Annotated in this window: 42 protein-coding genes (1 of these 42 cut by a window edge); 27 read left to right on the top strand and 15 right to left on the bottom strand. The window is 50.8% G+C overall.

Annotated elements, in window-relative coordinates:
- The first annotated feature begins 168 nt into the window (after nt 1–168).
- Nucleotides 169–822, top strand: coding sequence for a pyridoxamine 5'-phosphate oxidase (gene pdxH / locus ACO08I_RS08305; protein WP_421949044.1), 654 nt, complete (start codon nt 169–171; stop codon nt 820–822).
- Between the two features lie 210 nt (nt 823–1,032).
- On the opposite strand, the gene ACO08I_RS08300 is transcribed toward pdxH, so the two are convergent.
- Nucleotides 1,033–1,446 carry a BrxA/BrxB family bacilliredoxin gene (locus ACO08I_RS08300; RefSeq protein WP_421949043.1) on the bottom strand — a complete coding sequence of 138 codons (414 nt, stop codon included), beginning with the start codon at nt 1,444–1,446 and terminating at the stop codon, nt 1,033–1,035.
- Nucleotides 1,447–1,733: 287 nt separating this feature from the next.
- Here ACO08I_RS08300 and ACO08I_RS08295 point away from each other — a divergent pair, with 287 nt between their 5' ends.
- The 4 genes from ACO08I_RS08295 (at nt 1,734) to ACO08I_RS08280 (ending at nt 5,147) form a co-directional block, all read left to right on the top strand.
- Entirely contained in the window at nt 1,734–2,039 is a 306-nt protein-coding gene (locus tag ACO08I_RS08295; RefSeq protein ID WP_421949042.1) for a hypothetical protein, read from the top strand.
- A gap of 30 nt (nt 2,040–2,069) precedes the next feature.
- Nucleotides 2,070–2,954, top strand: coding sequence for a DUF5777 family beta-barrel protein (locus ACO08I_RS08290; protein ID WP_044150455.1), 885 nt, complete (start codon nt 2,070–2,072; stop codon nt 2,952–2,954).
- Between the two features lie 11 nt (nt 2,955–2,965).
- Nucleotides 2,966–3,997, top strand: a complete 1,032-nt coding sequence (locus tag ACO08I_RS08285) for a cytochrome c (RefSeq protein WP_421949041.1) — start codon at nt 2,966–2,968, stop codon at nt 3,995–3,997.
- Nucleotides 3,998–4,067: 70 nt separating this feature from the next.
- Nucleotides 4,068–5,147 carry an amidohydrolase family protein gene (locus ACO08I_RS08280; RefSeq protein ID WP_282781697.1) on the top strand — a complete coding sequence of 360 codons (1,080 nt, stop codon included), beginning with the start codon at nt 4,068–4,070 and terminating at the stop codon, nt 5,145–5,147.
- An 85-nt stretch (nt 5,148–5,232) separates the two neighbouring features.
- On the opposite strand, the gene typA is transcribed toward ACO08I_RS08280, so the two are convergent.
- On the bottom strand, nt 5,233–7,038 hold the full coding sequence (gene typA, locus ACO08I_RS08275) for a translational GTPase TypA (RefSeq protein ID WP_421949040.1): 1,806 nt from the start codon (nt 7,036–7,038) through the stop codon (nt 5,233–5,235).
- A gap of 287 nt (nt 7,039–7,325) precedes the next feature.
- Here typA and ACO08I_RS08270 point away from each other — a divergent pair, with 287 nt between their 5' ends.
- From ACO08I_RS08270 to ACO08I_RS08260, 3 genes are all read left to right on the top strand, one after another.
- The gene (locus ACO08I_RS08270) at nt 7,326–7,667 is read left to right on the top strand and encodes a hypothetical protein (protein ID WP_421949039.1); all 342 of its coding nucleotides are present in this window, start codon (nt 7,326–7,328) and stop codon (nt 7,665–7,667) included.
- A gap of 78 nt (nt 7,668–7,745) precedes the next feature.
- A complete protein-coding gene (locus tag ACO08I_RS08265; protein WP_282781703.1) occupies nt 7,746–8,102 on the top strand; it encodes a hypothetical protein in 357 nt (118 codons plus the stop codon).
- 174 nt (nt 8,103–8,276) lie between these two features.
- Nucleotides 8,277–9,368: a vWA domain-containing protein gene (locus ACO08I_RS08260; RefSeq protein WP_282781705.1), complete on the top strand. Its 1,092-nt coding sequence runs from the start codon at nt 8,277–8,279 to the stop codon at nt 9,366–9,368.
- A 71-nt stretch (nt 9,369–9,439) separates the two neighbouring features.
- On the opposite strand, the gene rlmB is transcribed toward ACO08I_RS08260, so the two are convergent.
- Together rlmB and ACO08I_RS08250 are read right to left on the bottom strand one after the other, a co-directional pair.
- Nucleotides 9,440–10,186: a 23S rRNA (guanosine(2251)-2'-O)-methyltransferase RlmB gene (gene rlmB / locus ACO08I_RS08255; protein ID WP_282781707.1), complete on the bottom strand. Its 747-nt coding sequence runs from the start codon at nt 10,184–10,186 to the stop codon at nt 9,440–9,442.
- A gap of 52 nt (nt 10,187–10,238) precedes the next feature.
- Complete coding sequence (locus ACO08I_RS08250; RefSeq protein ID WP_282781709.1) at nt 10,239–11,246, bottom strand: sugar phosphate nucleotidyltransferase; 1,008 nt, start codon at nt 11,244–11,246, stop codon at nt 10,239–10,241.
- A 154-nt stretch (nt 11,247–11,400) separates the two neighbouring features.
- Here ACO08I_RS08250 and ACO08I_RS08245 point away from each other — a divergent pair, with 154 nt between their 5' ends.
- Nucleotides 11,401–11,844, top strand: a complete 444-nt coding sequence (locus ACO08I_RS08245) for an RrF2 family transcriptional regulator (protein WP_044230001.1) — start codon at nt 11,401–11,403, stop codon at nt 11,842–11,844.
- Nucleotides 11,845–11,882: 38 nt separating this feature from the next.
- On the top strand, nt 11,883–12,509 hold the full coding sequence (locus ACO08I_RS08240; RefSeq protein WP_282781712.1) for a hypothetical protein: 627 nt from the start codon (nt 11,883–11,885) through the stop codon (nt 12,507–12,509).
- A 96-nt stretch (nt 12,510–12,605) separates the two neighbouring features.
- Here the strand turns inward: ACO08I_RS08240 and ACO08I_RS08235 are convergent, their stop codons facing one another.
- Both ACO08I_RS08235 and ACO08I_RS08230 read right to left on the bottom strand, forming a co-directional pair.
- A complete protein-coding gene (locus ACO08I_RS08235) occupies nt 12,606–12,734 on the bottom strand; it encodes a hypothetical protein (RefSeq protein ID WP_421949038.1) in 129 nt (42 codons plus the stop codon).
- Between the two features lie 17 nt (nt 12,735–12,751).
- Nucleotides 12,752–13,204, bottom strand: a complete 453-nt coding sequence (locus ACO08I_RS08230) for a MarR family winged helix-turn-helix transcriptional regulator (protein WP_282781717.1) — start codon at nt 13,202–13,204, stop codon at nt 12,752–12,754.
- Between the two features lie 136 nt (nt 13,205–13,340).
- Between ACO08I_RS08230 and ACO08I_RS08225 the strand changes: the two genes are divergently transcribed.
- Nucleotides 13,341–14,909, top strand: a complete 1,569-nt coding sequence (locus tag ACO08I_RS08225) for a sodium:solute symporter (protein ID WP_282781719.1) — start codon at nt 13,341–13,343, stop codon at nt 14,907–14,909.
- Here ACO08I_RS08225 and ACO08I_RS08220 read toward each other — a convergent pair.
- From ACO08I_RS08220 to ACO08I_RS08205, 4 genes are all read right to left on the bottom strand, one after another.
- On the bottom strand, nt 14,906–15,220 hold the full coding sequence (locus ACO08I_RS08220; protein ID WP_421949037.1) for a GNAT family N-acetyltransferase: 315 nt from the start codon (nt 15,218–15,220) through the stop codon (nt 14,906–14,908). The two genes, ACO08I_RS08225 and ACO08I_RS08220, sit on opposite strands and share 4 nt — an antisense overlap.
- Before the next feature lie 218 nt (nt 15,221–15,438).
- On the bottom strand, nt 15,439–15,897 hold the full coding sequence (locus ACO08I_RS08215; protein WP_282781723.1) for a hypothetical protein: 459 nt from the start codon (nt 15,895–15,897) through the stop codon (nt 15,439–15,441).
- A gap of 500 nt (nt 15,898–16,397) precedes the next feature.
- Nucleotides 16,398–19,946, bottom strand: coding sequence for a T9SS-dependent M36 family metallopeptidase (locus tag ACO08I_RS08210; protein ID WP_421949036.1), 3,549 nt, complete (start codon nt 19,944–19,946; stop codon nt 16,398–16,400).
- 184 nt (nt 19,947–20,130) lie between these two features.
- The gene (locus tag ACO08I_RS08205) at nt 20,131–21,015 is read right to left on the bottom strand and encodes a flavin reductase family protein (protein WP_282781727.1); all 885 of its coding nucleotides are present in this window, start codon (nt 21,013–21,015) and stop codon (nt 20,131–20,133) included.
- 472 nt (nt 21,016–21,487) lie between these two features.
- On the opposite strand from ACO08I_RS08205, the gene ACO08I_RS08200 reads away from it, so the two are divergent.
- From ACO08I_RS08200 to ACO08I_RS08170, 7 genes are all read left to right on the top strand, one after another.
- Complete coding sequence (locus ACO08I_RS08200) at nt 21,488–22,036, top strand: TlpA family protein disulfide reductase (protein WP_282781729.1); 549 nt, start codon at nt 21,488–21,490, stop codon at nt 22,034–22,036.
- Nucleotides 22,037–22,122: 86 nt separating this feature from the next.
- Complete coding sequence (locus tag ACO08I_RS08195; protein ID WP_282781732.1) at nt 22,123–22,713, top strand: nucleotide exchange factor GrpE; 591 nt, start codon at nt 22,123–22,125, stop codon at nt 22,711–22,713.
- A 25-nt stretch (nt 22,714–22,738) separates the two neighbouring features.
- Nucleotides 22,739–23,905 carry a molecular chaperone DnaJ gene (gene dnaJ / locus ACO08I_RS08190; RefSeq protein ID WP_421949035.1) on the top strand — a complete coding sequence of 389 codons (1,167 nt, stop codon included), beginning with the start codon at nt 22,739–22,741 and terminating at the stop codon, nt 23,903–23,905.
- Between the two features lie 14 nt (nt 23,906–23,919).
- Nucleotides 23,920–24,420 (top strand): gliding motility lipoprotein GldH, encoded by a 501-nt coding sequence (locus ACO08I_RS08185; RefSeq protein WP_282781735.1) that lies wholly within the window; start codon nt 23,920–23,922, stop codon nt 24,418–24,420.
- 475 nt (nt 24,421–24,895) lie between these two features.
- Nucleotides 24,896–32,266 carry an HYR domain-containing protein gene (locus tag ACO08I_RS08180; protein ID WP_421949034.1) on the top strand — a complete coding sequence of 2,457 codons (7,371 nt, stop codon included), beginning with the start codon at nt 24,896–24,898 and terminating at the stop codon, nt 32,264–32,266.
- 242 nt (nt 32,267–32,508) lie between these two features.
- Nucleotides 32,509–34,437 (top strand): tetratricopeptide repeat protein, encoded by a 1,929-nt coding sequence (locus tag ACO08I_RS08175; RefSeq protein WP_421949033.1) that lies wholly within the window; start codon nt 32,509–32,511, stop codon nt 34,435–34,437.
- Between the two features lies 1 nt (nt 34,438).
- Nucleotides 34,439–35,494: a synaptic vesicle VAT-1 family membrane protein gene (locus tag ACO08I_RS08170; RefSeq protein ID WP_421949032.1), complete on the top strand. Its 1,056-nt coding sequence runs from the start codon at nt 34,439–34,441 to the stop codon at nt 35,492–35,494.
- Between the two features lie 2 nt (nt 35,495–35,496).
- Here ACO08I_RS08170 and ACO08I_RS08165 read toward each other — a convergent pair whose 3' ends face one another.
- From ACO08I_RS08165 to ACO08I_RS08155, 3 genes are all read right to left on the bottom strand, one after another.
- Entirely contained in the window at nt 35,497–36,360 is an 864-nt protein-coding gene (locus tag ACO08I_RS08165; protein WP_421949031.1) for a calcium-binding protein, read from the bottom strand.
- A 466-nt stretch (nt 36,361–36,826) separates the two neighbouring features.
- The gene (gene carB, locus ACO08I_RS08160) at nt 36,827–39,646 is read right to left on the bottom strand and encodes a carbamoyl-phosphate synthase large subunit (RefSeq protein ID WP_044229930.1); all 2,820 of its coding nucleotides are present in this window, start codon (nt 39,644–39,646) and stop codon (nt 36,827–36,829) included.
- A 135-nt stretch (nt 39,647–39,781) separates the two neighbouring features.
- The gene (locus ACO08I_RS08155; protein ID WP_044229928.1) at nt 39,782–40,489 is read right to left on the bottom strand and encodes a hypothetical protein; all 708 of its coding nucleotides are present in this window, start codon (nt 40,487–40,489) and stop codon (nt 39,782–39,784) included.
- 625 nt (nt 40,490–41,114) lie between these two features.
- On the opposite strand from ACO08I_RS08155, the gene ACO08I_RS08150 reads away from it, so the two are divergent.
- The 5 genes from ACO08I_RS08150 to ACO08I_RS08130 all read left to right on the top strand — a co-directional run bounded on the left by ACO08I_RS08150 (nt 41,115) and on the right by ACO08I_RS08130 (nt 51,356).
- Nucleotides 41,115–44,822: a carboxypeptidase regulatory-like domain-containing protein gene (locus tag ACO08I_RS08150; protein WP_421949030.1), complete on the top strand. Its 3,708-nt coding sequence runs from the start codon at nt 41,115–41,117 to the stop codon at nt 44,820–44,822.
- A gap of 90 nt (nt 44,823–44,912) precedes the next feature.
- The gene (locus ACO08I_RS08145) at nt 44,913–49,025 is read left to right on the top strand and encodes a hypothetical protein (RefSeq protein ID WP_421949029.1); all 4,113 of its coding nucleotides are present in this window, start codon (nt 44,913–44,915) and stop codon (nt 49,023–49,025) included.
- Between the two features lie 78 nt (nt 49,026–49,103).
- Entirely contained in the window at nt 49,104–50,174 is a 1,071-nt protein-coding gene (locus tag ACO08I_RS08140; RefSeq protein WP_421949028.1) for a PorV/PorQ family protein, read from the top strand.
- A 301-nt stretch (nt 50,175–50,475) separates the two neighbouring features.
- Nucleotides 50,476–50,952 (top strand): transcription elongation factor GreA, encoded by a 477-nt coding sequence (gene greA, locus ACO08I_RS08135; protein ID WP_044229918.1) that lies wholly within the window; start codon nt 50,476–50,478, stop codon nt 50,950–50,952.
- Nucleotides 50,953–50,957: 5 nt separating this feature from the next.
- Nucleotides 50,958–51,356 carry an HIT family protein gene (locus ACO08I_RS08130; RefSeq protein WP_282775842.1) on the top strand — a complete coding sequence of 133 codons (399 nt, stop codon included), beginning with the start codon at nt 50,958–50,960 and terminating at the stop codon, nt 51,354–51,356.
- Between the two features lie 40 nt (nt 51,357–51,396).
- On the opposite strand, the gene ruvC is transcribed toward ACO08I_RS08130, so the two are convergent.
- Entirely contained in the window at nt 51,397–51,960 is a 564-nt protein-coding gene (gene ruvC / locus ACO08I_RS08125; RefSeq protein WP_044229913.1) for a crossover junction endodeoxyribonuclease RuvC, read from the bottom strand.
- Between the two features lie 103 nt (nt 51,961–52,063).
- Here ruvC and ACO08I_RS08120 point away from each other — a divergent pair, with 103 nt between their 5' ends.
- The 3 genes from ACO08I_RS08120 to ACO08I_RS08110 are packed head-to-tail and all read left to right on the top strand — an operon-like array spanning nt 52,064 to nt 54,554.
- The gene (locus ACO08I_RS08120) at nt 52,064–53,122 is read left to right on the top strand and encodes a lysylphosphatidylglycerol synthase transmembrane domain-containing protein (RefSeq protein ID WP_282775845.1); all 1,059 of its coding nucleotides are present in this window, start codon (nt 52,064–52,066) and stop codon (nt 53,120–53,122) included.
- Complete coding sequence (locus ACO08I_RS08115) at nt 53,040–53,903, top strand: DUF3108 domain-containing protein (RefSeq protein WP_282775847.1); 864 nt, start codon at nt 53,040–53,042, stop codon at nt 53,901–53,903. The genes ACO08I_RS08120 and ACO08I_RS08115 overlap by 83 nt, the downstream gene beginning before the upstream one ends.
- Nucleotides 53,904–53,909: 6 nt before the next feature.
- The gene (locus ACO08I_RS08110; RefSeq protein WP_421949027.1) at nt 53,910–54,554 is read left to right on the top strand and encodes a DUF4230 domain-containing protein; all 645 of its coding nucleotides are present in this window, start codon (nt 53,910–53,912) and stop codon (nt 54,552–54,554) included.
- On the opposite strand, the gene ACO08I_RS08105 is transcribed toward ACO08I_RS08110, so the two are convergent.
- Nucleotides 54,547–56,574, bottom strand: coding sequence for a carboxypeptidase-like regulatory domain-containing protein (locus ACO08I_RS08105; RefSeq protein ID WP_282775851.1), 2,028 nt, complete (start codon nt 56,572–56,574; stop codon nt 54,547–54,549). The genes ACO08I_RS08110 and ACO08I_RS08105 overlap by 8 nt on opposite strands.
- Before the next feature lie 123 nt (nt 56,575–56,697).
- Here ACO08I_RS08105 and purD point away from each other — a divergent pair, with 123 nt between their 5' ends.
- Nucleotides 56,698–57,671 carry the 5' portion of a phosphoribosylamine--glycine ligase gene (gene purD / locus ACO08I_RS08100; protein ID WP_282775853.1) on the top strand. 295 nt of this gene lie beyond the right edge of the window, so 974 of the gene's 1,269 nt are visible here — the first part of the coding sequence; the start codon lies at nt 56,698–56,700; its stop codon lies off the right edge, out of view.

Here is a 57,671-nt window from a genome sequence, read left to right as displayed (position 1 = left end):
GGGGGCTTTTTTACCTCACTCACCTGACTCTAAAGATCTTAGTGTTGTTCATAGTGTTTGTTTATCGTTAGACCCCTGTCATCTCGTGTGACAGGGTTTTTTTGTATTAGCCCCTCAAATTAAAGCAAAACACTTATCCCGCTTCTTTGTTCCTCTTTCAAAAACGATATGCCAGCCAATTTCAAAATTGAGCAATTGCGTAAAGATTATTCTGCGCACACACTGGAAATGGACAAAGTCAGGTCTAATCCGGTAGAACAATTTCAGGTATGGTTTGATGAGGCGCTGAACGCTGAAGTGCCTGAACCGAACGCCATGACTCTTTCCACAGCTACGACTAATGGAGTGCCTTCCGCCCGAATCGTCTTGTTAAAAGGTGTCACAGATGACAGCTTTCTGTTTTATACCAATTACAATAGCCGTAAAGGCCAGGAGCTGCGCGCCAATCCGCGTGCTGCCCTTACTTTTTTGTGGCACGAGCTGCAGCGTCAGGTGCGTATAGAGGGTAGGGTAGAGGTGTTGTCAGCAGAAGAATCCACGCGCTATTTTCAGTCTCGCCCGAAAGGAAGTCAGATTGGTGCCTGGGCTTCTCCCCAAAGTACACAGATCGAATCGCGGGAAGAACTTGAAGAAAAGGTGAAGCAATTAGAGGAAGAGTACCGTGCAGCAGATGCCCTGCCCAAGCCGGGAAACTGGGGGGGCTACCGTGTCGTTCCACACCGGATTGAATTCTGGCAGGGCCGCAGCAGCCGACTGCACGATCGGATTGAGTTTACTTTGTCGGAAAAGGGGACATGGACAATAGCCCGCTTGGCACCCTGATAAATCCTGAACAATTGAAAAGCCCCGAAGCATTACGCTTCAGGGCTTTTTTCGCATCAATAATTCCGATGTATACTGACGATTAAGTGGTTTGCCACAGCAAACCTACTCAATGTCAGCATTTACGCTGAGAAGTGGCTTGCTCCGATGTCGCAAATCCAAGATCCCGACATTCATCGTCGGTGACCACTTCGTATTGCGTATATACTTTTAGCAGTAGCGGTCGAACGCCAGCTTTAAGTTTTCTCCAATGATTTCTGCAGAACGCCCTTCAATGTGGTGACGCTCCAGAAAATGCACCAGTTTGCCGTCCTTAAACAAGGCAATCGAAGGCGAGGAAGGTGGATAAGGAGCCATGTACTCCCGGGCTTTAGCCGTCGCTTCCTGATCGACACCAGCAAAAACGGTTACCATATTGTCCGGTGTTTTATCATGTTGAGCAGCCAGTTTCGCACCGGGGCGGGCGTTGGCAGCCGCACAACCGCATACGGAGTTGACTACGACGAGCGTAGTGCCTTCTTTTTTATCAAGGACTTCACTGACCGCTTCTGCGGTTTGCAAGCCATTAAAGCCATATTCGGTCAGATCTTTGGCCATCGGCGCTGTAAGTTCTGCAGGGTACATATTGCTGTTTTATTTTTCTGATTTAAGTTAATTAGACTTAATACACTTAAGGGTATTTGTTGGTTCAAAGGTCAAAATATTTCCTTACACAGGCAACTGCCGGGCAAAAATCTCCGTACTTCTTTAAGAACAGTGCCTGTACAGCATCCATTTTGGGTTTTTGATGTTAGGAGGGTGCTAAACTTACACTGAATAGCATGATGAAAACCTTTACTTTTTTTTCCGCCCTTACAGCGGCAGCTCTTCTTTTTTTCGGTAGTTGCACTTCCGATAAACTACCGGAGCCGATGATTGCCGCAACGTGTACCGATACCATCCCGGCCTACGATCCTCAGGTGCGCCAGATCATTGAAGAAGCTTGTTCCTACGCGGGTTGCCATTTAGATGGCTCTGCACCAGGGGTTTATACTTCCTATGAAGGGCTGCTCAATAATATTGAAAGTGGCGCTTTCCGTACCCGTGTCCTTGAGCTGCAAGCCGATCCCAATCAGGGTATGCCACCGGATTATGCACCGGAGGGCCGGCCCAAAGACCTGACACAAGAGCAACTGGACCTCCTGGAATGCTGGCTGGACAGTGGACACCCGGAATAATTTAAAGAAATACTGCAAATTGAATACCCGATGAAGAATCTTTCAATTTTGATAATGCTGCTGGTGTGGATGGCCCCTGCTGCGGCACAGGACGTGGTTACTCAAACCTTTAAGGATAGCCGTTTGGTAAATATACAATCTGTGGAGACGCTTAGTAAGCGGAGGCTCGATGTGCGTATCGGCCACCGCTTCGGCGATTTGCTGGGCGATAATGGCGGCTGGTCTACTTTTTATGGGCTGGAGCAGGCTTCTGATGTTATGATCGGCGCCGAGTATGGTGCGACGGATAAGCTCACGGTGGGCTTTTTCCGGACCAAAGGGGCGGGGTCTTTGCCCAACGGGCAGGCCGGGCTTCGGCAGGTGCTTAATGGTACAGTTAAGTATGCCCTGTTGCGGCAGGGGGCAGGTGGCGGGTCTCCTGTTAGCCTGACTTTTTGGGGCATGGCTGCCGCTTCTACGGCTGAGCGTATTCCCGATAATCCCGACATTATCCGCAACTTCTCCACCTTCGCCCACCGAATGGCTTACCACGGGCAGTTGATGATTGCCTCCCGGTTGTCTGACCGTATCGCCCTGCAGCTTACGCCAGGCTATACCCACCGGAATGTCGTCCCTTTTGAGGATGAGAATGGATTGTTCTCTCTGGGAGTGGGCACGCGCCTGCAGATCAGCCGGGTCTTTGGGGTGATTGCAGATGTGACCCTGCCGTTTTCGGACTACCGGACCACTGAGAATGGCTTCTATCCCGCATTGGGGCTGGGGTTGGAAATTGACTCCGGCGGGCATCTCTTTCAGCTCAATTTTACAAATGCAACCGGCATCATGGAGACGGATTTTATCCCCTATACTACTTCCAACTGGCTGGACGGGGAGTTCCGCTTTGGTTTTACCATATCCCGTTTATTCAACCTTTAATGAGCTGATCCATGTACAAGTTTTTATTCACTACATTTCTCGCAACTGCTTTTTTCTGGACAATACAGCAATCTTCCGGGCCTGGTCAGCTCTTGTCCGGGGAGGCGGTGGCTGATGTATTGTTGCAGCTCGGGGATGAGCCGGTCAGCCACTATCCGGATACGACGCTCAAAGGGGTATCTGTAGAAGCCGGGCGGGGTATTATGCTAACAGGCTTCGCTCCGGCACCTGATGGCGGCAAAACAAACAAGCAGAGCAAGCACTACGTATGCACGGCCTGCCACAATATAAAAAAGGAAGATCCGGACCTCAGCGTATCCGATCCACAGGCACGCCTGGAGTATGCCCGGGATAACGGCTTGCCTTTTTTGCAGGGTACCGCCCTTTATGGTGCAGTCAACCGGACAAGTTTTTACAACGGCGATTATGAGCAAAAGTATGGAAGCCTGGTGGAGCCCGCTCGTGATGACCTTCGGGAGGCGATTCAGCTTTGCGCTACCGAATGCTCGCAGGGACGTGCCCTGGAACCCTGGGAGATGGAATCCGTCCTGGCTTATTTGTGGACAATCGGACTGAAAATGGACGACCTTATCCTTTCCGATGAGGAAAAAGCTCAGATCAGTCAGGCGCTAAATGGTAAAGGAAATACGGTAGCGGCTATTCAGCTAATCAAGTCGAAGTACCTGTCTGGTTCACCAGCTACCTTTGTGGCACCCCCTGAAGACAGGAAGGCTGGTTATGAGGTAGACACCACCGATGTGGAGAATGGCCGCCTGGTATACGAGCTGAGCTGTTTGCACTGTCATGAAAACGAACGATACTCCTTTTTCAGACTGGATGATTCCAAGCTGACCTTTCAGCATCTGGCCAAGCATTTCCCCCGGTATACCGAATACTCCGTGTATCAGGTAGGGCGCTACGGGACCTCTCCGGTCCCCGGGAGCAAGCCTTACATGCCCAATTATACCCTGGAGAAGCTTTCGCATCAGCAGATGGAAGATCTGCGGGCATATATTGAACTTCGGGCAGGTTACGAGCGGTAGTGCCCGGGGTGGGGTGCCGGATTTTGGACAAAATTCGTACCTTTAGAGAACGCACTAAAGGACAAATGATATGAGGATCAATGGTCACGGGCACCTGTTGCCTTACCCCGATGAAATACCAGCATTCATGCGGGAGAAGGAAATTTTCTGGATCGATGAGGACCGTAAGTTTATGCGCCAGAAAAACTGGCAGCGCCCGGTTACTGACCCCAGCTTCTTCCTGAATGAAAAGCTGGAATGGATGGAGCAAAGCCACATTGACCATGCGGTCATTCTGAGTCTTTCCCAGCTTTACGGCAATGGGTTGAAGTGGGAGCATATGAAGCGGGCTTTGCGCTTTCAGAATGATTTCAATGCCCGGATTCAGCAGGATTATCCCAAGAAATTCACCTGCGGCTTCGTGGTACATGCCGGGTTTACCCAGGGCGCGCTATGGGAAATCGAACGCTGCGTGGAGGAGCTGGGGTTGCAGGTCTTGTGCCTGCCCACGCATTATATGGACTCTACAGGGCACTGGAATGTGATCTTCAACGAAGAGACAGAGCCCATTCTTGAGCTGGCCAATCACTACAAGCTGGCGCTGGAAATACACCCTTACGATGGCGAGAAGTTTATCCTGCTGGAAAATACGGCATGGCGTTTCCATCTGATCTGGATGCTTGCTCAATGTGCGGATGCTTATCACTTCTATACCCTCAATGGTTTGTACGATAAGTACCCCAATATCCGGGTGTGTTTTGCACATGGCGGACAGCTCAACCACGTGAACCTGGGGCGCCGCGTGCAGGGCTTCGACGGGCGCCCGGATCTGTTTGAGGGTAAAGTACGCCCACGCAAGGCGTTGGGGCACCCTAATATTTATTTTGATACACTGGTACATGATGTCCATTCGCTGGAGCTCATGATCAGAAGACAGGGCGGTACCGATCAGATTATCCTCGGGCTTGACGACCCCTATCCGCTCGGAGAAATGAAAAACGAACATCAGTCCTCCTATCCCGGAAAACTGCTGGACCTGGCGGTAGAAGAGGAGATTATCACCCGAAAGCAGAAAGATGATATTTGGTCGCAGAATGTGGTGCGGTGGCTTTACGGTGATGATGCCCCAAAATTCTATGAGCGCGTTCAGCGCCATCTTGTTGTTGAGTAAGCTCAGCGCCCAAAATGAAAAAGCGGAAACCAAAAGTAAGTGACTTCCGGTTTCCGCTTCTTCTAAATTTGGCTTAGTGTACAGCCTACGCCAGTGCCTTGTTCTTCGCGCGCTTCCGCTCATGCTCCTTGAGCATCGTTTTGCGCAAACGTATAGACTCCGGTGTGACTTCCACGTATTCATCTTCCTGAATGTACTCCAGGGCTTCTTCAAGGGTAAATACCTTGGGTGGGATGAGTTTCATCTTATCATCTGCACCTGATGACCGCATATTGGTCAGTTTTTTGGTCTTGATAAGGTTGACTACGAGGTCGCCCGGGCGGCTGTTTTCACCTACCACCTGGCCTTCGTAAATTTCATCACCGGCACTGATGAAGAATTTGCCACGGTCCTGCAGGTTATTGATGCTGTAGGGAATGGCGGTACCGGTTTCCATAGAAATCAGCGAGCCATTGATACGGCCCGGAATATCACCTTTATGCGGCTGGAATTCAAGGAAGCGATGGGTCATGATCGCCTCTCCGGCAGTCGCGGTCAGCATTTGGCTACGCAGGCCAATAATGCCCCGGGAAGGGATTTCAAATTGAAGCTGTACCCGGTCACCCTTGGGTTCCATAGACAGCATGATGCCTTTGCGCTGGGTAACCATATTAATGGCTGTACCAGAAAGCTCATCCGGAAGGTCAATGGTAAGTTCCTCAACAGGTTCGTGTGCCATGTCATCGATACGCTTGGTAATAACCTGTGGCTGCCCGATTTGCAGTTCGTAACCCTCGCGGCGCATGGTCTCAATCAGTACCGCCAGGTGAAGTACGCCACGGCCGTACACTCGGAACGTATCTGCCGAGCCCGTTTCTTCCACCCGCATGGCCAGGTTACGTTCCAGCTCGGAAGTGAGGCGGTCCTTGATGTGGCGGGAAGTTACATACTTGCCTTCCTTGCCGAAGAATGGAGAGTCATTGATGGTAAAGACCATGCTCATCGTTGGTTCGTCAATGGCAATGGTAGGCAGTGCTTCCGGGTTCTCGAAGTCGGCGATGGTATCGCCAATTTCAAAACCTTCGATGCCGTATACCGCACAAATTTCTCCGGCTTCCACCTGCTCCACTTCCACGCGTTCGAAACCATCAAATACGTATAGGTTTTTGATGCGGCTTTTTTGAACGCTGCCGTCTTTTTTTACTACAGAAACAGGCTGTCCTGATTTTATTGAGCCCCGCTGCAGACGGCCTACGGCGATACGGCCGATGTATTTGCTGTAATCCAGGGAAGTAATGAGCAATTGTGGGGTGCCCTCGGATACAGATGGTGGTGGAATGTGCTCCAGAATGGCATCGAGCAGGGGCGTGATATTGTCTGTCTTTTCCCGCCAGTCATTGCTCATCCAGCCAAATTTGGCAGAGCCGTAGATGGTAGGGAAATCCAGCTGATCTTCTGTAGCGTCCAGGTTGAACATGAGGTCGAAAACAGCCTCCTGAGCTTCATCAGGCGTACAGTTTTCCTTGTCTACTTTGTTGACCACCACGATTGGCTTCAGGCCAAGCTCGATTGCTTTTTGAGTTACAAAGCGGGTCTGTGGCATGGGGCCTTCAAAGGCATCCACCAGCAGCAGTACGCCATCTGCCATGTTCAGCACGCGCTCTACCTCACCACCGAAGTCGCTGTGGCCAGGGGTGTCGATGATGTTTATCTTGGTGCCTTTGTAGGTAATAGACACGTTTTTGGACAAAATGGTGATGCCGCGCTCCCGCTCCAGGTCGTTGCTGTCGAGGATGAGCTCGCCCGGCGTCTCGTGGTCGGCAAACAGCTGCCCCGCGAGGATCATTTTGTCAACCAGGGTCGTCTTGCCGTGGTCAACGTGTGCAATAATGGCGATATTTCTAATATCCATGTTATTCAAGTTAATGTACTGCCAAATTGTGGTGTTCTGGCAAAGAAGGCGCAAAGGTAGGCTTATTTTTCTGCAATCGCTATATCCGGGCGTTAATTTGGGATTAATTATTTGGGGTAACCGCCTCAGTTACAACGGCCCGGGTGTTAAGAAAGCGTTAAGGGGAGTCTTAATGTTTTTGGCAAAGGCAACTAGTGCAGACTTAAAGTAGTTTTTATAGTGGATTCACAAAACATCATCTTGGAAAGCCCGTAAAAGTGCGGGCAGCAAGATATAAAATTCACCTGTTGAAGACCTTACGCAACATCATTTCCTTATTGTCGCTGGCCGCCGTAGCCAGCAGCCCGGTTAGCGGAGTGCTCGCTCCTGCTCATGCCGGTGGGTGTTGTGTGCTTAAGTTTTTCAGCAGTTCCTGCGAGTTGGACGCTTCACCGGATGCCCTGCACTGGGAGCCGGTAGTGCCGGATGACGGCCCGTGCAGTGCCAATTTGCCAGATAAAGTGGAGGGCCCGTACCTGATGTCGGCTACTACTTCCACTTCCATGTTGAAAACGGTTGCCGACCCGGTCAGGCTACCTATCTACCTTATCAATCAGTCTTTGCTTTTTTACGACCCGGTGTCGATTTGATTTTTTGAATGCTTTTGGTGCCCCGCACCTATTCATCATCAAACCCGCAGCATTGAGCTGCATAAAAAAGTTCGGACTATGGCTACCTATTCCAAGAGTCAAAATGCATATGCTTTAAGGAGCTGGTTTAAGGAAATTCAGTTTTATGAGCAGGAAATCCGCAATTGTGAGTGGAGCCTCGAAGAGGTACTCATGAAGGCGGAGAGTACGGAAGACCGCGCGAAGGTGGAACACTTTCAAAATCAGTTCCTGCTGCAGCGCCTCAATCTGCAGCGCCTGCAAAAACAACTTCGTGAAGCGGTGGAAGCTTCCAGCCAGTACCTCGAACAGGCGTTCAGTGAGGTGCGCCACTTCCGGCAGTACTTCAAAAGCCTGCTGAAAGAATTTGATGCCTTCCTCCATAAATATTTTGCGATACCGCAGCTGAAGTTGTAGTGGCAACAAAAAAGGCGATCCTCCCGGGTCGCCTTTTTTGTTGATCCAACAGTTTTAAATAAACTTTAAGATAATATATCGAATAAATCGTGGCGAAAATTAGTTAGGGTAATTGTGCGCAACGCATTCGTGCGCTGCTATTCCTAAAACCGAATCTGTTAAACGAACTAGCTTATGAAAAACTTCAGAATCGCCGCCTTGTTGAGCCTCGCTGCTGTGCTGGCTTTTTCCAGCTGTAAGAAAGATGATGATACGACCGTGCCTTCGGCAAACGTGGATGAAATTCCGGAGCCGGGATGTATCGGTGTGACCCGCGATGATGCTATCGTGCTGCGCTTTGACTATACCTACTATCAGGGAGAAGAGCCCCGCGTGGAGATCGTGCGTACCCGTACTGATGAGCGCGTGAAGTATGATACCACGGTCTTTTTCCCTACTGTTGAAGACAATAAAGTAGTCATCCGTATTCCTAACATTCGCCTGAGCGATGATGATTTCAACTACACGGCAAATTGTGTGACCATCGAAGAACGTGATGACACCCGTCCGGCGAATGACCGCTGGTTTGAGCAAACGGAGTTTAAGAATCAGGAAGAATTTTCTCAGACCCGCATGGCCACACAGCTCGTGGTGGACGTGAGTAGCTCCCTGGGCGAAGACCGGGAGAAGGTCAGGCAGTATGCGCTTGATTTTGCAGAGCAAACCCTAGCTGGTGGGGCGGGCTTTATTGGCCTGACTTTATTTGCGGACACAGTCATTACTTACCCGTTTACGAATCAGATTGGCGACATTTCAGCAGCCCTCAACAGCTTCCCGTACCCCGATCTCAACGCCCAGACTTTTACCCGCCTGAGCGATGGTATACTGAGTGGTCTCAACGCCCTGGAAAGTGCCGATCTGGAAGTGGACGACAAGGTCCTGGTAGCGTTTACGGATGGCAACGACAATGGCTCCAACAATCCTACCGGTAATCAGCAGATGATTCAGGCGTCGGAGTTTCCGCGCTATATGATCGGGCTGAAAGGGAAAGGCCTGGAGTACAACACCAACTACCTGAAAAGCCTGGCGAGCAACGAAACCTTCTTCGTGGAGGCTGCGGATGCCGATGAGCTGCAGGCGCGCTTCAATGACATCAATGAGCTGATCGCCAATATCTATACCGTAATTTACAACCGGTCTACACAGACCTTTAATCCGGATATTGATGAGCCGATTAGCCTGAGAGCGATTTTTTACGCTACGCCTTATCGGATTGATCAGAACTAATTGTCAAATATAAGTTTTGACAGCCCTGCCCTGTTCCCAAACGAATGAGGCAGGGCATTTTTTTGCCCCCGCTATTTCCGCTGCCGCATCGCTTCGTACAGCATCATCCCGCCTGCTACCGAAACATTCAGAGAGTCCGTCAGCCCCTTTTGAGGTATGATAAAGGTTTGATCTGCTTTTCGGGCCACCGCCGGGCTGATCCCTTCCCCTTCTGCGCCAAGCACAAAAGCCACCGGGGCAGTCAGGTCTAAATCGTAAATAGCCTTATCCGCCTGCAAGTCGCTGGCCAGTACCTGAATGCCGGATTGCTGTAGGTACTCTATGACGGTGATCAGGCTCTTTTCCCGGCAAACCGGAATGGTGTTGAGCGCTCCGGCACTGGTTTTCATAGCTTCCGGATTGATTTGAGCGCTGTTTTTCTGTGTGATGACCAGCGCGTGGGCACCGCAGACCTCGGCCGTACGGGCGATGGCTCCAAAGTTGCGCACATCCGTGACCCCGTCAAGCAGGATAAAGAGGGGTGTTTGCGAGCGTTCAAAAACCATCGGCAGGATGTCTTCCATTTTCTGATAGCGGATCAGAGCCTGCAGCGCCACCACGCCCTGATGGTTACCATTGGTATAGCGTTTGAGTCGCTCCTTGGGGATGACCAGCATAGGGACATCCGCTGACTTGCACAAATGGCGCAGCTCTTTCTCCATGTCGCCCCGTATGCCTTTCTGCAGCATCACTTTTTCGATAGGGACCCCATTTTCGAGGGCCTCGACTACCGGATGGCGGCCGTAGATAATATTGAGGTCTTGCTGTGGTTTTGCCATAGAGGTATTGTGAGGCTTTTACAGAATGATGAATCAGGCCGGTGTAGCCGGTTTAGCTACGGGGCAGGCTGAAATCGATTTCGGTATTATCGCCGATGTTGAGGCTTTGGCGCAAGCCTGTGATAGCTGTGTCATTGCCCACCACTGAGCGTTGCAGGATCACCTCCTTGATGTGCGCATAGTTGCCGATAATGCTATCCTTAATAATAGTGTGGCTTATGCGGGCATTATTGCCGATGGTGACGTGAGGCCCGATGATGGAATTTGAAATCTTGCAGTTTTTGCCAATGCTCACCGGGTGAATGATGATGGAGTTGTCGAATGGCGGCAGGTTGGTGGAGGCATAACCCGAGCGGTCAAGGAAAGCGGAGTTGGTATCCAGCAAAACCTCTTTCTTGCCGCAGTCGAACCAGTTGTCTACGACTTCGGTCGAAAAATGCACCCCTTGCTCAATCATGCGCATAAACGCATCTGTGAGCGGGAATTCCCCGTTGGAACGAATGTTATGGCTGATGTTGAACTCCAGGGCATCAATCAGTTGCTCGGCTTCCTTTATTTTATAAAAGCCCACCATGGCCATGTCCGACTTCGGGATTTTTGGTTTTTCCACCACGCGCTTCACCCGGCCATCTTGTCCGTACTCCACCACTCCGAATTTGCGGGGGTCGTCTACTTTCTTCACACACAGGCAGGAGTCAGGGCATTTGATAACCTTTTCGAAGTCCACATCCAGGATTACATCCCCGAAAAATACGACCAGCTCTTTATCTGCCCGGATCATATCCCGGGCGGTCCAGATGGCATGCCCGGAGCCCAGGCGTACCTCTTGCGTAATATATTCCCGGTTAATGTCTGGATAGGCTTTATCTACGTAATTTTTTATCTTCTCTCCCAGATAGCCGATCACAAAAATAAAATCGCGTATCCCCTGCTCAATCAACTGATCGATGATGAAGGAGATAATCGGTTTCCCGGCAACGGGTATAAGCGGCTTGGGCTGAGTATACGTCAGCGGGCGCAGGCGGGTGCCAGCACCAGCGACGGGAATGACTGCTTTCATGCCGCAAAGATAGGGATAATCCTATTTCTTTTTTATGGGCACGAATTCCCGAATTTTTCTCCGACGAACAAAAACAGCGGTTGGATTGTGATACCTGTCACAGGGTATCCATACATAATCCTACTATCTTGGGCGACAAGAACGACTTTTACCTATGTTATCGAAAAAATCAAAGTACGCGATTAACGCTTTGCTGTATGTTTCGCGACATCGCAATGAAGAACGGCCCATTCTGGCTTCGGAAATAGCAGAAGGCGAGAATATTCCGCACAAATTTTTGGAAGCTATTCTCCTTGACCTGAAAAATGCCGGTTTTCTGCGCAGCAAGCGTGGCAGAAAGGGGGGGTACTTTCTCAAAGTGCCGCCGGAGGAGATCAGCCTGGCGCGGGTCATGCGCTTGTTTGACGGCCCAATTGCGATGCTGCCCTGCGTTTCTCTCAATTACTACGAGCGTTGTGAGGAGTGTAAGGATGAAAAAACCTGCGGTATACGCGCAGTCTTCCTAACCATCCGTGATCAGACCCTGAAGACCCTGGAGGACAATAGCATGGCTGCAATAATGGAAAGGGAGGAAGCACTGCGAAAAGAACAGTCTTAAAAACCATTTTTCCCTACCTTTGCCTCAAAATCAGAAACATGAAGAATATTCTCGCTACTGCACTATTGGGCGCACTTTTCCTGTTGGCTCAGCCTTTGCTTGCACAGGACGCGCTCCTGGATAAGCTGGCAGATACCGCCTGCGGGTGCATTTCCAAAAAAGACACAGACGCCATGTCCACTGATGATCTTCAGATGCAGCTTGGCTTTTGCATTATGGAGGCCGTAGGCGCCAATCAGGCTGCCTTTGAAAAGGAGTACGGTGAGCTCAATCCGAGTGATCAGTCTGCAATGACCAAACTGGGGGAGCAAATCGGTATGAAAATGGCCTTCAAATGCCCCAACGTTATCATGAAACTGGCGGGGCAGCAACCTCCACAAGGTATGAATGCCGCACCAGCTGCCAAGGCAAAGGGAACGGTTTCGGGCTCCTTTGAAGGGATTTCTGGTGACGATATTGCCACCATCACTATCAAAGAGGCTAATGGCCGCACCCAAAAGCTGCTTTGGATGGGTTACTTCAAGGGAAGTGATGCGTTAATTGAAAACCCAGGCAGCCTTAAAGGTAAATCCGTGACTGTGGAATATGAAACTATCGAAGTGTATTCGCCTCAGGCTAAAGAATACTTCGACCGCAAAAAGGTGACCGGGCTGAGCATACAGTAAGGGCTTCCCGAAAAATAAGTTTTCCACTTGAGTTTTGCTTTGAGGAGGTACAAAACCAACCATCGGGCGGGTTTTGGGACTTAATCTAGGCAAAAGCTACCAGAGCAATTGGTCCTGATAATTATCAGGATTGCCCCACTGCCAGTACTCTTTTGCACCGGTCTTTGGGACATTAGAAAAGCCGTTTGGAACGCCTTTCCAAACGGCTTTTCTATTATGTCGCATACCTGGAAAGTGCAGGTTTAATCTGAACGCAACTTATCCAGCAAGTCGCTAAGCTGGGCGGCTTCCTTTTCTGTGAGGGCACCGCAAATCCGGTCCACTTCCACGTCAAGTGCATCGAGTTTGTGCAGCATGGCATAGCCATCTTCGCTCAGCGATACATCCACCAGGCGCTTATCATGAGCGCATTCCCGGCGCACAACCAGCCCTTTCTGAGCCAGGCGGTGAACCATACGGGAGGTATCCGCCATTTTGTCCAGCAAGCGTTCTCTGATTACAGAAGTACTGATTGGCTCACCGGCACCACGTAATACCCGCAGCACATTATACTGCTGCATAGTAATGCCGTAGGGTTTGATCTTTGCCCGCAGCTGGTCTACTACCCAGTTGTGGGTGTAAATCAGGTTGACCATGGCTCGGTGACGGTCATTTCTAAACGGCTTAGTCTGGTTGATTGCTTCTTCTATTTTCATGCTCGCCCGGTCTTTGTACTGAAGTTTAAACAACGAAGTTAAGGCTTAGGTTGCATAATCTTATTATTTTGGGGGGACTAATCGGGATAGAGGCTACAGGTGCTCTTATCCCTGAGGCAAAACGAAGACCAATTTTATGAACACCTTAGACTACATCATCGTGGCAGTTTATGCCTTGGCCTTTCTGGGGCTGGGCTATTTTTTCAAAGATCAAAAAGACGGTAAGGATTATTTCCTGGGCGGCAAGAGCTTCGGTTGGCTGCCTTTGGGGCTGTCGATTATGGCCACGCAGCTTTCGGCCATCAGTTTTATCTCGGCGCCGGCTTTTGTGGGCTTACGCGAAGGGGGTGGGCTGGAGTGGCTCAGTTTTGAGTTTGGCGTGCCTGTGGCGATGCTGTTTTTGATGATGGTGCTTATTCCGCCCCTGTACAACGCGGGCATCGTTAGTATTTATGAGTACCTGGAGCGCCGGTTTAGCGCGTCTACGCGCCTGTTGCTGAGTGCCGTTTTTCTGATCAGCCGGGCCTTTGCGACTGGTGTGATGGTCTATGCGGTTTCTATTATTTTGGAAAGTGTGCTGGGCGTGTCTTTCTTTACCACGCTTGGCATCATCGGGGTGATCACCCTTATTTACTCCCTGCAGGGCGGCATGAAGGCAGTCGTCTACGGTGATATGATTCAGATGATCATCCTGTTTCTGGGCATTCTGCTGTGCATGGGCTTTGCCCTGGCAGAAATTGGTGGCTGGGAAGCCTTTACCGCGCAGCTCGACCGCGACCGGTTGGATGCGGTAGACTTTTCCGGATGGGGTTTTCAGAAAGGGGAGGAGTTTGGCTTTTGGCCGATGCTGTTGGGGGGCTTTTTCCTATATGTATCCTACTACGGGACGGATCAGTCGCAGGCACAGCGTACCCTCTCCGCCCGGGATATGGGCGTGGTGCGAAAGACACTGCTGTTTAATGGGCTTATCCGTTTTCCGGTTACCCTGACGTACTGCGTTATGGGGTTGATCATTGGTACGCTGGTAGCCACTACTCCTGCTTTTCAGGCCGCGGTGCCCGCCGATAAGCCGGATATGATGATCCCGGTGTTTATCCGGGACTACCTGCCGCATGGAGTGATTGGGCTGCTCATTGTTGCTATTTTGTCAGCTGCCATGTCTTCGCTGAGTTCTGCTATCAACTCCCTTTCAGCTGTGACGGTGGAGGACTTTATTGCCCGTGGCAAAACGCTGGAAGATGGTGATTATATGCGCTACTCCCGTTACACTGCTTTTGCCTGGGGGGTGGTATGCATTGTACTGGCTGCATACGCTGGTGAAATCGCGGACACCGTCATTGAGGCCATCAATAAAATCGGTTCGGTGTTTTACGGCCCCATTCTTGCGACTTTCCTGCTGGCTGTAATGACCCGGCGCACGCACGCGCTTGGCGCAAATATCGGCCTGGCCACCGGCGTTCTGGTCAACATCTATCTTTGGCTCTACGTACCGGAAATATTCTGGTTCTGGTGGAATGCCATTGGTACTGTACTTACCCTGATTGTTGGCTACGGGGCGAGCCGTCTGTTGCCCGGCCGGGCTAAGGAAGTGGTCATCGACTTTAAGATGGACTGGAATCGCCTGCTGGGTTGGGAGGCTGCGCTCCTGGTGGGCTTTCTGGTACTGATTATCGGCATCAGCATGAGCCTGAAGTATGTGTTCTAGCTGGCATCCTTATCTGCCCGGAGGTGCTGAAACTCAGGTTTGCGCCGTAGTAATGCCTGAGTAAACGGGCAGGAAGGGCGGATTTGATACCCTTGAGCTTCCGCTTCCCGAAAGGCGGTCATTACTATTTTAGTAGCCAACCCCTGATTGCGCTTTCCGGGCGGGACAAAGGTGGCTTTCAGGTCTAAAACGGTGCGCTCTCCCTCGATGTTTCTGGCATAATCCAGCTTTGCATTTTGCTGGCCCTCCAGATCGATGAAGAATTGTTCGGATTGCGGATCGTGCTGCACGGGTGGCAAAGAGTCAGGCATGATTTGGTCTTTGCCTTTGTAAAAAAGAGGTACGTGGAATTGTTCGAAAACATTAGGCGGGTGCTCCCTTCCAACTGCCTGATTTTCGTCAAGGCAATAGGCGGGTGTTTATTTCATCAGTCCCTACGCTCGTTTCTCCCAGCCGCCTGATTTCACTTGTTGGCAAAATATCTTCCAACGGCCAGCGCGCCTTTATCCAGGCTCCCCGGAATTCAATTTTACACCGTCCCCCGGTTCCGCGTCCGCCAAACGGATAAGATCAGCCGGAAGGGCAGGAGTACGGAACTGATAATACTCATGACGCCAAATAGCAGCAGCTCACTACGGATGTAGACCAACAGGTTTTGCTGTTCGGAATAGGCAAGCTTGCCGATGATGGCTTCCGGGCCTTCTTCGTCCAGAAAAGTCTGAAAGTAGTTGAGATTTTGTACCAGATAGAAGACCAGTGGGATGCATAGGAATACCACTACAACTTTCAGGTTTTGGCGTCTGGCCAGAAAGGTATGTTTTAGCAGGAATATATAGCGCGTCATGGTGATGGCAACGATAATGTAGACGATGTTCACGAAAGTGAAGGGATAGCCCGGGACAGACGTCAGTATGGGCAGCATCACGGCAGCTGTTGCCAACAGGGTGAAAAGCCAGAAATATAGTTCGAGTTGTACTTTTTGTGTCATGTGTATTGTAGTTCGGCAATGAAACGCAAAAGTACACTTTGAGTTGAGAGTAAGGGCTTCTCGAAAAATAAAATACACAACTGGTTTTGTTCCAACGTTGCACAAAACCAACTAGAGGGCGAGTTTTGTGCAATGTTGGGGCAAAAGCTTTTTGAAAGTTGTGTATTTTATTTTTGCCCCACTACTAAGATATGGATGGAGGAGAAAATGCGGTGGGGTTTCACGCAAAGACCGCGGAGGAGGGGACGCGAAGTATGAAAAGGTAAGTGTGGTATTGGTACTTAGCGAGCTCCGCGTGAACCTCTGCGTACGCTGCGTGAACGCCTAAGAGACCGCGGAGGAGGGCACGTAAAGGTAAGTGTGGTATTGGTACTTAGCGAGCTCCGCGTGAACCTCTGCGTACGCTGCGTGAACCCCTAAGACAGTGTTTATAAAACAAAATAGCCCCGGCGCAAAATTCATACGCCAGGGCTAAACTTCATTGATCCTTTAAGTGCATCCTATCGGATAACGACCTTTTGAGTCGTCATTTTACCGCCCGCCTGCACTTTGACAAAGTACATACCGGCAGGCAACTGGGCAACATTAACGGGAACGAGCTGGTAGAAACCGCCCATTTCCACTTGCTGCTCCTGCATGACGCGGCCGTCCATCGCAACGAGTGTGATCAGGGCCTCTTCCGCACCCGTCACATCGATGGCCACATTTAGCAGGTCGTTGGCAGGGTTAGGGAAGACTTTCACGGCGCCCTCTGGCAAGGCTTCTTCCACGCTGCTTGATAGCGCGGATTCTACGATGGTACCTTCTTCAGGTGCAATAGTACATGCCATATCGCCTTCGTTTGACATCACACAGGCTTCACCGTTGTAGTTGATCATGTCCATGATTTCTACATTATCCACAAACCAGCCCGGGTTCGTGCCGGTAGTCGGTACACCTCCTTCGTTTGAGCCGAAACGGAAGCGGAAGTTAATGTCCTGACCGGCATAATCGCTGAGGTCGATGTAAGTATCAATCCAGCCCTGAGAATCGCCCGAGAAGGCTTCAAGGAAAGGAATAACCAGCGTCTGATAATCCAGTGTGGAGTTGTAGCCGTTCCGTATCAGGCGCTCGGGGATACGCTGCCATGTAAAGCCGCCGTCGGTAGAGATTTCAACCACGCCACCGTCAAAACCAATAACGGTATTGAATTTGTGGAAGAAGCGCAGTACAGGGTTCTCGCCAGTTACCGTTACCGGTTCCTGCAGGAAGATCACCTGATCGTTTACAAACTCTGTGTTTTCGATGAACCAGCTTTTCTCACCTTCGTAGGCATCCAGTTCAGAAATTTCCCAAACGTTGAAGCCCTCGGGGTCAAGGTTGAGGAAGAACCAGTTTTCATCGTCATTCTCCATGCCATCAAAGTACTGCGTGGTAGAGAAGATTTCCTCGTCAGAAACCAGTTTGTAGGAGATGGTAACGACCTCACCGTTGGACATATCGCCTACTTCGAGCGTAACGGCACTGCCGGTAGCCGTAGCGTCTGCACCTACTGCAGAGCCAGGTATAAAGGAAAGGCCTGTGGGGATTTCATCTTCCACCATTACGCCAGTTACGGTTTCTCCCTTGTGGTTGGTGAGGGTCATCGTTACCTCGATTTCTTCGCCAGCTTCGATAAGTGGCGTCACAGACTTGGTGATCTTCAGCTCACGGATACACTCCGGGCGGGGCTCGAAGTCTTCCACATTATCATTCCGGTTGTTGGAGCTCTCCTGTGTCATGAAGTAGCCCATGCCCCGGCGGGCGAAGACTTCCCAGATCAGGCACTCGTGGATGCCATCATAGTTGAGCACATCGGCTGCGAAAATGGCGTCACGTCCATCCTCAAAGCCCGGGCTGCACGCCTGAAGCTTCATACCGTCCATGACGAGTTGGATGGCCATATTATTTCCACCGGTGCCGTTCATCGGATCAGGGTCCCAGCCGTATTCTTCCACGAAAGCCCAGTAGAGGTCCCAGGTGACCACCGCCCAGACTTCACCAAGGGGGTGAGGGGCTGTAGTACCTTTGACATCATCGTAAGTTTGGTTGTTCACGGAGAGGTCAGTGGAGTAGCGCTGCCGGCGGATGCCGGAGCCGGTGATTTCCTGCTTCAGGGCGAAAGTGCCGATACCTCGTGGCATATCGCCGGTCTCGCCAGGCTGTACAGAAGTGATAAGGGCGAAGTAATCGCTCCAGCCCTCGCCCATTTGCTCGTCGTTGCCCAGGCAACCTGCTGCAGAGGGGCCACCGGTGAGGCGGTTGGAGATACCATGGCCGTACTCGTGAGCCACAATACCATTGTCCAGGTCACCATCTACGAATTCAGGGCCACTGTCATCGGGTACCTGGAAAGTTACATTCAGTCCTTGTCCGGCAAATTCGCGGATAGTTTGGCAATCTGCATTACCAAGTGAAACGACTGGAATAGTGACCTGTCCACCTACGGCGCCGCCTGCCATACCTACAGAAGCATCCTCGAAATTACAGATAATGACACCGATCGCTCCGGCTTCCTGTGCATTCAATGATTTCAGGCCAAATTCGCAACCGCCCCGGTCGATAATGGCAATCTTACCTTCCATAGCCTCCACATTTTCCAATGGATTACAAGCCTGACTGCCATCAGCAGTGCCATCGTCGGCGATAACTACATCGCCGGTTACAGGGTTTTCCGTGATAGGAGCACCAAATGAAGCGGCAGATACTTCGTAAGAACCAGCGACGGGCTGTGGGCTGTTGACTCTGAAAATACTGCCACCGCCTTGCCAGAGATACATCTGCATAGTGCCGTTCCCGCCATCGGGTGGGGTAGCGAAGTTCGCGTTATTAACTCCACCGCCGTCCTGAGCGTGGGCATTGACGTAGTCGCCGCCCTGACCGCCCCGGCCGTAGTTGTTTTGCTGGAAATTGCCCGCCTGTTCATCAAAGCCATAGGCGTAGACAATATCGTGGATCATGTTGTTGGTGTAGAACAACTGTGTTACTGCTGCTTCCTGGTAAGTATCCGGCTCCGCATTCAGGTCGATTGGAAAATCGAACACCAGGTTTTCCCCTCCGTCCGGCTCATCGCCCTGTGGTTGATTGGAGTTGTCGAGGTCAAGGTAAGCGTGGACGTTGTTGCCTCGTGTGATGGTGTATTCTGGTCCTGCCTCACCGTTGGTATCGTGCCATCCAAAGGGAGATGCCAGGGTGTCGGCGGGGTTTTCCACCAGCACACGTGGGCCGTGGATGGGGCTCTCAGCGGGTAGCGCGAATACATTGTACACGGCGTTGTCACTTTGTACCATGCTCTGCTGCTCCAGCGCCTGACGAATAGGCAAGCCTGGCTTGTCTTCCGCTTGCGTGTGCTCACAGTTGTGGCTGTGTGCATGCGTGCCATTGGGCGCATCAAAGTTACAGCTTACGTTCCAGTTGATGCGGTCCAGTTCCTCACCAGTGATGGCATCCATGCGGAGGCTCCAGTAGTCGTGGGTAGTGGGCATATCGATAGCCAAATCCCAGGCGAGGCGGGCGCTGCCGTCCTCCATCATTTGGTAGACCAGCTCCACTTTGATATCCGAATCAGAAATGCTGCCGCCGGAAAAGGTGTAGAGATGGCCATCCTGCGCAATCTGATGCTCCCGTCCGTCCATGATAAGGCCAAGGTCGGTCGCTGCGGCCTCAATCGCCTGATAGGCGGTAAGGCTGGGAGCTGTTGTGTTAACTTTTTCTGCCAGATTGGGCGTGAAACGGTTGGTGGAGAATACCACTTTACCTTCCTGTACGTGCACGCCGTTGATGGCATTATACACTTCAATGCCCTCGTGGCGCTGATTGAAGTAAAAGTGGGTGGTGCCGTTGTGGCGGCTGTATACCTGATCGCGGAGTACGACATCTTTGGTGTCTCCATCGGCCAGGCCCCAGGCCTCGCGCTCTTGCTCCAGATGGCGGAGTGCGATGTCCAGGGGTGTTTGCTGTTGTGCCCAGCCGGTAGCAGCTATCAATAGCGCTGCCAGCACGGCACTAAACCGGGTAAAAGTCCTCTTCATACTTTGCAAATATTATGGTTGAATAGAAAATTAAGCGTTCTGTCGTCAGGAGGTTTTCGGGATTGAGCAGCTAATTTAGGCAAATTATGGTGGGGAAAAAGGGGCCATCCGGGAAGTTTATATGTACTGGGCGACAAAAGTGCAGCCTATCATTTGGTGAACGGCAGTTGCCGGGAGCAGGTAGTTAGACCTGCTCTCCCAGCCATGCCAGGGCGGCTGCTTTGGTTTTATCTTCTTTGGCCAGCTCTTTTTGAGCCAGCAGGTGCAGTGCCCGGCGTGGGTGCCCGGTGGAAAGGGCTTCCTGTACCGTAGGTTCCTTGCGTATGGCCTCAATCGCTTCGGGAGAGGGGGGCTCAGGCAGGGAAGCCAGCATGCCAAGGTTGTTGCCCGTAAGGACGGTGCTATTGCGGATGCCAACCGGCAGGGCGTCGAAACCCATACCTTGTACGTTGAAAGGCTGGAAGATTTTGTGGATAGCCTCTCCGCTCGCCCGTACATAGAAGGCACGGCCCATACGGCCCATGAGGTCGATTTTATGCGGATTGATCTTACCGTCTTCGTCCAGTACCTGCTCGTGAATATGCATTCTCACCACTTCGCATATAATAAGGTGTCCGGCACCGCCCGATTCACCAAGCGGGATGATTTCCTTGACTTTGCATTCCAGCTGTGCCGGGGATTCCTCAACACGCATCGGGCTGACAAGGTCGGCCGGTACCGGAGTCAGCCCTGCTTTTTCGAACTCGCTTACTTCGCTGGGATAGTCGATGCTCGTCAGCGCCATTTGCCGTACGATATTGTAGTTGACAACGTTGATGACAACTTCCCGGGTCTGCATGATGTTGTGCAAAGTATCTTTGGTGCTGTTGTCTGAAACCCGCCGGTTGGAGGAGAAGACCACAATAGGTGGATTGGAACTAAAGCAATTGAAAAAGCTGTACGGAGCCAGGTTGTGGTTGCCATGTTCATCCACAGTACTGGCGAATGCGATAGGGCGTGGTGCAACGGCACCCAACAGATATTGATGCAAGTCTTTGGTGGGGGTTGAGGCAGGGTCGATTACCTTCATAGGTTGTTCAGCTTGTGGTTTTGGTTAGAAACAGATAGTCAGCTTGCCGCTTTCAGCAAAGAAAAGCCAAAGTACGGAAAACGGCTGTTTTTTATCATATGTTATTCAGGGATATATGCAATACGAAGTGGTCACCTACTGGCGCTGACGGCCAGCACGGGGAACGATAAATGTCGGGTCTTTGATCCAGACATTCATCGTCTGGGGTCGTTGATCCAGACATTCATCGTCTGGGATCTTGGATTTGCGACATCGGTCCGTGACGAAGCATAGCTTGTCAGGACAGGGCCGTGACGAAGCATAGCTTGTCCGGACAGGCGCAAGTCACTTCCCAGCGTAAATGCTGACCCTCTTGCCTTTAAGGTGGTCAAAGCTCTAAGGCGGCGAGACACGGGCAAGCATTGAGTAGGTTTGCTGCGGCAAATCACTTAATCGTCAGTATATCTCTTGTCACAAAAATCTCATCCGGAAAATGCCAAAAATAACCTTCGGAAAAGTACTCAACATAATTATTATTGGAGTGGTACTGCTCATCATCGGTCGGTACTTTTACATGAAGCCCCGGTTTATCAACGGGGAGCAGGTGCCAGTCATTCAGGCACAACTGAAAAACGGACAGGCTTTTGATCTGTCTGATTTAAGGGGGCAGTACGTACTCCTGGATTTCTGGGGTAGTTGGTGCGCTCCCTGCCGTAAAGAAAACCCTGAGCTGGTGGAGCTGAATAAGGCTTTTGGTGCTAAGGCGTTTACAAATGCAAGGGGCTTTAGCATCGTGAGCATAGGGGTGGAAGAGAATGCAGCGCGCTGGGAGAGAGCAATTGAACAGGACGGGCTCGACTGGCCCTACCATATTATGGATACGGCTACGAGCCTGAGGTTTTTTGATGGGAGGATCGCCAACGATTTTGGTGTGAAGCAAGTGCCTACCAAGTATCTGCTCAATCCGCAGGGGCAGATCATCGCCGTTAATCCATCTGTTTCGGAAGTCCGGGAGCGCCTCAGTGCCCAGTCAAATAACTGACATATTGTCGCAGAAACAGAGCTGGCAAAATAATTGCGGGCATTAGCCCGGAGGTTATACCTTTGCAAACGCAAAAAAATAAAACCATGAGTGAACATAAAGAGCATCAGGAAGACGTAAAAGACCAGGATGCTGCGGCGGCACAGGAAGCGGCAGCAGCACAGGAAACCAACGAAACTGCTGAGGAAAATACTGCTCAGGGCACTAATGAGGAACTGAGCCCTGAAGATCAGCTCAGCGCAAAAGACAAGCAATTGGAAGAATTAAAGGACAAGCACCTGCGTTTGATGGCGGAGTTTGAGAATTTCAAGCGGCGCTCCATCCGTGAAAAGATGGATATGATGAAAAACGCTGCAAAAGACACAATGACAGCTCTCCTGCCAGTTTTGGACGATTTTGACAGGGCCCGCAAAGCTGCGGACGAAAACGACAAGGGAGATTTGTTTGCCGAAGGGATCGGGCTGGTGTACAAAAAACTCTACAATACCCTGGAGCAGAAAGGGCTTAAGCCTATGGAAACCAACGGTGAAGACTTTGACCCGGAATTGCACGAAGCACTGACGGAGGTGCCTGCGCCTTCAGAAGAGCAGAAAGGTAAAATCATAGACACCGTTGAAAAAGGGTATTGGCTCAATGATAAGATCATCCGTCACGCAAAGGTGGTGGTAGGAAAATAATATAGCGTCAGGCTAATAAGACATTATGGCAAAACGAGATTATTACGAGGTTTTAGGGGTGAATAAGGATGCAGACGAAGGGGTGATCAAAAAAGCCTATCGCAAACTGGCACTCAAATACCACCCTGACCGAAATCCCGATGATAAGGAGGCGGAAGAAAAGTTCAAAGAAGCTGCGGAGGCTTACGAGATTCTGAGCGACAGCCAGAAACGGGCGCGCTATGACCGCTACGGGCATGCTGGTGTTAGTGGTAACAGCGGAGGCGGCGGCTTTAGTGGTGGTGGAATGACCATGGAAGATATCTTCCAGCAATTTGGCGATATCTTTGGCGATGGCGGCAGCCCGTTCGATTCCTTCTTTGGCGGAGGGGCTGGCCGTGGCCGTGCCCGCAGTGCCGGGCAGAGAGGCAGCAATCTGCGCATAAAAGTGGCATTGACGCTGGAAGAAATTGCCAGTGGGGTGACCAAAAAAATCAAGGTCAAGAAGGAGGTCACCTGTACATCCTGTAATGGTAGCGGTGCGAAGGACAGTAGCAGCGTAAAAACCTGTACGACCTGCCGTGGAGCTGGATATGTCCGTCAGGTGAAAAATACCTTCCTTGGGCAGATGCAGACTACTGTTACCTGTCCCACCTGTAATGGCTCAGGGCAGCAGGTGACGGCTAAGTGCACGACTTGCGGCGGTGACGGCCGGATGCATGGAGAAGAAACAATGGAAATCGAGATACCGGCAGGCGTAGAAGAAGGCATGCAGTTGTCCCTGCGGGGTAAAGGGAATGCCGGTGCCAAAGGCGGCCCTGCCGGCGACCTTTTGATCAACATAGAAGAAAAACCACATGACCACCTGCAACGGGATGGCATGAACCTGGTCCACGAATTATACCTCAACTTTGCAGATGCTGCGCTGGGCACATCAGTAGAGGTGCCAACTATTGACGGGCGGGTGAAGATAAAAGTGCCGGCCGGGACACAATCCGGAAAGATTTTTCGTTTGAAGGGCAAAGGATTGCCCAGTGTACAGTCTTACGGCAAAGGAGATCAACTGATCCACGTAAATGTCTGGACGCCCAAAAAGCTGTCTGATGAAGATCGGGAAGTACTCGAGAAAATCCGGCAGATGCCGAACTTCAACCCGCAGCCCGGTAAGTCTGAAAAAGGCTTTTTTGAGAAGATGAAAGATTACTTCAAGTAGAAAATGATGTGCCTATGCACTTTGGTTTTTCATGGTTCCGGTCCGGGATGCTAATCGTTTTGCTGACCACGGGTTTGTTATCGTTTTCCTCCTGCGGGCCCAACTATATCTTCAATACAGAAAAGGAAATACCGGAAACCGGGTGGGCTTATGATGAGCCGGTTTCTTTCTCCTTTAAGGTGGAAGATACTACAAAAATCTACAACCTATGGTTGGAAGTAGGGCATACCTCGTCTTACTCCAACCAAAACCTGTACACCCGTATTCAGACGATATTTCCGGATGGGAATGAACTTAGCGAGGTGGTCTCCCTGGAACTGGCTGATAAAGGCGGGCAATGGCTGGGTGCATGCAGTGGTCAGGAATGCGCGCTAAAAGTCCCACTGCAAACAGGGACTTACTTCAATCAGATTGGAGAGTATACCCTTGAAATGGAGCAGTATACGAGAAGAGATTCCTTGAAAGAGGTCCGGAATCTCAGGTTTATGGTCGAGGATACGGGTATTAGGAGGTAATCTTTTTTTGAAAAAAATGCAGATAAATTTTTGTATTTGTCATCTTGCTGCTACTTTTGTTCCTAAAGTTTGGTTAACAAAAAACCTGAGTTAACTTCTTTTATTCAGAAAAAAAATGTAGCTTAGTAGCTACAATTACCCTGGAAAGAAAATATGGTAACCGGAATCTATTCTAATCTTTTATTTAGAACTAGCATCAAACAGGACCAGTCTTTAGCTTTCCTTTTCCCTTTCATGAGATTATTGCAAAAGAACGATGAGCAACACTCGATTACAGCATGAGTTGTTTGCTTTGCTTGTTATATAGTATTGAACAGCTGGAATTACCCGATATTCACTAGTCCGGACAAAAGCGTCAGGATTACCGACGACCTAAAATTTGTCTCTACTCCTTAATATGCCTGGAGTCAGAGTCTCGATATTTTATTTAACGACCTTTTTTTAACCTAATTTTTTTTAAACAAATCGTGATCTTATGGAAAAAACGAAGTTTACTTTCGTTTCTCCGTCGCGGCTGGCAGGCGCATTTGCGTTCGCGCTGTTGACTTTCCTGGGCCTTCCACAGGCTTTTGCACAGGATTGTCCAACACCATCGAACGTAGACGTGAGCTACAACTGTGATGGAGTCGTTGTACTGGACTGGGACATTACGGACCCAAGCGGCCTGGTACAATCTTACACCGTTGACATCGAGAATGGCAACCAGCCGGTTGTCGACTTTGTCAACATGACTTCCACTGAGCTGACTATTGTTGCAGGTACCCTGACACCAGGCACGACCTACAACTACGCAATTACTGCGAACTGTGCAGCTTCTAATGTTTCATCTGCAACTGGCCAAATCGATGGCGCGGACATTCAGGACCGCCAGCCAACGATTTCTATCACCAACGTGAACAACCCAGTTTGCCCGGGCGACGAGTTCTCCGGCAGCTTTGATGTTACGGTGAATGATGGTTGTGGCGCTTCCTACAATATTTCTGTAGGCGGGACCACTTTCTTCAACGTGCCAGCGGGCAATACCATAACCTTCGGTGGGCTGAACGCCGCAGTAGGTGGTACAGTCTACACGGTGAACCTCTCCTTGGCTTCAGCAGGCGGCTGCCAGTTTAACACAGACCAGACGGGCTGTGTTTCTTCTGTTTCAGCAACTCAGACGCTGACGCCATCCGACAGCCAGGCACCAGGTATAGACGTGACTGCAGCCGGTGGTGTTGACCTGGGCTCAGGCGCGACGCTTACGTACACTCCGCCAGAGGGCGAGTGCGGCGTACAGCTGCTTTGGTCTGTGTTCCCATTCGACAACTGCGGTGGGCCATCTGATATTGACTTCACAGCGAGTGTGACCAATAACAACCTTGGCGTATTCCCAACAGCTTCAGTAACTCAGGATGCAGTAGACGCGGCTTACGCTGTGAATATCTTCGCTGCAGTAGGCACGAACGTTGTTACGCTTAGCGCAACCGATGAGAATGGCAACAACACGACCCTGACTTTCACTATCGAAGTACTGGATGTGCGTATCCCTGAGATTTACGGCCCTGGCGACATGCAGGTTCAAATCCCGGCTTGCCAGGATGAAGGCGTGCCTGTAAACTGGACAGTATCTACAGTTGATGACTGTGATGTGCAGCCAGCACTGACTCAGACAGCTGGCCCATCTTCCGGCAGCACGCTGACAGCAGGTACTTACACGGTATCTTACACTTCTACTGACGATACAGGCAATACTGCTTCCTACAGCTTCGATATCGAAGTGACGCAGGCAGCAAGCCCGGCTCCAATCGTAGACGTATCAGGCAATGGCCAGTTCAACGTACCAGCTTGTGAGGACAACGCAGAGGTTGTGTTCTCTGGCAACGTATATGACTGTGACCTGACAGTATTCAACTTCAATCCTGCGGACCTGACCGTTAGTGGTGCAGATGTAGCGATCAGCTACTTCCTGCCACAGGAAGACTATGTATATTTCGAGGCTACCGGCAACCTTGAGCCAGGTGATTACCTCATCGCAGTAAGCTACCAGGGCGTAACTGTAGACCACGCGGTTTCTGTTATCCAGGATGCGAACCAGCCTGCAACGGTCACGATGCCCGGCAACCTTGCATTCCTTGAGCCACTGTGTGCTGACGGAGCAGACCTGAGCTTCCAGGTACAGATCACAGACGACTGTGATGCAGACCTTAGCGGTGCTACCTTCACACTGAACGGCGGTGCTGCACCTGCAGTTGACGCAGCCGCTTCTGATGAGGCAAATGGCCTTTACGTATGGAACCTGGCTGGTATCCCAGCGGGCTCTTACACACTCGTAGGTACTTACACTGACGGCGCAGGCGCGACTTCAGAAGGCACTGCTACCTTCACGGTAACAGACCAGCCTGACAACTCTGCTCCGATCATCATCTACCCATCTCAGAACATCAATATCGCACTGGACCCATGCCTTGTAGATGCAGTAGCTTCTCAGACTTTCCAGGTGACTGCGATCGACAACTGCGATGGCGACCTTGACCCAACCGTAACGGTTTCTGCAGGAACAGGTTCTGTTACTGCAGTACCAGGCGGCTATGTATTCATGGGCGGCCCTGGCACGCATACCATTACGATTACAGCGACTGATGCAGCTGGCAACAGCCGCACGGAGTCCTTCTCTATCAATGTAACTCAGGCGCCTGCACCACAGGAGAACCTGGCTTGCAACGATGACATCAACGTTACGCTTGACGACAACTGCTCACGCGTAATCACTGCGGATATGGTACTGGAAGGCAACTTCGGCTGCTTCGAGGAGTCTGACTTTGCGGTCAACATCGTAAACGACGACAACCCTGCGAACGGCAATATCCTGGACGGCCACGGCCAGTTCATCTATGAAATTGACTTTGCAACAACTGCTCAGCCTGTGGTTGGCTTTACTGGTGATTTTGCACCGGGTAACTGGAGCATCCTTCAGCAGAATAATGGTTCTGTATCCTTTGCTGCTAATGGCGCTTCTGTTGACTTTGACGGCCCTGATGGAATTAGCTGTTTCGGAACGGGTGCCGAGGCATCTATTGCCATTGCAATGCCTAATGATGGAAATGTCACTTTTGACTACGATTACACTAGCCTCGATCTATTCGGTTCTGGCTGGGATGCGTTCATCGCACTCGTTGATGCTAATGGCAATGTAACAGTCTTAGTAAATACGATCAACAGTGTTAATGCAGCGGGTACTGTAAACGTAGACGTTGCAGCTGGTGACGTACTGGCTATTGGAGTTGCATCTGTAGATTGTACCTTAGGCCCAGGCGTTGCAACAGTCGACAACTTCGTCTTCTCTCCATTGACACCAGACGTAGCAGGCTTCGAGCCATGCTGGGGCTACATCACTGGCGAGGACAAGACAGCACCAGTTATCGAGTGCCCGGACGACACAGACGTAGCGACTGTCAGTGTGCCTGTACAAACGATCGACGGCGAGCTGACAGCGTCTGACCCACAGATCGAGCTGGCGGACTACTCTTGCTTCCTCGATTACCTGTTCAACATCTTCGGCCCTATAACCACGCCACTGGCGGGCCCACAGTACTACGACCTGATCGAATTCCAGGTTAGTGAAGAGGATGTATATACAATTTACCTGACTGCGCCAGCCGGCTGGAACGGCGGAGCAGCGACAGCGGTATTCCAGGGCGGCTTCAACCCTGACAGCCCATGTGAGAATATCCTCACGGCGTCAACAGCGGACCTGAACAGCGCGAACCTCGGCCCTGTGGGCGGCGGTATCAACCCGACAATCCGTATGACGCTGCCACTGCGCCCATACGAGACTTACACTGTACTGGTATCTTCAGTAGATGCGGAGCAGGTAGGCCCTTACACGCACACGATCTTCAGCGACGGCAACGGCCTTGTAGGCTCATGGAACTTCACGCAGACGACACTGCCAGACTGGACGACCCAGTTTGACACGACGTTCTCTGCCCTGCCATCGACTACCGAGCAGCTGGTACTGCCATTGTTCTGCAATGACTTCGACCAGATCTACGGCGGCGACGCAGGTTCTGTAGCACAGGAGACCGCATTCATCAGCGGCACTTACCAGTGGGTAGGCTCGCCAAGTGCGACGGACAACTGCGACAACAACGTAGGCATCACAGCGACGGACAGCTTCACAGCTTCCGGCGACTGCGGCGACGTAGTAATCACGCGCTCCTTCACGGCTACTGACGACCAGGGCCTGACAGACGAGTGCCAGCAGCAGATCACTTTCCGCAAGCCAACGCTTGCTGACGTGACGAACCCGCCGATCACGGTAGTGGTAGAGTGCGACGAAGACTACCCAGCGCTGGCGAACGGCAACCCGGCTCCAGAGCTGACCGGCTATCCGTTCATCTTCACAGCGTTCGGCATCTTTGACATTGCTCCGAATTACTGCAACATCGGCGCTTCTTACGACGACCTGCCAACAGTAGACGAGTGCGAAGGCCGCTTCAAGTTCCGCCGTGAGTGGACCGTATTTGACTGGTGCGACCCAGGCAGCACAGTGATCATCGACCAGCTGATCAAAGTTGGCGACTACACTGCTCCTACGGTAACCTGCCCTTCAGGCACACCAATTGCTTACTCTACAAGCCCATTCTCTTGCGGTGCGTCTTTCGAGGTGCCAATGCCAGGCGTGAGCGACAACTGCTCTAACGTAACGGTATACACCGAGATCGTGACGACAACAGAGGAAGAGGTGATCAACCAGTACGGCCTGCCAACCGGACAGTTTGTGATCGACACCGTAGTGGTGCGCACAATCCAGCCTGGCGCGAACCGTTTTGTATCCTCTATCCCATTCGGCGACCACTTCTTCCGCTATGTAGCAGAAGACGACTGTGGCAATGAGACGGAGCTGTACTGCCCATTCTCTGTGATCGACCAGATCGAGCCAGTGGCAGTATGCGACGACCAGCTGAACGTAAGCATCGGCGGCGGCAACATCGTGCCTGGCCAGCCAGCGCTTGCACGGGTGTTCGCATCTGACGTGGACGAAGGCTCATGGGACAACTGCGGTGATGTATCTATCGCGATCTTCCGCAACAACTTCAACCCGATCACTTACACTTGCGGCACGCAGAACAGCGTAACCGGCGATTTCGTCGACTTCTTCTGCTGTGACGTAGGCGTTACATCTGATATCACACTGGTTGTGACCGACCAGTATGGCAACCAGAACTCCTGCTGGCTGAGCGTTACGCCAGAGGACAAGATCAACCCATTCTGTGATGCGCCAGACAACGTAGTTGTGGATTGCGACGATCTGCCATACGGCTTCGACGCATCTGACGCAGGCCAGCTGGAAGACCTGTTCGGCATGGCGACGGGCGCAGACAACTGCGGCGTAGCATCTGTACAGCAGGTAGCATCGAACGCTGACCTGGAGTGCGGCTACGGCTCCATCACTCGTATCTTCCGCGTCACTGACGTGAACGGCCTGAGCAGCACGAACAGCTGTGTGCAGGTGATCACGATCAATGAGGTGCACAACTACGAGATCTACTTCCCTGAAGATGCTGAGGCGAACTGCGGCACGCCAACGCCAGACACCGTTGAGTACAACGAGCTTGGCTGCGACCTGCTTGCAGTAACAAGCAACGACGAGCAGTTCTCTGCATCCGGCGACGAGTGCTACAAGATCTTCCGTACGTGGAAGGTGATCAACTGGTGCCAGTATGACGGCGAGAGCGACCCTTACATCGTAGGCCGCGACGAGGACTGCAACGGAACGCCAGGCGATGGCGACCGTATTGCGAACAACGGCAACGGCTTCTGGCTGCTTGCACGCCCGAACGGCAAGATCTACTTCGACCAGGACACAGACGAGACACCTGACAACAACGTACCAGGCATCAACTTCTGTGGCGTATCGAACGACTACTACAGCTTCGAGTATGACGAGACTGGCTACTACCAGTACACTCAGATCATCAAGGTATACGACGACACCGCTCCTGAGATCAGCTTCACGCAGGCAGACGCATTCTGCTCACTGGACAACGTGAACTGTGATGCGAACGTGACTTATCCGTTCAGCATCGATGAGGACTGTACGCCAGACGACCTGACGATCAAGGTGTTCCTTGACCCATTCCTGAGCGGCGACCTTGTACAGCTGACAGGCGTGGTATCTGGTTCTTACCCAGACTACACGATCACAGTGAACGACCTGCCAATCGGCAGCCACGCGTTCGAAGTGCACGTACTGGACGGCTGTGGCAACTCTGACCTTGCCATCCTGCCATTCGACATCATCGACTGCAAGGCGCCAGCGCCAATTTGCATCAACGGCATTGCGATCGAGCTGATGCCAGTAGACGAGGACGGCGACAACCTGCCGGACCCGGGTGCAGGCATGGCTGAGATCTGGGCGAGCGACTTCATCGCTTCTCCGATCACTGATTGCTCTGAGCCGATCAAGTACTCTATCAACCGTGCAGGCGAGCCTAACGACCCTGACCAGACCGGCCTTGTGCTGACTTGTGACGACGAAGGCACGCTGGTGATCGAGATCTGGGCGTACGACGCAGCTGGCAACAGCGACTTCTGCGAGACTTACATCCTGGTACAGGACAACATGGGCGTATGCGGTGCAGCAGCACCAATGGCAGCCGGTGCAGTCAATACCGAGGACAACGAGCCGGTAGAAGATGTACAGGTCAGCCTTTCCGGCCAGGCTTCTACAGCGATGACGACTCAGAACGATGGCGCTTACGTATTCACGAACCTGACAGCAGGCCTTGACTACACGATCACGCCACAGCGCGACGGCGACTACCTCAACGGTGTGTCTACGTTCGACCTGGTACTGATCAGCAAGCACATCCTGGGCGTTGGCCCGCTGAGCACGCCATACCAGCGTATCGCAGCGGACGTTAACAACTCTGGCTCTATCACAACTCTGGACCTGATCCAGCTGCGCAAGCTGATCCTGTCTATCGATACAGAGTTCGCTAACAACACCAGCTGGCGCTTTGTGGAGACGGCTTACGTCTTCCCAGACCCATCTAACCCATGGGCAGAGCAGTTCCCTGAAGTGATCAACATCAACGACCTGCCTGCGACAAGCATCATGGATGCGGACTTCGTAGCCGTGAAGATTGGTGATGTGAACGGTGATGCGGCAGCAAACAGCTTTGCAGTAGTTGACGAGCGCAGCTACGAAGGCACTTTTGCACTGCAGACAGACGAGCAGGAGCTGAAGGCGGGCAATGAGTACCGCGTAAGCTTCACAGCTGCTGAGCTGGCACGCATCGAGGGCTACCAGGCGACGCTGACGCTGAGCAACGGCGTAGAGCTGGTAGACATCGTAAGCGGTGTAGCTACTGAAGACAACTTCGGCCTGGCTTACCTGGGCGAAGGCATGATCACGACAAGCTGGAACGGCGAAGCATCTGATGCAGAGCTGTTCACACTGGTATTGCGCGCAAACAGCGACGTGATGCTGAGCGAAGTACTGGGCGTAAGCTCAGCAGTTACGAAGGCAGAAGCTTACGGCAAAGACGGCAGCTTCCAGGACGTAGCGATCGAGTTCAGCACCGGTACTGTAGCGGGCGCAGGCTTCGAGCTGTACCAGAACCAGCCGAACCCATTCAAGGGCGAGACTGTGATCGGCTTCAACCTGCCAGAGGCAGCACAGGTGACGATCACCATCAGCGACGTAACCGGCAAGGTACTGAAACTGTACCGCCAGGATGGCTCTAAAGGCTACAACCACATCACGGTTAAGTCTTCTGAGCTGGCGGCGACAGGCGTAGTATCTTACACTGTTGAAACTGGTGACTACACAGCAACGAAGAAGATGGTAATCATCAAGTAACCATCTCTTTGAGATATAGCCCGGCGGGCGCTGCTTAGGCGGCGCCCGCAGTGGGCAGACCGGGAGGCCGGGCATCCGAAAGGGCGCCCGGCCTTTCTGGTTTTAGAAGATACTATGTCAGTATCTCTAAGAATGGCTTTTCTATGTTTAGGCTTAAAGCTGACAACTTGGCTGGTAGTGAAGATCGCCGGATATTTTTTAGTTTACCTACCTTTACAATCCTGTAAATTATTTAGACCGGCATGATAAAACGCTTGATATATCTCTTTTTTGGCGCGCTGGCGTTGGCTATGGTCTTTTGTACACGTGATTTGCCTGATAGGGCCGCCCAATCTGATACCTATAAAAACCTGGCACCGGGCGTCGCATACGTAGGGATGCAAACCTGTAAATCCTGCCATTCCAATGTGCATTCGACCTTTATCCATACTGGTATGGGGCGTTCTTTTGACCGGGCAACCCTGGAAAAAACGGATGCTAAGTTTGGGCCGCATGCTGTAGTCTATGATGAAGCTTCTGATCTATACTATCAACCTTTTTTTAGGGATAGTCAGATGTATGTGCTTGAGTACCGGCTGGAAGGTTTAGATACCGTTCATCAGCGGCTGGAACAAATCGATTACATCGTAGGCTCCGGGCAGCATACGAATTCTCATATGGTCGATTTCAACGGTTACCTGTACCAGGCGCCTGTCACTTACTATACCCAGGATGAGAGGTGGGATATGGCACCAGGGTTTAGAGGCGACAACATACGGTTTAGCCGGCTATTATCAGCAGAATGTATTACCTGTCATAATCATCTGCCGGAACAGGTGCCCGGTTCTATGAACAAATATGTAAATATGCCAACGGGCATAGAGTGCGAACGCTGTCATGGCCCGGGTGAAATTCATGTAAAAGAAAAACTGGCAGGGGAAATCATAGATACCTCAAAGTTTACAGACTACTCCATTGTCAACCCCCGGGATCTTTCGCGTGACCTTCAAATGGACCTTTGCCAACGCTGTCATTTGCAGGGGATAGCTGTTTTGCAGGATGGCAAGTCATTCTACGATTTTAAGCCGGGAATGCGGCTTGAGGAGGTTTTTAATGTATTCCTGCCGCGGTATACTGATTCTCATGAGAAATTCATCATGGCTTCTCAGGCAGACCGCCTGCGCCTGAGCGCTTGTTATTTGAATTCAGAAATGACCTGTATTACTTGCCATAATCCGCACAAGAGCATCGAAGTTACAGGTAAGGGGCAATACAATAATGCTTGTAAAAGTTGTCATGATGGGCCGGAGGAATCGGCTTGTGCCTTCCCCTTAGCTGAACGGTTGTCGCAGGGCAATGATTGCTCAGGCTGCCATATGCCCCGCTCCGGCAGTATTGACATACCTCATGTCAACATTACGGATCATTACATCAGCAAAGAGACTGCTAAAAGCTCAAAAAAGGAACAATCAGCTACTCAGGAAGGAACATTCCTTGGGCTGGAGATTCTGACCAAAGAGACCGGAACTGCCCTGGAAATGGCAAAGGGTTATCTTGCAATGTACGACAAGTACGTACAGTCTTCAATGGTGCTGGATTCTGCGTGGGCGTACCTGCAACGCTCAGAGGCTTTGGAGACAGAACAATTTCCGGTGGAGGTACATTACTTTTTTGCCAGAGAAGATTATTCAAATGTTTTGAGGCGAAGTACTGGCAAAATGCCTGCTGATGTGAAGGATGCCTGGACCGCTTACCGGATTGGCGAGGCTTTCTATCAGTCCGGGGAATTTCAAAAGGCTGCGAACTTCTACCGCCGGGCGGATAAATTACTGCCTTTCCATCTTGATTTTAAAGAGAAACTGGGAGCGGCGCTGGTGCAGCTACGGCAATTACCGGAAGCGGAGGAAGTCTTAGGATGGGTGATCGGAGAGAACCCCAAACGCCCAAGAGCACTTTCTAACTTTGGCTTTGCGAGAGTGCTGCAGGGGCATACCAAAGAAGCAGAAGAATATTACGACAGAGCTATTGCGCTAGACCCGGACTACATTCAGGCTTTGCTCAATAAAGCAGCGGTACGGTTACTAAATAAAGACTACAAAACCGTAAAGGAAATTCTGAACCGTGTCCTCCGCCTTGACCCGGAACATCCACAGGCAATAGCTATTTTACAACAATTAAACCAACTTCAATAGTATGGGTGGGCCCATTCCGCGCAAAGCGTATCGCATTCAGGCTAAAAAGGGGCGATGGAGTACCGGTAGCCTGAACAACCTTAAATTAGAGGAGGAAACACTGCCACCTCCTGCCGCGGGTGAAGTGCAGGTAGCCGTCCGTGCAATCGGGCTGAACTTTGCAGATATCTTCGCTATTTGGGGGCTGTATGGAGCAACGCCAACAGGGGCCTTCGTGCCAGGCCTGGAATATGCCGGAACGATAATCGCTACAGGGCCAGGAGTAAAAAATATACGCTCAGGTGACCGAATAATGGGGGTAACCCGCTTTGGTGCCTATGCTTCTCATCTTAATATCGATGCCCGCTATGTGATTCCGATGCCTGACTCCTGGACTTTTGCAGAGGGAAGTGCTTACCTGGTGCAAGTTTTGACGGCTTACTACGGACTGAAGCAACTTGGGGCTATTCAAAAAGGGCAAAACGTATTGATACACAGTGCAGCAGGAGGTGTAGGGCTTTGGGCTAACCGCATTGCTAAACAATATGAAGCCTACACAATAGGTACAGTTGGCAGCCCCCATAAACTGCAAGTACTGGAGCGGGAGGGATATGATCATGGAATCGTGCGCCGGCAGTCTTTCCGGCAGGATCTCGAGGGCGCACTTGGTGATAAGGAGCTGCATCTGATTATGGAATGCATAGGCGGGAAAATCTTCAGTATAGGCTATGATGTGCTGGCACCACAGGGTAGAATGATTGTTTACGGGTCAGCGCGCTACGCATCTGTGGGCAACCGGCCGAATTATTTGCGCCTGTTGTACCACTTTCTTACCCGGCCTAAGCTTGATCCTCAGAAAATGCCTGAGCACAACAAAAGTATTATGGGCTTCAACCTCATATGGCTGTACGAGAGAGCAGCATTGATGCATCAGCTGCTCGATGAACTGAAAAGCCTGGATTTGGGGCGCCCAATCGTAGGGGAGCGGTTTGCTTTTGAGGATTTGCATGGCGCTATCCTGCGTTTTCAGTCCGGTCAGACGGTGGGAAAACTCGTTGTGGAGCTACAAGAAGCCTGATTTTATACCAGCGAAAAGTCAGCCCAGTAGCGGTAGTCGCTTAGTGGAGTCTGTATAGGGTCATCTTCATTGAGTGGCAACAATTCACTGAGAGGGTAGGAGCGTATGGCACGCCCTTTCTGAACGGAACCAATCAGCCCTGATTTTCCCTTAGGGTCAATCCCCTCGATACCAACGATCTGTACGTTGGTGCCTGGGGCAATCTCATCCATGAGCAGCCCCTCAACTTCTGCCGGGATCGGATACTTCACCTCATGCTGGAAATGGTAAAGCCAATTGCCCAGATCGTCATCGTTGTTATCCCTGGTGAGAATCCGGAACATCCGTTTGGCCTGCGCATCTTTTCTGATATTTCCCCAGAAATAAGAATGGTAGGCTAACCTCTGCCGGTTCAGGGCTTCTGTTTCCGTATCTCTGGGAGATGCTGCTATTAGAGCTTCTTCCGGTATTTCAAAAAGGAACGGGTTGTCTCCATCTGCTAGCTCCACTATTTCTTTGAGATACTTTTCCGGTAGTTTATCTATGGTTTTGCTGTCCAGGCTAATGACGAAAAAGTTTGAATTACCATTTGTGATTCCGGTTTCTACTCTTCCACACCAACCCTTGGCAGTAAGGTTGGGCACTTCAAAACTTTGCGGATCAAGGTCAATGTTGATGCTAACGACACTTCCATGCTTAAACTTCGGATTGGTGATTTCCTGCCACATGGGATCAATGGAAAACTCAAATGCATCCGGGTCGAAACCATACTCTTCATCTTCCCAGTTGGTATTTTGAAGGTCTCGCAGGTGGAAATCAGGATGGAGGTCAGGGAGGGCCTGCCGGTTGTCATTAAAATGTGAAATAGATAATGGACTGTTGCTCATGAATGGATCACTTCAAATGATAAAAGACCATAACTATACTGACGATTAAGTGGTTTGCTATAGCAAACCTACTCAATGTCAGCATTTTCGCTGGGAAGTGGCTTGCGCCTGTCCTGACAAGCTACGCTTCGTCACGGGCCGATGTCGCAAATCCAAGATCCCAGACGATGAATGTCTGGATCAACGACCCGACATTTATCGTTCCCCGTGCTGGCCGTCAGCGCCAGTAGGTGACCACTTCGTATTGCGTATAACCTGAAAAAGCACAGGCTTAAACAGCTAGCGTGCAATCAAAGTTTTTTAGGATTGAATGACAACTAATCAATAAACTCAGGTAGGCAATAGCGACTGTTCTTTTTATTAGCTATTCTACAAACAACAGGACATTGCCGATAGTTTGCCCCATCAAAAAAGCCCCTGGCATTTTCTTTGCCAGGGGCTTATGAAGCAGTTCCTGAATGATATCTTATCGGGTCAGATACATATACCGCTGTTTGTCAAGCTCCCGGAAGAAGGGGTCCGAGAGGTCTTTGATGAAGCGGATGCCTTCACCGGTCGATTTCATTTCCGGCCCGAGGTTTTTGTCCACATTCGGGAATTTGTTGAAAGAGAACACCGGCACCTTAATTGCAAAGCCGCCCGGACGGGGCTTGATGTCAAAGTCTTTCAGCTTATGCGTGCCCATCATTACTTTGGTTGCGATTTTGAGGTAAGGCACCTGATAGGCTTTGGCAATGAACGGTGTTGTTCTTGATGCCCGTGGGTTGGCTTCAATCACATAGACATTATCGTCTTTGATGGCGAACTGAATGTTAATCAGGCCACGGATATCGAGTGCCTTAGCTAGTTTCTCTGCGTATTCCACCATTTTACTGACGGCTTCTACAGAGAGGCTGTAGGTGGGAAGGACGGCTGAGCTGTCGCCGGAGTGGATGCCCGCAGGCTCGATATGCTCCATGATACCCATGATGTGCACCTCGTCGCCATCGCAGATGGCATCAATTTCTGCCTCTTTGGCCCGGTCCAGGAATTGGTCGATCAGGACACGGTTGTCCGGAAGGTGCTTGAAAATGCTCAGGACATGCCGCTCCAGTTCTTCATCATTGATGACGATCCGCATTCGTTGCCCACCGAGCACATAAGATGGGCGGACGAGTGCCGGGTAACCTGTTTTGCGTGCAGTTTGCAAGGCCTCATCAGCGTCGTTGGCAACGCCGTATTCAGGATATGGAATTTCGAGCTCCTTGAGCAAGTCGGAGAAGGCTCCCCTGTCTTCAGCCAGGTCCATATTCGGGAAGGAAGTACCAATGATATTATATCCTTTCTGATGGAGGGTTTCCGCCAGTTTCAGCGCAGTTTGGCCACCGAGCTGCACGATAACACCCTCTGGTTTTTCCAGTTCCAGGATTTCCTCCAGATGTTCCCAGAAAACCGGCTCAAAGTATAGCTTGTCCGCCATATCAAAGTCCGTAGAGACTGTTTCCGGGTTACAGTTAATCATAATGGCTTCGTACCCGGCTTCCTTGACGGCCATCAGACCGTGAACACAGCAGTAATCAAACTCAATGCCCTGCCCGATACGGTTAGGGCCAGAGCCAAGGACCACGATCTTTTTCTTGTCGGAAGAGGGGATACTTTCGTTCTCCTTATCGAAGGTAGAGTAGAAGTAGGGCGTTTGCGCTTCAAACTCAGCAGCACAGGTGTCCACCATCTTGTAGGTGCGGCGGATGCCCAGTTTTTTGCGGTAGTTACTGACCTCTTCATCCTCAATGCGCAGCAGCCAGGCAATTTGAGCGTCAGAATACCCAACCTCTTTGAGTTGGCGCAGGAAATCTTCTGGGATGTCCTCTGCCACGTTGTAGCGCATCAGTTGCTGCTCCATTTTGACCAGCCGCTTAATCTGTTTGATAAACCAGGGATCAATGCGGGTGAGTTTGTGGATGGTTTTTTCCGGTACGCCGAGGCGCAGTGCATCTTTAAGCCGGAAGATGCGGTCTTCACTTGGCTTCTCCAGGCGCTCCAGTATATCCGCTGTACGTATCCATTCCTTTTTGTCGGCACCCAGGCCCATGCGGTTATTTTCGAGGGACTGGCAGGCTTTTTGTAAAGCCTCCAGGAAGTTACGCCCTATGGACATGACCTCACCCACCGACTTCATCTGCAGGCCCAGCTCGTGGTCAGCCCCCTGGAATTTATCGAAGTTCCAGCGCGGCATTTTCACAATTACGTAGTCGAGCGTTGGCTCGAAGTAGGCAGAAGTGGTTTTGGTAATCTGATTTTTGAGCTCATCCAGGGTATAGCCAATGGCGAGCTTGGCAGCAATCTTTGCAATGGGGTAGCCAGTGGCCTTACTGGCCAGGGCAGAAGAGCGGCTTACCCGCGGATTGATTTCGATCACGATCAGCTCTTCCGTCTCCGGGTTGATAGAAAACTGGATATTGCATCCTCCTGCAAAGTTGCCCAGGGATCGCATCGCCTGAATGGCTTCGTCCCGCATTTGCTGATAGGCAGTATCGGAAAGGGTCATTGCCGGAGCCACCGTAATACTGTCACCCGTATGTACGCCCATAGGGTCGAGGTTTTCCACTGTACAGATGATCACCACATTATCATTGGCGTCCCTGAGCAATTCCAGCTCATATTCTTTCCAGCCCAGCACTGCTTTTTCGACCAGTACTTCATGTGTGGGAGACATACTCAGTCCCCGGCGCAGGGCAGCATCAAACTGATCAGCACTATGCACGAAGCCTCCACCGGACCCACCAAGCGTGTAAGAGGGGCGGATGACGAGCGGATAGCCGATCTGCTGAGCAGCTTCCTTACCTTCCAGAAAAGAGTTGGCGATTTTGGAAGGCGCTACGCTTAGTCCGATGTCGATCATGTGCTTTCGGAACGCTTCGCGGTTTTCTGTAAGTTCAATAGCCTCAAGATCAACGCCAATCAGGCGGGTGTTGTATTTTTCCCAAACGCCCTGTTCACCAGCTTCGATGGCCAGATTAAGGGCTGTTTGCCCGCCCATCGTTGGGAGTACTGCATCAATCTTGCGCTCTTCGAGTACCTGTACGATACTTTCAACGGTAAGCGGCAAGAGGTAGATGTGATCAGCAGTAACGGGGTCTGTCATGATGGTTGCCGGGTTATCGTTGATCAGGCTGACCTCAACCCCTTCTTCCCGCAGAGAGCGGGAGGCTTGAGAACCAGAATAGTCAAACTCACAGGCTTGCCCAATCACAATAGGCCCGCTTCCTATGATCAGGACGGATTGGATAGATTGATCTTTTGGCATTACGAGTATTTTAGACCGCCAACCGGTGCGAAGGAAGGAGTTACCGGTAAGGGGCAATTACAAATTGCATGCAAAGATATAATAGTTCATGGTTCCGGAACGAACGCAAACCCATGAATTTTTGATGGGGCAGGGCTATTCTGTGACTTCGAAGGACTGTTCTGCGGTGTAATACTCAATTTCGGCAGTGGCTTTTGCCCCTTGCAGGTCGAGTTGTTGTTGCTGCTTTTTGACCAGGTAAACCCGGTGCGGCCCGGGTTGAAGTTTCCTCAGCCGGATGCCTGCGATAGGAAAAGTATCCCGCACAGAGGGGTTGGTCAGGGTAATAGTGGTCGCTTTATTATTGGCATCGCTAAACAACAGTACGATGCTCTCGCCTTCGTCGATTTTTTCGTCTTTGATATAAAGTGTCATGCCTTCTGAAAGGCTTGCAATGCCCCCAACTACGCTGAATGTTTCGATCGGACTAAGAGATAGCACGGCTTCCCGTGGTTGTCCATCAGCTGCCTGAAACCCGAAACGGTGGTCTTTTGCAAAAGGCGCGCGGGTGTCTAGAGTGTAACGTACCTGTTGGTCGGGCAGTGGGCGTGCATCTAAAGGGCGGCCCTGATAGGTAACTCCTCCGGGCATTTCAACCGGTTGAGCAGTGGAGATACTATCGCCTTCGCGGAAAGCAGCCGTGACTTTGAGCTGCCCCTGCGGAGCGATGTATCTGACAAAAAGGCTTGCGTAGGTGGTAGGCCCGGGCTGTTCGGGCTTCTCTTCTGCCTGACAGCTGCTAATTGAAAGCCCGATTAGCAAAAGCAATGAAAATTGTAGGTAAGTCAGGTGTGTTTGTCCCATCTTAAATTGGTTTAAATTGATCGTAAATTTAATTCCTTATTTGGGAATTTTGAAGGGAATACTACGTGGCAAACTATCGGATGGGCTATATCAGGGAATTTGGGCAGGTCAGTGCATACGCAAAGGCGGTGCAGGAAGGGAGCCGTTGTTTGTGCTAATTGCCGACATATTCTCTTTGTTGGTCAGGGTTTATTGATTTCAAAATCCTGATTGGTAGGGGTAAAGGTTTCGTCCCTTTGGGCTGAGCAGGTAATATCATCACAAGTAGGCTAGAGGATAAATTCCTTGTCAGCCAGAGGACTAAAATATCATTCTTTGGAATTAACAAGGAAGCGTTATATTTGCGCGGTCCGTTTAGCTAAAGCCTCATTATCCAATAGAACGGGAAAGCAGGTTTTTTTAAATCAGAAACCTGACTTATGCACAAATGTGATTGGTGAAGAACACAGATTATTTCCTACTTTTGGAAATGAGCAGGTGACCTCCCTCTCACAAATCCCAAAAGCATCAAGCAGGAAACAAAGCGATAAATCCTGATAATCATCAGGTTAGAAAGAGAGCGAACATTAATTTACACAGCTAGGGAAACCCATTGGTTTGTCGAAATTTTAAAACAGGAAATTTTATGGTACGTAATTTACTCGTGTTATTCGTACTCCTCCTTTCGGGAGCGACTGTCTTCGGGCAGACTTCGCTTCAGGGAGAGGTGGTAGACGATACCGGGGAGCCGATCATTTTCGGCTCGGTAGCACTCTACAAAAACGGAGTACTCATTACTGGTACTGAGACCGATTTTGATGGTAATTATTCCTTCAATGAAATCGATCCCGGTACTTATGATGTTGAAGCCAGCTATGTTGGCTACAATAAGCAGCGTGTGGAAGACGTGAAAGTCTTCGCTGGTAAAGCCAACCGCCTTGACATCACGATGACCTCCGATGCGGTCAATCTTGATGAGGTCGTTGTAACTTCCTACAAAGTGCCGCTCGTGGAGCAGGACAATACCACGCAGGGAGCAACCATTACCAGTGATCAAATCAAGAACCTCCCTACCCGTAACATCAATGCTCTTGCAGCAACCACGGCTGGCCTTGCCAGTGCCGATGAAGGAGATGCGATTGCCGTTCGGGGGTCCCGGAGTAACGCAACCGACTACTATGTAGACGGTATTCGTGTGCAGGGTAACCTGATCCCGGAATCGGAAATTGAACAGCTGCAGGTGATCACCGGTGGTATCGAAGCCCAGTACGGTGATGTTACCGGTGGTATCATTTCGATTACAACCAAAGGCCCGTCCAATCAATTTTCCGGTGGTGTTGAAGTGGAGACTTCTCAGTTTACAGATGCATTTGATCAGAGACTTGTAGGATTCAACCTCTCCGGTCCGATTATAAAGAAGCGGAACGAAGATGGTACAAAAGGAGAGTCTATTTTGGGCTTCCGCCTTGCAGGCCGTTTGACAGATCAGCTGGATGATGACCCGCCCGCAACGCCTATTTTCAGAGTGAAAGATGAGGTGCTAGCAGAACTGCAGGCCAATCCGGTTATCCAAGTTGGAGGTAACAGTTTGGTTGCTGCTGACTTCCTCACTAACGAGGACGTGGATATCCTGGATTTTCAGCCCAATGAGCAGTATACTCGTTATGACCTTACCGGTAAACTGGATGCCCGTTTGAGCGATGCAATCGATATTACGATTACAGCTCAGGCATATGATCAGGCCAATCAGTTCACGCCAGGTGAAGGCTCTCAAACCGGGACAAACTGGCGCCTGCTCAACCTGCAGAATAACCCAACGGATAATGAGCAGAACTACCGTGGTAACTTCCGCTTCCGCCACCGTTTGGGCGGTGCTGTTTCCGGAGAAGATGGCGGTGGTTCTCTGATTCAGAACGCAAGCTATACTTTACAGTTCGGTTATGAAAAGAACCTTCAGGACCTTGAAGACCCACGTCATGGCGATAACCTGTTTAACTATGGTTATATTGGACAGTTTGAGCAGGAATGGCGCCCTACCTGGGACATTCAGCCCGATGACTCGTTGGGCGTGGTAGCCATTCATACGGACTACCTTCAGGTACTGACCGACTATACACCGGGTGATGTAAATCCGGTTCTGGCCAACTACAACAACGTTTTCCAGGATGGTGATGCCTTTGAGATACCACCTACCCTGCAGGCCTTCAATACTTTCAATGGGGTAACGAACTCCGTCTTTAGCAGTTCATGGAACTTCCACACTAATGTGGGAACGGTATACAACCTGAACCGTAAGCGCGATCGGGATACCTACACTTTCCAGGCGCGTACTTCCTTTGACTTAGTACCGGGTGGTTCTGACAAAGGCCGCCACAACATTCAGCTGGGTGTCTGGTACGAGGAGCGGATCAACCGCGAATGGTCTATCAACCCACGTTCTCTGTGGCTGCTTTCCCGTCAGCTGGCAAACAGCCATATTCAGGGTATTCCATTTGGAGAAGACAACCGTCCACTTAGTGATACATTGGACGTGGTACCTGTATTTGATCCACAGACAGGTGCTCCGATTATCAATCCATTTACCGGTGAGCAGTTCATGGGCGCTATCCATGATGTTGTGATTACACCGGGGGACGAAGCTCAGTTCTATGAGCGTGTTCGTAATGTAACCGGTGACGGCCTTAAGGACTTCGTGAATATAGATGCCCTTTCTCCTGATCAGCTGAGCCTGGATATGTTCTCAGCCCGGGAGTTGAACGACTTTGTTGTTGGTGGCTCGCCTATCCTGAGTTACTTTGGTTACGATTACCTTGGTAATACCTTTAATGGTTCATTCGAGGATTTCTTTACCACGCGTGACCCTTCGACAGGGCTGCGTACCTTCCCGGTAGCGCCTTTCCGCCCGATTTACGGTGCAGCCTACATTCAGGATAAGTTCACCTTTAAGGACATCATTTTCCGTTTAGGTGTACGGGTTGACCGATACGATGCGAATACAAGTGTACTTAAGGATAACTTCTCTCTTTATGAGATCCTTGGTGCAGAGGACTACCACACTCAGTTTGGTGGGGAGCGTCCCGGAGGTATTGGTGACGACTTTAAGGTATACGTGGATGAGTCAGGCGAAAACGTACAGGCTTACCGTGATGGCGAAAACTGGTTCCGTCCTAATGGTAACCCGGTAAACAACCCTGCCCTCATTTTCCAGGGTGGCACTGTCAACCCGATCTACGCAAGTGAGCGTGCCCGAGAGGATGTTGACTACATCAAGAAGGAGGACTTCAACCCGGATGCATCCTTTGAGGATTACGAAGTACAGGTTAATGTGATGCCGCGTCTGGCTTTCTCTTTCCCGATTTCTGATGAGGCGAACTTCTTCGCTCACTATGATATCCTTGTTCAGCGCCCGCCATCAAACTCGATCGCATCTCCGCTGGACTTTTTCTACTTCTTTGACCGGCCCAACCTGGACCGGAACAACCCGAACCTTCGTCCGGAGCGTACTATTGACTACGAGGTAGGTTTCCAGCAGAAGCTGTCTAACTCCTCTGCTTTGAAGATCGCTGCCTACTACAAGGAGATGCGCGATATGATTCAGCTGCGTACCTTCTTCCCGGTTCCGATTATTGGTCGTTACACGACTTTTGACAACCTGGATTTTGGTACAGTTAAAGGCTTCTCACTTGCTTATGACCTGCGTCGTACAGGTAATGTATCTCTGAACCTGAACTATACGCTTCAGTTTGCTGACGGTACAGGGTCAAACGCAGAATCACAGCGTAACGTAGCCAACCGTGGTGTACTTCGTACGCTGTTCCCACTTAACTTTGACGAGCGTCACCGCATCGTTGCCGTACTGGATTACCGCTACGGATCAGGGAAGCAGTACAACGGGCCACGTCTGTTTGGTTCAGACATCCTTGCCAACGCAGGTCTCAACCTGCAGGCAACAGCCGTATCTGGTCGTCCATTCACTGCCACGAGCCTGCCTCAGGAGTTGGGCGGTGCTGGTGTGATTGGCTCACTGAACGGTGCACGCCTGCCCTGGAATTATGTACTTAACGCACGGATTGACAAGAACTTCAACATCGGGAAGAATATGGGGCTCAACATTTACTGTCGGGTTTCCAACCTTCTTGACCGCCGCAACGTGATCAATGTTTATTCTGCGACTGGTTCTCCGGAAGATGATGGCTACCTGGCTTCACCTTTCGGACAGAGCCAAATCCAGAGTATTGATGCTTCTCAGCGGGACGTACAGGCCTTCCTGGCGTCTTATCAGTGGCGGATGTTGAACCCTAACTTTTTCAGCCTTCCACGGCGGATTTACCTGGGTGCAATCTTTGATTTCTAATACAACTTTTGATGCACCCCGCCGCCTGCCTTGTATGGTTGACGGCGGGGGCAATCATTCTTCATTCTTTCAATTTTAAAAATACGTGCTATGCGTAAAATATTATTCACTTTATTGGGAGCCGTACTTTCGGTTGCCGTGGCTTCTGCCCACGTCAATCCCGAACGAGAGAATGCCCCCAATAATAACAACGATCAAGTCAGCTTCCGGTCTAACTGTGATGTGGCCAAAGCTCAGCGCGATCAGGCGGTGAACAACGTTCGTGCCCGTCTGACAACCGGAGGTGACGTATGGTGGGATGGTAACGACGGTCGTTACGTCGTGCCTAAAGTCCCACCCGGTGAGCCTGAAGTGTCTTCCATCTTTGCCGGTGCCGTTTGGCTCGGTGGTGTGGATGCCGCAGGTAACCTTAAGCTTGCTGCTCAGACTTACGGCCGCAGTAGCGGTGCTACCGACTTCTGGTCTGGTCCATTGACTCCGCTTAACGCGGAAAACCCAGGTGAGACTGACCAGGAAACTTGTTCTAACTGGGATGCATTCTTTGTCGTGACCGGTGACGAAATTGATGAGCACCTGCGTCTCTACAATGAGTCTATCGAAAACGGAACGCCCTACGAGGCTTCACAAATACCAAGTGGTGTACGTGGCTGGCCTGGTCGTGGCAACCCTTATTTCTTTGATGTTAATGGCTTTGAACTGCCAAATACTGCTCAGGGCCTTGCCGGATTTGCCGATCAGGATGCAGATGGTTTGTATAACCCGCTGAATGGTGACTTCCCAATTATTGAGATTCGCGGATGTCCGGACCCTCAATATCCGGATGAAATGATCTTCTGGATCTACAATGATAACGGTAACGTTCACACACAGTCTAACGCGGATCCAATCCGTATGGAGATTCAGGTTCAGGCTTTTGGCTATGCTACAAACGATGAGCTGAACGACATGACCTTCCAGCGTTATAAGCTGATTAATCGTGCACTTGAGCCGATCGATTCTACTTTCTTTGCAATGTGGGTTGACCCGGATTTGGGTTGCTACACAGATGACTTCATCGGTTGTGATACCGTACGTAGTTTAGGTTATGTATACAACGAAGATGCGCTTGACGGTCAGACGGGCTGTCAGTGCCCTCAGGGTGTAAACACTTATTGTGACGAAATTCCGCTGCTTGGGGTTGATTACTTCCGTGGACCACTTGCTCCGGTACGTTTTGGAGAGAACGGCGAGTTAATTCCAATTGAGGTAGGGGAGAATCCCGATACTGCTATTGAACTGGGCATGTCTTCCTTCACCTATTATAACAATGGGGGCCTTCCGGGAACACCTCCGGGTACTTCTGACCCCGGTCAGCCCATTGAGTACTACCGGTACCTCACAGGCCACTGGCGTGATGGTACACCATTTACCTACGGAGGCGAAGCCTACCAGGATGGTACTGAACCTATTGATTTCGCTTACACAGAAGCTCCAGACGATGTAGACGGATGGTCCATGTGTACCGCAAATGTAACGCTTGGCCAGGACCGCCGTACGATTCAGGCTTCCGGTCCCTTCCTGCTAAGCCCGGGTGCGGTGAATGAGCTGATTATTGGTGTGGTTTGGGTTGCCGATCAACCTTACCCTTGTCCTTCCATCCGTCAGTTGCAGCAGGCCGATGATATTGCACAGGCCCTGTTTGACAACTGCTTTGATATTGTGGACGGACCAGATGCACCGGATATCGATATCATCGAACTGGATGAGGAGCTGATCCTTATCCTAACTAATGACGAGGTACAGTCCAACAACGCTTTCGAAGCTTACGCAGAGCGCGGGCTCGAGATTCCTGAGACGGTTGAGGACAGCCTTTATGTGTTTGAAGGGTATAAGATTTATCAGGTGGCTGGTCCTAACGTAGGCCTGACTCCTGAGAATGTTAATAATCCAAGTCTTGTGCGCCTTATTGCACAGGTCGATATTACGAATGGCGTAGACCGCCTCTTCAACTGGGTATCTGTTGATAACCCAACCGGAGAGCCTTATTATGTGCCTGAGTTGCAGGTGGAAGGACGTAACCGCGGCATTCAGCATACCTTCCGGGTGACGGAGGATGCCTTCGCTGAGGGCGCCCGCTCACTAATCAACCACAAGCAATATTACTTTGTAGCAGTAGCCTACGCTTACAATGAGTATGAGCCATTCGATCCTGAAACGGTACTTGGCCAGCCAGAACCTTATCTGGAGGGTCGTGGTAACATCGGACCTAATGGTGATGGTTTGCCGTACACTGCCATACCAAGGCCTATTATTTATCAGGACCTGAATGCGGCTTATGGTGATGGTGCCATCATCACGCGTATTGACGGAGTCGGTGCAGGTCGTAACTTCCTGGACCTGAGTGAGGAAACTCATGCAGGAATGGAGGAAGCGTTTGCAGATGGAGAATCTTACAAAGAAAACCTGGTGTACGCTCCGGGTGCCGGTCCAATTGAAATCCTGATCTACAATCCGCTTGATGTTGTTGACGGCGAATTCGAGATTGAATTTATGGACAGCAATATGGACGATGAAACCCTGGAAGATGACGCCCGCTGGGTGCTCCGCAACCTTGGTGACGGTACTGAAATCATGTCTGCACGTACGATAGAAGTTCTGAATGAGCAGATTATCGCTGAATTTGGTTTCTCCGTAAACATTGGTCAGGTTGCTGAGCCAGGTGAGCAGGAAACCGAAGATAATGGCTACATCGGTTTTGATATCGAATACGAAAGAGGCAATGCTGCGAATCCATGGGTAGCTTACATTCCTGAGAACTTTGACCTCACCGGAGGTCAGGCAGGTTTTGGCAACAGCCAGTTGTTTGATTATATGTCGACTGGTGACGGAGAGCGGGATGCTGCGATTGACCCGGATGGTGGTTTGACGCAATTCGGTCAGGCACCACTTATGCCTTACTACCTGCTTGACTGGACGGCACGAGGAGAATTCCAGCTTCCATTCGTCAGCCCGGTTTGGGCCAACAACAGTGGTAGCGGTATTGTCCGTAACCAGATGGACCTGGAAGATCTGAATAACGTCGATATCGTATTCACACCAAATAAGGATCTTTGGAGCCGCTGTGTCGTTATCGAAACAGCCAACCGTTTCTACACAGAGTCCGGGTTTACCACTCAGGGTAATGTGAATCAGTTTGATCTGCGTGCCGCTCCTTCAGTAGGCAAAGAGGCGGGGCCTGATGGCCTTCCTGTACCGGATGAAGACGGCACCGGCATGGGTTGGTTCCCAGGCTATGCCATCGATGTGGAAACAGGTCAGCGCCTGAATATCTTCTTCGGAGAGAACTCTGTTTATCGCCCTGATAACCCATTGCTGGCAGATACAGCTGTGACTTTCACGGATGGCAATAACGGAGCAGATATGATGTTCAACCCATCCAGCCAGATTGTGATTCCTGAGGTCGCGAACCTTGGCTTGCTGCCGGTATATGCAGGTGGTCAGCACATGATTTACGTTACTAAAACACCTTACGATAGCTGTGCAAGCTTCCGGGATAATTTCGAGCCAAGCCCACTACCATTGTCTAAGGTACGTTCCGTACGTGAAATCACCTGGGCTGGCCTGATGATCGGTAACAACGATTTCCCATTCACTAACTACCAGCAGGGGCTTATTCCCGGAGGAGAGGAAGTGCGTGTGAAACTCCGTGTGACCAATCCATATCAGGTAGAAGTGGACGTCGACAATATTGATGGCGATCAGCGTACCGGTACAGGTGAGAACAACTACCATCCGAAGTATCAGTTCTCTATCGAGGGCGCAGCTCCTACTGAGCTTGATGAGGAAGGTATTGCTGATGCACTGGAGGACATTCTTGTAGTGCCGAACCCATACTATGGCTTCTCAGACTATGAGACTTCACAGTTCACAACTACGGTTAAGATCACAAACCTGCCAGAGAAATGTGTGGTGACCATCTACACACTCGAGGGCAAGTTTATCCGTCAGTACAACCGTGATGAGATCGGAACCATTCCGGAAGGAGGTAACCGTGCCGTTGAGCGTAATCAGGTCACCCCTGCATTGGAGTGGGACCTGAACAACAGCAAAGGTATCCCGGTGGCAAGTGGTGTATACCTCATTCACGTTGCAGCGGAAGGACTTGGTGAAAGAACCATTAAGTGGTTCGGTGTGAACCGTCAGTTTGACCCATCTGGGTTGTAAGCAACCTTAGAATTTTAAAATTTAGAGAGTCTTTCTGCCTCCCTGGAAGGAGGCAGAAAGCTCCTCAAAATATTTGGTATGAATAAAATTACTACTTTACTTTTTGCCGTGGCTTTGGTTTGGGGTGTCACAGAATCTGCCTTCGCAGGTAACCCGGACCGTCAAGGTGAGGCAGGAGCAGCGCAGTTGCTGCTCAACCCCTGGGCAGAAAGTGCAGGGTTGCACTCAATGACAACCTCTTTTGTGTCGGGTGTGGAAGCCATGCGCATCAATGTGGCAGGCTTATCCCGTATCAATAAAACAGAAGTGCAGATCGGACACGGCCGGTATCTGGAAGGTACAGATATTCTCCTGAACGGGCTGGGTATATCTCAGAAGGTAGGGGAGTCTGGCGCGATCGGTATCAGCCTGATGTCTGTGGATTTCGGTGATATCCCTGTGACGACTACTGATCAGCCGGGAGGTACCGGTTCAACGTTTTCACCCAGCTTCTTTAATCTGGGCATTGGCTATGCACATACCTTCGAGAATAAAATCTCTGTTGGTGTGCTTTTCCGTGGCGTTTCAGAGTCTATCGCGGATGTGAACGCGTTTGGCTTTGCGCTTGACGCAGGAGTGCAGTATGTTACCGGAGAGAATGACAACTTCAAGTTTGGTATCGCACTTCGCAATATTGGTGGCCGTATGCAGTATGGTGGTGAAGGACTCACCACTCAGGGCCCTTCTCCTAATAACGGGGGATATGAGCTGACGTTCAATCAGCGTGCTGCAGACTTTGAGTTGCCTTCTATGCTGAATATCGGGTTGTCTTATGATTTCCTGATTACTGGTGGTACGCACCGGATCACCGTTTTGGGCAACTTCACTTCCAACTCTTTCTCTCAGGATCAGGTTGGTGGTGGTATCGAGTACTCACTTAAGGACTTCTTCATGGTTCGGGGTGGCTACCGTTACGAGTTTGGTGCCGGTGATGCGGATACCTTTGATGACCCGATTTATACCGGTCTGAGCGCAGGCGCAACTATTGCTGTGCCACTGGGCAAGGATACACCGGAAAGCCGGGCTTCACGTTTTGCAATTGACTATGCATACCGGACTACCCGTGTTTGGAATGGTACCCATAATATTGGTGTACGCATCTCAATTTAATGGGATTGCTCCCCTGATACTTGCTTAATTCAGGGGTTTCACTTATATTTGTTTTTTACTTAGAGGCAAGAACGCTTCCGTCAATAGTACAGGAGCGTTCTTGCCTTTTCGTATAAGAATAGGAAGTTCCCTGTTCCACTCACATACTACGCTTTCATTTCTGAAGTTTTTCCCGTGATTACTTTTGGCCTTCTGTCCGGATTCCTACAGAAAGCAGGCACGGTTGACGTCAGTTATATAAAGCGCCTAGCGAATACGGTGGGCTGTGCGGGGCACTATTGTTTTAATCAAACTATAGATTATGTCTGGTATTAATTATCTGACCAAAGAGGGATATGAAAAGCTGAAAGCCGAATTGGACGAAATGAAGACCAAAGGGCGGAAGGAAGTAGCCGCTGCCATTGCGGAAGCACGCGAGAAGGGCGACTTGTCAGAAAATGCTGAGTATGATGCAGCAAAAGATGCTCAGGGCATGCTGGAGTTGAAAATCAGCGAAATGGAGAAAGTCTTATCCAATTCCCGGATATTGGATGCCAGTCAGTTGGATATGTCCAAGGTGACTGTCCTCAGCAATGTACTCATAAAGAATACCAAAACGGGCAAAACTGTAAAGTATACCCTGGTTTCTGAGTCAGAAGCAGACCTTAAAGCCAAAAAGATATCTGTCAACTCCCCGATTGGCAAGGGCCTCCTGGGAAAGGAAGTCGGAGAGATTGCAACCATCGAAACCCCAAGGGGAAATATCGACTTTGAGGTCATGAACATTTCAATTGACTAAGCATTATGGCTTCCATTTTCACGAAAATTATAAAAGGGGAAATCCCTTCTTACAAAATCGCTGAAGACGATCGCTACTATGCGTTCCTGGATATCCGGCCGCTTGCCAAAGGGCATACGCTTGTGGTGCCTAAGCAGGAAGTAGACTATCTCTTTGATGTGGAGGATGAATTGCTGGGCGGAGCTATGATTTTTGCCAAACGGGTGGCCAAAGCACTGGAATCTGTAATTGATTGCAAACGGGTAGGGGTAATGGTTATTGGTACTGAAGTGCCGCATGCGCATATCCACCTTATCCCTTTCCAGAAAGAAGCACAAATTGACATCACCCGCAAGCCTATTGAAATGAGTAGCGAGGCTATGGAAGCCCTTGCGGCAGAAGTGCGTGCTAAAGTGGCGCTTTGAACAGAAGAGAAAATACGGACAGCCCCGGGCGGCAAAGCACTTACGCTTTTCGTCCGGGGTTGTCTTTTAGGAAGCTGCTCCAGTCACTGTAGCGTTTTTTCCCCTTGAGTACACTACCGGACTGATAGAAATGGCAGACCGCGGTAGCGAGGGCGTCCGTGGCATCAAGGTAATAGTCATCCATATTAAACTTAAGAATGTTGCCGAGCATGGCGGCTACCTGTTCCTTGCTTGCATTTCCCTTACCGGTGACCGACTGCTTAATTTTTCGGGGCGAGTATTCCGTGATGCCTACGCCTTTGGTCATCGCGGCAGCAATGGCAACCCCCTGCGCCCGGCCAAGTTTAAGCATGGATTGCGGATTCTTCGCATAGAAAGGGGCTTCGATTGCCATCTCCCGGGGCTGATAGATATCCACAATACTCTGCAGGCGTTCAAAGATGTGCTGTAGCTTTTCCTGATGTGTATTGAACTTGCCCGGGTAAATGACGCCCATGTCACAAAGCGCCATTTTGCGGCCCTTGATATCAAGAATAGCATATCCCAGGATGTTAGTTCCGGGGTCAACACCGAGTAAGCGGTAAGAAGAATCTTCAGTTTTCAAGAAAGTCGTTTATATTACGCCAATTGCCAGGCTTCCGCAATATAGGTTAATTTCATCTGGCAACAAATACTTTGAACGATTTTGTTAGTTAAAACATTTGCGCATGCGCCTGAACCGCGATTATCGCTTTTGGCTGGATGCAGCGTTCAAGGTATTGATCGTTGCAGCATTACTATATATCCTCTATCAGGAGATTGGCGGGCAGGAGCGGCTTACTGATCTCTGGGAGCAGTTGTGCTACCGCCTTGGAGAAAGCAGCAAATGGTGGTTGTTGCCGGCAATCCTTCTGATGCCCGTTAACTGGTGGCTGGAAAGCTGGAAGTGGCAACGCCTGCTGAGGCCCTTCTGGCCCATTAAACCATGGCAAGCTTTCAAGGCTGTGGCTTCCGGCATTACCTTGTCCCTGTTCACGCCTAATAGGATTGGGGACTACGGTGGGCGGATCCTTGCCGTCCCTGCCCGGCACAACTGGCATGCCGTCGTTGCCACACTGGCTGGCAACGTGGCCCAGTTGCTTGCGTTATTTACCGGGGGGCTGCTGGGGGCATTGTACTACCTGGAAGTACAGGGAGGCTTGCCCAGGCTATTGATCAGCAGCTTTTGGTGGGTGTTGTTTGCCGGCATAGGGGTGACGTACCTGTTCTATTTCAACCTGCACTGGCTGGCCGTATTGCTCCGTACGCTGCCCGTGCCCCGGAAGTGGCTTAAGCCAGTGCTGATGATCCGACGTTTCACCCGGAGACAGCTGGCAGAAGCCTTGTTACTGGCCTTTGCCCGTTACAGTGTTTATTGCTTGCAGTACTACCTGATGATACGGTTCTTTGGCATTTCCGCCCCCCTGATTGGTGCGCTTAGCGGTATTGCCACTATTTTCCTTTTTCAGGCTACAGTACCTCTGCCACCGGTGGCTGCTCTGCTGGCCAGGGGTGAGGCTGCGCTTTTGGTTTGGGCGCCCTTCTCAGCCAATGAACTGAGCATACTGGGCGCTACTTTCGGGTTGTTTATACTAAATCTCGCCTTCCCCGCGTTACTTGGAGTGATGTTTATCGTCAAAATAAATGTCTTAAAATCGCTAGGTTATGATGCAAATGCCCCTGAAAATCAACGCAATGGCGTTCCCGGTTCTTTTCCTGATCGCCACGTTGAGCCCTCATCAGAATAAACAGGCTCAAACGCAGAGCCATTTAATCCATCAAGCGGCCACTTGTGCTGTTGAAAACCAGGCTTTCAAAGATGGAGAAACCATAACCTATAAGCTTTATTACAACTGGAACTTTGTCTGGCTCTCGGCTGGCGAGGTTCAATTTAAGGTTAAGGAACTGGATGATCAGTTCCATTTTTCAGCTGTGGGCACGACTTACAAGTCCTACGAGTGGTTTTTCAAGGTGCGCGATTATTACGAGAGCTATGTAGATAAGAAAACCCTGCTGCCGGAGGTGTCTGTACGGGATGTGGAAGAAGGGAAGTACCGCTTGTATGACCGGGTGACTTTTGATCAGGACAAGGGCAAAGCCTTCTCCTTACGCGGCAAGTCTAAGGAAACGGCAGAAATGGCCAAATATGATATTGACCCTTGTATGCATGATGTGCTTTCTATGGTTTACTTCCTTCGTAATGTGGATATCACCAATTATAAGAAAGGTGATGCGCTTCCACTGAAAGTATTCATGGACAAAGAGTCCTGGCCCCTGAAGATGACTTATGCGGGGAAGGAAGAGGATGTCAAAGTCAAGGGGCTGGGGCGCTTCAATACAATAAGAGTAAGCCCCGAAGTTATTGCCGGCGATATCTTTGATGATGACACAGAGATGAACATTTGGGTCACGGATGATAAAAACCGCCTGCCGCTTTTGATAGAATCCCCGCTATCGGTCGGTTCTGTAAAGGCAGTGCTCAAAGATTACAAAAACCTCCGGCATGACCTCCGCGCCGAAGTTAAATAGCATTTCATGATTAAGCGAGTGTTGGTCTTTACAGGATTGCTGGCTGTATTTGGAGCTGGGTTCGGACTGGCTTACAGCCTGCTGCGCAACTCCCCGGCACCCGAAACGACCATTCAGAACAGCACGGTACTGCTTAATCGGGTAGAGGAGGTCTGCAAGCTGGTCACTGTAGAGGGGCATTTCAGTGAGTTGTACGACGAGACGAATATTCGGCGTTTTACGGTCTATGTACCGATGCCGAGCACGTTTTCCTTCTCCAAGAAGGCGATTCTTCAGGTGGAAGGCAAGGTTTTAGTGGGGTACGACCTTAAAAATATCAAAATCACAGCAGATAGCACGCAGAAACGGGTAGTGCTCAGCCATATCCCGGAGCCGGAAATCCTTTCGGTTGACCATACCATTGCTTACAAAAACCTATCTGAAAGCTTCTTCAATAGTTTTGCCCCGGAAGACTATACCCGGCTAAATGCCAATGCAAAGGCGATGCTCAGGGAAAAAGCCAAGGGGAGCGACCTCATGCAGGAAGCCCGCCTGGAGGGCAATCAGCTGATCCGCATCATGGACTTTATTGTCCGCTCGGCAGGATGGTCGCTTTTTATTCAGACTCCCGGCTCCAATGTACCTTTGCCAGCCGATAGCCTTCTTACTTGAGCAAAATGCCTACTGTGATGGCATAAGTGGGCATCGTACCGGCTATCGGGCTAATGCCTTCCACGCCTTCCCGCCATGCTCTGACTTCCTGCCCGTTGGTGGTTAGTTCTGCCCGCTTAGGGAATACACGGCCACGTTCTCTTAGAAAAACCCGCTCTGAATGGCGGAAGGGCACCCGGTAGTCGCCCCGTACAAAGAGCTCCCGGCTGGGGTTTAGCTCAATAGCCATTTCCAGACTGAACTTCCAACTGTAGATGCGGTCTCCGAGGTACATATTCACCTTATTGGCTTTAATGGTTTTGTCATCTGCTTCAAAGTTGCCGTAGTCATTATCCGCTTCACCCAGCTTTCTGGCATAAAACATGCGGCTAAACTGGGCCATGGGGCGTACATAGAACGGGCGGTACCGCTTGGTCAGGTTAAACTGGAAGCCACCTCCAATTGCACTTTCCCGGTAAATGCTGTTCCACAGGTCCCGGGCAAGGGTCCACCGCAGCAGGTACCGGTCTTGGTACGTGATATCCAGGGCCCATTGGTAAACAGGCTCGATATTGCGCGCTTCGAGGTTGTCTGTCAGCTCCAGAATAGGCGTTCCTTCCGGGGAGGTGGTATAAACGCCCAACGTATAGGCGGCAGCTTCCGTTGGCAGAAAGTGAACGCCAGCTCCATAGCTGAAATGAAAGCCCCAATTGGAGGCGCCTCTTAGAACCGGAGGGCTACCCGGAGCATAGCTGATATTGAAACTGTCGCGGCCTGGTTGGTTTTGCGATTGGACCTGCGCAATCGAATCCTGTTGCCGCCGCAGGGTATTGAGAAAAGTAGTGTCAAAAACCTCGGTTGCTTTATCCTGATTGTTAAGCTGCCGTACCGTCTCCGCCAGGCGTTCATCATTGATAGGGGCGGTGTTGTAGGACGTCCAGAAGTCTTCATCGTAGGTTCCGGTCCGGTCGAGGAACCGGTCGTTCCGGTCCAGTCGTTCCATGTAGGGGATGACCTTTCCGCGGCCGGGTTTGACTTCCGTTACAATTAGTTCATTGGTGTAGATGCCGCCATCGCGCCAGGTCCCTTCCCGGAGCGCTTCACTGAGGTGCCAGCGCCCGTCAACCTCACGGTAGTTGACGAAGTAACGGTTGCCTTTCCAGTTGCCCGTATAGAGTGGATAGTCATTGTATTTGCGCTGTGCATCGGGCAGGATTTCAAAGGAAGCGCGCACGAATGCGTAGGAAGAGGTATCAATATAAAGCTCGCCTTTCATGCGTGCGCGTTGATCTCCCGCCTCCTGGTCGAAGCCGATGACGTATACCGGCCGGTCGTTATGGGTGGTGATGTTGGAGACCCAGTATTTGTAGGCTCCGAAGTTGTCCTCTTCCAGAAAGTCCTCCCGGTTTTTAACAAAGTCAAACCGGTCGGCAGCGAGGTGGCCGGAAGAAAAGCCAGTACTGTTGCGCAGTTCTTCCTCCGGGACAAGGGTGACTTGCCGGCCCTGAACCAGCCCTACCTGACCTTCCTTGTCGTTTTTGTAACTGGTCTTATACAGGTTTAGGACTCCTTCTGCGAGGTAGATGTAATCCTGATCTGAGTTGGTTTTGGACTCCCGGTAAAAACCAGTCATGGAGGTAGGGTAATCGGGGTAGTTGTCCGGGATACGCCGGACCGCTTTGCGGATGATGTCTTCGATTTTTTGTTCGTCCATCACCACGATTTCCTGAAGCATGGAGGGCGCAGGTTGCAGGCGGACGGTCAGGGGCCCGTTTATGCCAGCAATAGACCTTTGGAAGTTTTTAAAGCCCAGGTAGGAAACCTGTAGCTCGGAGCCACGGTAGTACTCCGGTACTTTCAGGGTGAATTTGCCATCGTAGCCGCTTGTTGTGCCAATGGCCCGCTGCGGGATGCCAACATGAGCGTGAGACAGGGGGGACCCGGTTTTGGCATTCAGCACTTGTCCGCGCAATACAAAGTAGCTGTCCTGTTGAGCCGGAAGCAGCAACGGCAAAAGCAAAAGGATAAACAGGTAACGCATAGGGTAAGTAGTTTTTCATTAGCATGACGGTCTAACAGGCGATTTAGTTGCACAAAAACGCAGTAAAAGTACTGTGGCATGGTTATCCGATAAGGGAAGAGTATATTTGCAAAAAAAGAACGCATGAATATTCTTTTGTTGGGCAGTGGCGGGCGGGAGCACGCTTTTGCCTGGAAGATGAGCCAAAGCCCGCTTTGCAAGGCTTTATTTATTGCGCCCGGTAATGCAGGGACAGCCCAACATGGCACCAATGTAGCTCTTAGCCCCAACGATTTTGAGGCAGTGGGTGCATTTGTGCTCGAAAAGGAAATCAGTATGGTCGTCGTTGGCCCCGAAGAGCCACTCGTGCGGGGGATTTACGATTATTTCAAAGCGGATGACGCCTTGAAGCAGGTTCGTGTCATCGGTCCTTCCGCACAGGGCGCCAAGCTGGAAGGCAGTAAAGCTTTTGCCAAAGCATTCATGCAGCAGCGCGATATACCCACGGCGGCCTATGCCGAATTTACACCGGAAACGCTGGAGGAAGGGCTTTCCTATATTGATCGTCACGACCTGCCCATCGTCTTGAAAGCAGACGGCCTGGCAGCAGGCAAGGGCGTGTTGATTCTCAATGACCGGGCAGAAGCAAAAGCAGAGCTTAAGGCGATGCTTAGTGGAAAGTTCGGGGAAGCGAGCGAGCGGGTGGTCATTGAGGCTTTTCTGGATGGTATTGAGTTTTCTGTTTTTGTGCTAACTGATGGCAAATCCTATAAAATCCTGCCTATAGCGAAGGATTATAAGCGTATAGGGGAAGGCGATACCGGCCTGAACACCGGAGGCATGGGCGCCATCTCCCCGGTCCCTTTTGTGGATGATACGCTATTGAAGAAAGTTGAAAACTGGATTGTCAGCCCCACCCTTACCGGGCTTAAGGAACTGGAAGCTCCCTACGAAGGCTTTATTTTCCTGGGGCTGATCAAAGTAGGAGAGGACCCTTACGTCATTGAATATAACTGCCGGATGGGGGACCCCGAAACGGAGGTAGTCTTCCCACGCCTTAAGAGCGACCTCGTGGAATTGCTGGCCGCTATAGGTGATGGCACCTTGGAAAGCAAAAA

The organism is Phaeodactylibacter xiamenensis (genome assembly GCF_965229835.1).
In the GTDB taxonomy this organism is placed as follows: Bacteria; Bacteroidota; Bacteroidia; order Chitinophagales; family Saprospiraceae; genus Phaeodactylibacter; species Phaeodactylibacter xiamenensis.
This window is presented reverse-complemented; position numbering and strand designations above follow the sequence as displayed.

Coding starts and splice junctions, on each gene's coding strand:
- pdxH (WP_421949044.1), top strand. CDS start 169: ATGCCAGCCAATTTCAAAATTGAGCAATTGCGTAAAGATTATTCTGCG.
- ACO08I_RS08300 (WP_421949043.1), bottom strand. CDS start 1,446: ATGTACCCTGCAGAACTTACAGCGCCGATGGCCAAAGATCTGACCGAA.
- ACO08I_RS08295 (WP_421949042.1), top strand. CDS start 1,734: ATGATTGCCGCAACGTGTACCGATACCATCCCGGCCTACGATCCTCAG.
- ACO08I_RS08290 (WP_044150455.1), top strand. CDS start 2,070: ATGAAGAATCTTTCAATTTTGATAATGCTGCTGGTGTGGATGGCCCCT.
- ACO08I_RS08285 (WP_421949041.1), top strand. CDS start 2,966: ATGTACAAGTTTTTATTCACTACATTTCTCGCAACTGCTTTTTTCTGG.
- ACO08I_RS08280 (WP_282781697.1), top strand. CDS start 4,068: ATGAGGATCAATGGTCACGGGCACCTGTTGCCTTACCCCGATGAAATA.
- typA (WP_421949040.1), bottom strand. CDS start 7,038: ATGGATATTAGAAATATCGCCATTATTGCACACGTTGACCACGGCAAG.
- ACO08I_RS08265 (WP_282781703.1), top strand. CDS start 7,746: ATGGCTACCTATTCCAAGAGTCAAAATGCATATGCTTTAAGGAGCTGG.
- ACO08I_RS08260 (WP_282781705.1), top strand. CDS start 8,277: ATGAAAAACTTCAGAATCGCCGCCTTGTTGAGCCTCGCTGCTGTGCTG.
- rlmB (WP_282781707.1), bottom strand. CDS start 10,186: ATGGCAAAACCACAGCAAGACCTCAATATTATCTACGGCCGCCATCCG.
- ACO08I_RS08250 (WP_282781709.1), bottom strand. CDS start 11,246: ATGAAAGCAGTCATTCCCGTCGCTGGTGCTGGCACCCGCCTGCGCCCG.
- ACO08I_RS08245 (WP_044230001.1), top strand. CDS start 11,401: ATGTTATCGAAAAAATCAAAGTACGCGATTAACGCTTTGCTGTATGTT.
- ACO08I_RS08240 (WP_282781712.1), top strand. CDS start 11,883: ATGAAGAATATTCTCGCTACTGCACTATTGGGCGCACTTTTCCTGTTG.
- ACO08I_RS08235 (WP_421949038.1), bottom strand. CDS start 12,734: ATGCGACATAATAGAAAAGCCGTTTGGAAAGGCGTTCCAAACGGCTTT.
- ACO08I_RS08230 (WP_282781717.1), bottom strand. CDS start 13,204: ATGAAAATAGAAGAAGCAATCAACCAGACTAAGCCGTTTAGAAATGAC.
- ACO08I_RS08225 (WP_282781719.1), top strand. CDS start 13,341: ATGAACACCTTAGACTACATCATCGTGGCAGTTTATGCCTTGGCCTTT.
- ACO08I_RS08220 (WP_421949037.1), bottom strand. CDS start 15,220: ATGCCTGACTCTTTGCCACCCGTGCAGCACGATCCGCAATCCGAACAA.
- ACO08I_RS08215 (WP_282781723.1), bottom strand. CDS start 15,897: ATGACACAAAAAGTACAACTCGAACTATATTTCTGGCTTTTCACCCTG.
- ACO08I_RS08210 (WP_421949036.1), bottom strand. CDS start 19,946: ATGAAGAGGACTTTTACCCGGTTTAGTGCCGTGCTGGCAGCGCTATTG.
- ACO08I_RS08205 (WP_282781727.1), bottom strand. CDS start 21,015: ATGAAGGTAATCGACCCTGCCTCAACCCCCACCAAAGACTTGCATCAA.
- ACO08I_RS08200 (WP_282781729.1), top strand. CDS start 21,488: ATGCCAAAAATAACCTTCGGAAAAGTACTCAACATAATTATTATTGGA.
- ACO08I_RS08195 (WP_282781732.1), top strand. CDS start 22,123: ATGAGTGAACATAAAGAGCATCAGGAAGACGTAAAAGACCAGGATGCT.
- dnaJ (WP_421949035.1), top strand. CDS start 22,739: ATGGCAAAACGAGATTATTACGAGGTTTTAGGGGTGAATAAGGATGCA.
- ACO08I_RS08185 (WP_282781735.1), top strand. CDS start 23,920: ATGCACTTTGGTTTTTCATGGTTCCGGTCCGGGATGCTAATCGTTTTG.
- ACO08I_RS08180 (WP_421949034.1), top strand. CDS start 24,896: ATGGAAAAAACGAAGTTTACTTTCGTTTCTCCGTCGCGGCTGGCAGGC.
- ACO08I_RS08175 (WP_421949033.1), top strand. CDS start 32,509: ATGATAAAACGCTTGATATATCTCTTTTTTGGCGCGCTGGCGTTGGCT.
- ACO08I_RS08170 (WP_421949032.1), top strand. CDS start 34,439: ATGGGTGGGCCCATTCCGCGCAAAGCGTATCGCATTCAGGCTAAAAAG.
- ACO08I_RS08165 (WP_421949031.1), bottom strand. CDS start 36,360: ATGAGCAACAGTCCATTATCTATTTCACATTTTAATGACAACCGGCAG.
- carB (WP_044229930.1), bottom strand. CDS start 39,646: ATGCCAAAAGATCAATCTATCCAATCCGTCCTGATCATAGGAAGCGGG.
- ACO08I_RS08155 (WP_044229928.1), bottom strand. CDS start 40,489: ATGGGACAAACACACCTGACTTACCTACAATTTTCATTGCTTTTGCTA.
- ACO08I_RS08150 (WP_421949030.1), top strand. CDS start 41,115: ATGGTACGTAATTTACTCGTGTTATTCGTACTCCTCCTTTCGGGAGCG.
- ACO08I_RS08145 (WP_421949029.1), top strand. CDS start 44,913: ATGCGTAAAATATTATTCACTTTATTGGGAGCCGTACTTTCGGTTGCC.
- ACO08I_RS08140 (WP_421949028.1), top strand. CDS start 49,104: ATGAATAAAATTACTACTTTACTTTTTGCCGTGGCTTTGGTTTGGGGT.
- greA (WP_044229918.1), top strand. CDS start 50,476: ATGTCTGGTATTAATTATCTGACCAAAGAGGGATATGAAAAGCTGAAA.
- ACO08I_RS08130 (WP_282775842.1), top strand. CDS start 50,958: ATGGCTTCCATTTTCACGAAAATTATAAAAGGGGAAATCCCTTCTTAC.
- ACO08I_RS08120 (WP_282775845.1), top strand. CDS start 52,064: ATGCGCCTGAACCGCGATTATCGCTTTTGGCTGGATGCAGCGTTCAAG.
- ACO08I_RS08115 (WP_282775847.1), top strand. CDS start 53,040: ATGATGCAAATGCCCCTGAAAATCAACGCAATGGCGTTCCCGGTTCTT.
- ACO08I_RS08110 (WP_421949027.1), top strand. CDS start 53,910: ATGATTAAGCGAGTGTTGGTCTTTACAGGATTGCTGGCTGTATTTGGA.
- ACO08I_RS08105 (WP_282775851.1), bottom strand. CDS start 56,574: ATGCGTTACCTGTTTATCCTTTTGCTTTTGCCGTTGCTGCTTCCGGCT.